Source organism: Aeribacillus composti (assembly GCF_007827555.1).
Taxonomy (GTDB): domain Bacteria; phylum Bacillota; class Bacilli; order Bacillales; family Aeribacillaceae; genus Aeribacillus; species Aeribacillus composti.
The window spans coordinates 1-57,671 of record NZ_VISS01000012.1 but is presented as its reverse complement, the minus strand read 5'-3'; the positions used below and the strand labels follow the sequence as shown (position 1 = coordinate 57,671).

Genomic DNA, 57,671 nt, shown 5'->3' with positions numbered 1-57,671 from the left:
AAAGGTAAATCATCTTTAAATTTAACAGAGAATGTAAAATCCGTGCTCATCTTTGGAGGAAGCCGCGGGGCAAGACCGATTAATGAATCTGTCCTCAGCATCCTTGACGAATTATCGAAAAAGCCGTATCAAATTGTTTATGTCACCGGTGAGGTTCATTACAAGCAAATAATGGAACAAATAGGTGATTGCGGCCGGCTGAAAAATATTATTATCAAACCGTTTATCCACCAAATGCCGGATGTGCTGGCAGCAGTTGATTTAATCGTATCAAGAGCAGGTGCTACGACTTTAGCGGAAATAACAGCGCTTGGTCTTCCAAGCATATTAATTCCAAGCCCGTATGTTACAGCCAATCATCAAGAAGCAAATGCCCGCACACTCAGTGAAAGAAACGCTGCCGTTTTATTGCTTGAACAAAATTTAACAGGGCATCGTTTGTTAACGTTGATCGATCAAATTTTACTGAATCCGGAAACGTTGAAGAGCATGAGCAAAGCTTCTTTTGAACTGGGAGTTCGTGATGCAGCCAAAAGGCTTTATCAAGTCATGAACGAACTTGCCGCTGCTAATAACAAGATTTGAAAATGGGGGGATACATGTGAAGCAGCTGTTGGAAGAGTTAATTCGAGCTGATGTAGGAAAAGTGCTTGAGAATGAGCCGTTAAAAAAACATACAACGATGAAAGTCGGCGGACCGGCAGATGTGTTTGTCGAGCCAAAAAGCATTGAAGGCTTAATGAAAACAATGGAAATCATCAAAAAGCATCATGCAGATTGGCGCGTAATAGGGAGAGGATCCAATTTACTTGTTTTAGATGAAGGAATTGCCGGGGTCGTAATTAAATTAGGAAACGGCATCAGCCATTTAACCATTCAAGATGAGGAGATCACAGTAGGGGGAGGCTATTCATTAGTCAGCCTGTCAACATTGATCAGCAGAAAAGGATTGTCTGGTTTAGAATTTGCCAGCGGCATTCCCGGATCTGTAGGCGGTGCGGTCTATATGAATGCGGGTGCGCACGGCTCGGATATTTCAAATGTTCTCAAAAAGGCGCATATTTTGTTTGCAGATGGGACATTAGAATGGCTTTCCAATAAAGAAATGGAATTTTCATACCGCAGCTCCATCTTGCAAAAAAAGCGCCCGGGAATATGTTTAGAAGCGGTATTTCAATTAAAAAAAGGAGATAGAGACAGCATCGTATCCACGATGCAAAAAAATAAAGAATATCGCCGTGAAACACAACCTTGGAACCATCCTTGCGCAGGAAGCATTTTCCGAAACCCCCTTCCTCATTATGCTGGTCAGCTCATTGAAAAAGCCGGCTTAAAAGGCTACAAAATCGGAGGCGCAAAAATATCGGAGATGCACGGGAATTTTATTGTCAATGAAGACAATGCAACAGCTTCAGATGTTCTGGCCCTCATCGATTTTGTAAAAAAGACGATTTACGAGCAATTCCAAATCAAAATGGAAACGGAAGTTGAAATTGTTGGAAGGAATAAATAGGAAAAATCTTTCTCCCTTTCAGCTTGTACATTATGTTATAATATTTCAACAAGATTTTTTTAAAACGGCATGCTATTGCCGTTTTTTCACCTTTAAACATTTTTTGCTCCTTTTGGACAAGCTTATATATTAAACCTGGATTCAATGAATCTAGGATGGGGTGAACATAGACTTGGAAAAAGAAAAAATCGTTTCAATCGAGGATCGGATACCGAAGCTCAAGCAGCAGCGCAAACAAAAGGCAAATAGGAGATTTATACTATTTATTCTCACCTTCTCCTTGCTTATTTTATTAATTATTTATTTAGAAACGCCGTTAAGCAAAGTGAAAAACGTAGAAGTGAGCGGAAATGTCAATGTTCCCAGCGATGAAATCATTTCGCTTTCCGGTATCGATCAACAGACGAATTTTTGGAGTGTTAATAAAGAAAAAACGATCAAAGCCTTGAAAAAACATAAAGAAGTGAAAGGTGCGAACATAGTCAAAATTTTCCCTCACACCATTCGGATTGAAATTGAAGAAATGAAACGAGTAGCCTACGTGTCCAATGGATCATCCTTTTACCCGGTTTTGGAAAACGGGGAAACTTTAGATGGACAAAAAAGCGTAAAAGTGCCTGATGCTCCGATCTTATTCGGTTTTGACGATGCTGAATTTGCTCATCTCATGACTGAACAATTGACAAACCTTCCGCATTCCATTTCCAATTCCATTTCTGAGGTTCACTATACGCCGGAAAAAATGGATCCGTACATAATTACATTATTTATGAACAACGGCTATGAAGTGAGAGCTTCTATGAAAACTTTTGCTGAAAAAATGCGTTCATATCCAATGATTGTAAAAGAACTCAACCCGAAAGTAAAAGGGATTATCCACTTAGAAGTTGGTTCTTATTTTGAGCCTTACAGCAAGAAAGGATCACAGAAGAATAAAGGGGACAAAGCCGATGAGGAAAGCTAATGCCAGCCATGTCATGTTATTTTTTATTATGCTCGTCGTCGGTTTCTTAATTTCATATTCTTTTCAATGGACAAAAGAAAGAAAAGATTTGAATGTATCACCAGAACAGTGGGAAAAAGAATATGAAACAAGAAAGCTGCTGATCAATCAAGAAGAAACAAACCGGAAGCTCCAGGAGGAGCTTTTTCAAAAACAAAAAAAAGTTACAGAAATTGAAGAGCAATTGAAAAAAGAGAAAGAGCTTTATTATAACTTAGTTGAAGATGTTGAAAAATTGAGGATGTTTGTAGGAGAGGTAGGGGTTGTCGGCGAAGGGATTGAAGTGACGCTCGAAGACTCTTCTTATGTTCCAGAAGGGGAAAATGTGAACAATTATATTGTTCATGAAAGCCACATCTTTAAAGTTGTGAATGAATTGCTCATTTCAGGTGCGACCGCTGTAGCGATCAACGGACAAAGAATATTCCATCATTCTTATATCATCTGTAACGGCCCCGTCGTAACGGTAGATGGAAACCAATTTCCCGCTCCATTTGTTATTTCTGCCATCGGAGATGCTGAGGTATTGACGCAGGCGCTAAACATTGCAGGAGGCGTTTTGGATCAGCTTGCCTATGAAAATATTGTTGTAAAGGTGGAAAAGAAAAAAGAAATTAAAATGGGGCCCTATTTGTCAAATGAACTGGATGATTAGCGGAAACCCTAGCTAACCTAGCTCTAGAAAAAAGAAAGGTGATGGACGATTGATTAAACCAAAATGGAAATTTGCCTTTACATTTTCCATCATTACAACAATTTTTGGGTTTATGCTTGGCGTGCAATATCGATCCATAGAAGAACCGGACGAGCGTGATACGAGGGATATGTGGGAGCTCCGTGAAGATTTAAAAAGAGAACAAAAGCTTCAAGTGGAATTGTTAGAAGAAATCCGCAAATATGACCAAATGCAAAGGGAAATGGAAAAAAACGAAAGTCCTGAAAAAGCGTTGAAAGATACTTTAGAAGAGCTGAAGGCGAAAGCGGGTTTAACCGAAGTAAAAGGTGAGGGTGTCGTTCTCACAGTTGAGCCTTTGTTTGACAGCAACCTGCTCGGAAAACCTATTCAGCCGATTTCGCCAGAGCTTTTAAAGCGTCTGATCAATGAAGTGAACTCTTATGAAGCAAAAGAAATTTCAATAAACGGATACAGAGTTGTCAACACAACCGTTATCCGCGATATTAACGGAATAACGAAAATTGACGGAAACAGTCTGAACACTTACCCGATTGAAATCAAAATTTTATCAAACGACGCTGAAAAACTTTACAGTAAAATAAATGGATCTGCATTGAAAGACGATTTTGCGATTGATAATTTGAAATTGACCGTATCTGCACCGCAGAAACAGCTAATTATACCGCCTTATGAAAAATCGATCCGCATTCAAAATATGGCACCTCTTAAAGATGAAAAGGAAGGGAATTAGTTATGTGGCTCCCGGTTATCGGAATTCTTTTAGGTATCATCTTAGGTCTGTACAGCAACATTCAAATTCCAGATGAATATTCCAACTATTTATCAATAGCCATACTTGCTGCGCTTGATACTCTGTTCGGGGGATTCCGGGCATACTTGCAAAATTCTTATGATGAGCTTGTGTTTGTTTCCGGATTCTTTTTTAATATACTTTTAGCTGCAAGTTTAGCTTTTCTCGGCGTTCATCTTGGTGTAGACTTGTATTTAGTAGCAATGTTTGCTTTTGGAGTTCGGCTTTTCCAAAATATAGCGGTTATTCGCAGAATTTTAATCGCAAAATGGAACAGCGGCAGAAATACGCACAAAAAAAAATCCAACTTTTAAAAGGGAAAATAGATCAAGTGTTGAATTTACACATATACAAATTGAAACAAATATGTAACGTTCGTTTCATTGTATTGTTCTATTGGACGTAATAGAATAGTAGTATTGGATAAGGAGGTGCCAAAAGCATTGAACAGCAATGAAATATTTGTCAGTCTTGACATCGGTACATCCAATGTAAAAGTAATCATTGGCGAAATGATGGATGAATCGTTAAACGTTATTGGTGTTGGTAATGTGAAATCAAAAGGCTTAAAAAAAGGATCAATTGTTGATATAGATGAAACCGTTCATTCTATTAAAAAGGCTGTGGAACAAGCGGAAAGAATGATCGGCATGCCCCTCCATAAAGTTGTTGTCGGTGTGAGCGGCTCTCATGTAAAACTTCAAGATTGTCAAGGAGTAGTGGCAGTTTCAAGTGAAAACCGAGAAATTCAAAATGAAGATGTAAGGCGTGTCATTGAAGCTGCACAAGTTTTATCCATTCCCCCAGATCGGGAAATTATAGATTGCATTCCGAAGCAGTTTATTGTAGACGGTCTTGACGGGATACATGATCCAAGGGGAATGTTGGGAGTAAGGCTGGAAATGGAAGGGCTGCTCATCACCGGATCAAAAACTATTCTACATAATTTACTGCGCTGCGTTGAACGTGCAGGCCTTGAAATTACGGATATTGCACTTCAGCCTCTCGCATGTGGTTCAGTTGCTTTATCCAAAGACGAAAAAAATTTAGGCGTAGCTCTTATCGATATTGGCGGGGGATCCACTACCATTGCAGTTTTTGAAAACGGAGAGTTAAAAACAACTTCCGTTCTACCGGTTGGGGGAGAACACATTACCAACGATTTATCAATTGGTCTTAGAACTTCCACAGAAAATGCTGAAAAAATTAAAATTAAACATGGACATGCCTTTTATGATCATGCATCTGAAGACGAGGTGTTTGATGTTCCGATTATAGGCAGCGATAAAATGCAAAAATTCAATCAGCTTCAAATAGCTGATATTATTGAGGCTAGAATGGAGGAAATTTTTCTGCTTGTAGCTCAAGAAATTGCAAAACTGGGCTTCAGGGAATTGCCCGGAGGTTTCGTGTTAACTGGCGGAAGTGCAAACATTCCTGGTGTGCTTGAACTTGCTCAAACTGTACTCGCCCACAATGTTCGGATTGCTAGCCCCGACTACATAGGTGTTAGAAATCCTCAATACATGACAGGTGTCGGTCTCATCCAGTTTGCCTACAAAAATGCAAAAATTCAAGGGAGACGGATTGGATCGAAGGTGGAGGTGGAACAGATTAAGCAAACTGTTCCGAGTGAAGCGAATGAAGTGACTTTAAAGCAAAAAACGAAGCGTCAAAATGAAGAAAAAATGAGCAGAGTGAAGAAATTTTTTGGGTACTTTTTCGAATAAATTTCGTCAATAGAGCATTGATGGATTAGGGAGGATTTTGCATGTTGGAGTTCGATACGAATATTGACGGCTTTGCAACAATTAAAGTTATTGGAGTAGGAGGCGGCGGAAATAATGCCGTCAACCGGATGATTGAACATGGTGTGCAAGGTGTAGAGTTCATTGCTGTCAACACTGATGCACAAGCATTAAACCTTTCAAAAGCAGAAACAAAAATGCAAATTGGCGCAAAATTGACAAGGGGCCTTGGTGCAGGAGCAAATCCAGAGGTCGGAAAAAAAGCTGCTGAAGAAAACAAGGAACAAATTGAAGAAGCTGTAAAAGGTGCAGACATGGTGTTTGTAACGGCTGGAATGGGAGGAGGCACCGGAACTGGTGCAGCACCTGTCATTGCGCAAATTGCCAAAGATTTAGGAGCACTGACGGTCGGCGTTGTCACGAGGCCGTTCACGTTTGAAGGAAGAAAACGCGCTATGCAGGCGGCTGGTGGAATTGCAGCCATGAAAGAAGCCGTTGACACTCTTATTGTGATTCCGAATGACAGACTTCTTGAAATTGTTGATAAAAATACGCCGATGCTTGAAGCTTTCCGTGAAGCGGATAACGTTCTTCGTCAAGGAGTGCAAGGTATTTCTGATTTAATTGCTGTGCCGGGACTCATCAATCTAGACTTTGCGGACGTGAAAACGATTATGTCGAACAAAGGTTCTGCATTGATGGGAATCGGAGTAGCAACGGGAGAGAACAGAGCGGCTGAAGCTGCCAAAAAAGCAATCTCAAGTCCGCTTCTTGAAACTTCAATCGATGGGGCGCAAGGAGTATTGATGAACATTACCGGCGGAACAAATTTAAGCCTATATGAGGTTCAAGAAGCAGCCGATATTGTTGCATCAGCCTCGGACCAAGATGTCAACATGATCTTTGGATCTGTTATTAATGAAGATTTGAAGGATGAAATTGTTGTAACAGTGATTGCAACTGGATTTAGAGAAACTGAAATAAATCCTAGCAAGCAAGAAGCGAGACCATTTGCTCCTAATAAGAAGCCAAATGTTGCAACTAAGCGTGAAGTGAAAAAGGAAGAGCCGACTCACGACATTACGAGCCGTGCATTGCAGCAGACAGAAGATACGCTTGACATCCCGACATTTTTAAGAAACAGAAAGCGCCGCTAAAAAAAGCATGGGTGACAATAGACGTCATCCATGCTTTTTTCTTAAAGCTCATCAAGCGGGCAAAATGGAAGGTTTTTAATATTTGCATGCGTAAAACAGTTTAAATATTGGACTGGAACATAAATATTTGCAGGATTCAGAGATTCCTATTAGGCATGATTTGTTCAAAAATCGCATTACGGCGGAAAGAATCAAAAAATTATGTAAAAATAGATAAACAGATTTGCACGCGTTCCCGAAAATAGCAAAACGAATGAATCAAAACTTTATGAAAAAATACGACATGCCATTTGAAAAAAATGCGGATCCTTGCTGAAAATTTAATGCCATGTATATGGTAAGTTCTAATATTTTTTGTGGAATATAAATTGCAGATATATACGCGAAAGGACCTGGCTTTTTAGCCAGGCTTTTTCCTCGTTCTGAAAAAGTATAAACATTTACACAGCTTTTTTAAGAAAAGATCTCCTGTAATTTCCCCATCGTCTCTTAACGAAAGTGTTTACAACTTCAGCAATTTAGCTTTCTTCCTCTAAAAGGCTTGTACCGTTTTTTTTTCTTTAACCATTTTTCCATTCGACGAAAACATTAGGAATCCGTCAAAAATTGTATGCTGTACTCGCCACTATTTGACACAATTTGGAATGAATAGCGTTTATACTACCTATTAATAGCAAGTCAGAAGCCTAGAAAATTGAATGGTGGGAGAGGAAGAGGCGGTTGACCATTTATTTGGATGCTATTTGGCTGATGAATTTTTGCTTTGATATCATGCTCCTTTTTCTTACAGCAATCATCTTAAAGAGAAACATTGTATGGAAAAAAATAATGATTGCTTCGCTCATCGGCTCCGCTATTGTGATATTGCTTTTTTCGCCTTTCGCACAGCTGGCGAGCCGTCCGGAATCAAAACTAATCCTCTCATGTGTGATGGTTCTTTATGCTTTTGGCTTTAAGAAGTTTCGCTACTTTATAGAAAATTTATTGACTTTCTATTTTGTCACTTTTGCAGTTGGGGGAGGTATGCTTGGCACTTATTATTTTTTTCAAGTAGGCTTTTCATTTCAAAATAACATGATTTTAACAAATGGAAATGGCTTCGGAAATCCTGTCAGCTGGTTATTTATCGTGGTCGGCTTTCCGATTATTTGGTATTTTTCCCGCTTGCGGCTTGAACAGGTTGAAGCAAAAAAAATCCACTATGATCAAATTGTCGATGTTTCGATCACGATGATGGAGAAAAAAGTAACAGTAAAAGGATTGATTGACAGCGGCAATCAATTGTATGATCCCATCACTAAGAAGCCAGTCATGATTGCCGAAGCGGAAAAATTAATGACCGTGTTTCCTGAAAGTATGCACCAAGTCATTTCAAATCGAAATCCTATGGAGGCTGTGACAGCAATAGAACAGAAAGAATGGATCGGCAGGCTGAAAATTATTCCGTACCGGTCAGTTGGCCAGGATCTTCAGTTATTATTAGCCGTAATAGCAGACGAAGTGGTGATTCATACAAAAGAAGAATCATTAATGCTGTCCCGCCCGCTTATTGGACTAAATCATTCGCGGCTTTCAAGCGAAGACGATTATCAATGCATTATTCATCCAAAAATGATCCAGACGGGTAAACAAAAAGATGCTTCTTAGCCTTTATTCATAGCATACTCATAAACCAATTTGTTTAGAAGGGGGAACAACATGAAAAAAATTAAGCTTTATCTCACGTATATATGGTACAAGTTTTTAACAAAATTAGGGATCAAAACAGATGAAATTTATTATATCGGCGGAAGCGAAGCGCTGCCGCCTCCGCTTTCGAAGGAAGAGGAAGAAATACTGTTAAAAAAACTTCCGAGCGGCGATAAGGCTGCCCGTTCGATTTTGATTGAACGAAATTTGCGCCTTGTCGTGTATATTGCCCGAAAATTTGAAAACACCGGCATCAATATTGAAGATTTGATCAGCATTGGGACGATCGGTCTAATTAAAGCAGTCAACACCTTTAATCCCGAAAAAAAGATCAAGCTTGCGACATATGCATCTAGATGTATAGAAAATGAAATATTAATGTATTTGCGCAGAAATAATAAGACAAGATCTGAAGTTTCTTTTGATGAACCGTTGAACATTGATTGGGATGGAAATGAACTGCTTCTTTCGGATGTTCTCGGAACAGAAGACGATATTATTACAAAGGATTTGGAGGCTAATGTTGACCGAAAGCTATTAATGCGGGCGCTGCAGCAATTAAATGAACGAGAAAAACAAATAATGGAGCTTAGGTTTGGATTGCATGGCGGAGAAGAAAAAACGCAAAAAGATGTGGCTGACATGCTCGGGATTTCTCAATCTTACATATCAAGATTGGAAAAAAGAATTATTAAGCGTCTTCGAAAAGAATTTAATAAAATGGTGTAATTTTTGCTTGCTAGTCGCATGTATAGCGAAAAATCAACAGCGTGTTCACTCTGAAAAGCTTGTGCATATTTTTCCCCTTCAGGGAGATACTTAACTTAAGACAGCAAGAACTCCTGTAAGGGGGAAACGAAATGACAAGAAATAAAGTTGAAATTTGCGGTGTTGATACTTCGAAGCTTCCTGTTTTAAAAAATGAAGAAATGCGAGAATTATTTAAACAAATGCAAAGCGGTGATTTATCAGCCAGAGAAAAGCTTGTCAACGGAAATTTGCGACTCGTTTTAAGCGTCATCCAAAGATTTAATAACAGAGGCGAGTTTGTCGATGATCTTTTTCAAGTAGGATGTATTGGGTTGATGAAATCTATAGATAATTTTGATCTGAGCCAAAACGTAAAATTTTCTACTTATGCTGTACCGATGATCATCGGTGAAATTCGTCGATATTTGCGAGACAACAATCCGATACGTGTTTCAAGATCATTGCGTGATATTGCCTATAAAGCTTTGCAGGTGCGTGAAAAACTCATGAGCGAAACGTCACGTGAGCCGAAGGCAGAAGAAATTGCTAAAGAGCTGAATGTGCCGCATGAAGAAATCGTTTTTGCTTTAGACGCCATTCAAGATCCAGTTTCATTATTTGAACCGATTTATAACGACGGCGGTGATCCGATCTTTGTCATGGATCAGTTAAGCGACGAGCGAAACCGCGATTCCAAGTGGATTGAAGAAATTGTTCTAAAAGAGGGGATCAGACGATTGAATGATCGGGAGAAGCTGATATTGAAAAAAAGGTTTTTTCAAGGCAAAACACAAATGGAGGTAGCAGAAGAAATCGGCATTTCCCAAGCTCAAGTTTCTCGGCTTGAAAAAGCTGCCATTAAACAAATGACCAAAAATATTCAATAATCATTGGGCCACATTCTTTTGAATGTGGCCCTTTATCATCATTCAAAAAAAAACTCATATACTGATTGTAAAAATACTTGAGGGGAGAAGCCGGCATGATCCATATTTCCGATTTGCAAATAAAAGATGTTGTGAATGTCCATGACGGAAAAAAATTAGGAAGCATTGAAGACGTTGACATCGACTTAAAAACTGGTAAAATTCAAGCGATCATGATCACTAGTCAAGGGAAGGTTTTAGGTTTTTTTGGAAAAGGGGAAGAAATTGTCATTCCTTGGAGGAACATCGTAAAAATCGGAAAAGATGTTATTTTAGTAAGAGTTTCGAAAAATGTTGAAACAGAATAAGAATCGCACGAATTTTGGTTAAATGTTGGCTTAAAGATATGTTAAAATAAAAATAAGAGAATTGTCGAAGAGGAATGGTACAATGAAACATGAACCGTTTCAATTAACAGATGAATCTTTTTTCTCCATACCTGCTTGGGCGAAGCTTCATTCTCAGATTACAGCAGGTTTTACGACGAGAAAAGGAGGATTTTCCAAGAATGGTTTTGCTTCATTAAATTTAGGTCTTCATGTGAATGATGAAAAGGAAACGGTGATCAAAAATCGAAAAATCATTGGGGACAAAATTCGTTTTGATCTACCAAACTGGGTATGTGCCGATCAAGTCCATGACAAACAAATTGTCAAGGTAGTAAATAAACATAAAGGATCAGGGGTTTTTACATATCGTCAATGCATCACTCAAACGGACGGCCTATACACATCGGAAAAAAATATATTACTTTCCCTTTTTTTTGCTGATTGTGTTCCGATTTTCTTTTTTTCTCCAAAAGACTCACTGATTGGCATCGCACATGCGGGCTGGAGAGGGACTGCGAAAAATATAGCAGGTGAAATGATCGACAGTTGGGTTTTGCACGAAGGTGTGCAAGCTCAAAATATATTTGCAGCCATAGGTCCTTCAATCGGCGAATGCTGTTATGTCGTCAATGACGATGTGATCGATGCGATCAAACCTCTTTTTGACAATGAGACGACATTTTATAAACAGCTTGAGAACGGCCTTTATTCTATTCATCTTGCAGAAATCAACAAAAGATTGTTAATGAAAAAAGGAGTGCCGGAACATCAAATCCTATTGACCTCATATTGTACAAGCTGCGATCAAGATTTGTTTTTTTCCCATCGAAGAGATCAAGGGAAAACAGGACGAATGATGGGATTTATCGGTTTGAAGGAGGGATACTAAGCCTTGTCAGTGAAAGAAAATTTAGCACGAATCCAACAGGAAATCGAACAAGCATGCAAAAAATCAAATCGAAAAATAGATGATATCCAAATTATTGCAGTGACGAAATATGTAACGGTAGAACGGGCTATAGAGGCGATAAATTCAGGCATTTTACACTTAGGCGAAAACAGGGATGACGGTTTTTTATCGAAATATAACAGCATTGGGTCAAAAGCTGTCTGGCATTTCATCGGCACACTTCAAACTCGAAAAGTGAAAAATATTATAGACAAGGTCGATTATATTCATTCGTTGGATAGAATATCGCTAGCAAACGAAATTGAAAAAAGAGCAGATCGAACGATCAAATGCTTTGTGCAAGTAAATACATCTGGCGAACAGTCAAAGCATGGCGTGGCTCCTGAACAATGCATTGATTTTATTCAACAGTTGAAGGAGTATCGCCATATCGAAGTTGTCGGATTAATGACAATGGCTCCATTTACAGAAGATGAAGATGAAATCAGAAGATGCTTCCGAAGTTTAAAGCAACTGCAGGAACAAGTGAAAGCACTAAATATAGCGAATGCACCATGTACAGAGCTATCAATGGGGATGTCCAACGACTACAAAATCGCGGTTGAAGAAGGGGCTACTTATCTTCGCATCGGCTCCTCGCTAGTAGGTACATAAAACGAAACTGGAGGTAAATCAGATGAGCTTAAAGAATAAATTTAAAAGCTTTTTTGCTCTCGATGATGAAGATTATGAGATTGAAGATATGGAAGCTCCGGAAGAGAAACACCAACATGAACCGATTATGTTCAATCACAACAGCAGCGTTGAAAAAAATGCCGCTTTCGGAAAACAAAATGTTGTAAGTTTGCAAAGCGCCCAAAAATCCACTAAAGTAATATTATGTGAGCCAAGAACGTATTCAGAGGCGCAAGAAATTGCTGATCATCTGAAAAACCGCCGTTCATGCATTGTCAATTTGCAGCGGATCGGGCATGATCAGGCAAAAAGAATTGTTGATTTTTTAAGCGGCACTGTTTATGCGATTGGCGGAGACATCCAGCGTGTTGGAACAAACATATTTTTATGTACCCCAGATAACGTAGATGTCGCCGGCTCCATTTCCGATTTCATGGCAGATGATGAAAATAAAAGGTGGTAGAAATGATTGATGGGGACAATATATAACATATTAAGTTTTTTGCTCGATATTTATTCCTATGCGATTATCATTTATATTTTGATGTCTTGGTTTCCGAATGCAAGGGAAACGTCCATTGGACAATTTTTAGCGGCTATATGTGAGCCTTATTTAGAACCGTTTAGAAGAATCATTCCTCCATTAGGGATGATTGATGTATCTCCTATTGTTGCATTGATTGCCCTGCATTTTGCAGATTATGGGCTGTATGCTCTTTTTAGTATGATTTCATAAAATTCATTCGCCGATTGACATTCGAATTGTTTTGTATGCCAATCGGCTCTTTTCATATCATAATTGGAGTTGTCTCTTATGGAGAGTGTTTATCAGCATTTTCGCAAAGAAGAAAGGGAGTTCATTGACAAAGTCTTTGGATGGAAACAAATTGTGACTGAGCAATATCGGCCAAAATTGACCGATTTTTTAGATCCGCGGGAACAGAAAATCATTAAGACATTGATCGGTGAAAATCCGGATGTTCACGTGCAATTTTTCGGAGGCTATAAAAATGCTGAAAGAAAGCGGGCTTTTTTTTACCCTGACTATATTCAACCGACATTAGATGATTTTTCAATGTTCGCATTTGAAATCATGTTCCCGAAAAAATTCGTAACATTATCACATCGCGAAGTGCTTGGATCGCTTATGTCGCTCGGCTTAAAACGGAGCAAGTTCGGCGACATTATCATTCATGATGAAACGGTGCAAGTCATGGTTGCGCAAGAAATTGCCAATTTTCTGCAGCTGAACTGGAATAAAATTGGAAAGATTTCCGTTCGTTTGAAACAGATTCCATTCGAAGATGTGTTTTCTCATGAAGAAGAAATGGATATTTCTTTGATCACCGTTTCTTCGCTTCGGCTCGATGCTGTTCTAGCAAATGTTTATCACCAATCTCGGCAAAAAATAAAATCGCTTATTGAAAATAGTCTTGTCAAAGTCAATTGGAAAATTGTTGAGGATGCTCATTTTGAAATTGCGGAAGATGATGTGTTATCTGTCCGAGGATTCGGAAGAAGCAAAGTTTTGGCAATTGAAGGGAAAACAAGAAAAGATAAGTGGCGCATTAAGATCGGAATACAAAAATAATATTACAAATGGAAAGATTTTTGCCCATTCTGTCGAAAAATCGTTTATAATTGGATTAGTGTTTTGCGAAAAACATACATATGGAGGTGGAATTTGTGCCTTTAACCCCGCTGGATATTCATAACAAGGAATTTACAAAAGGCTTTCGCGGCTATGATGAAGATGAAGTAAATGAGTTTTTAGATCAAGTGATTAAAGATTATGAAATGGTCATCCGCGAAAAGAAAGAATTGGAATTAAAGGTGAAGGAATTAACCGAGAAGCTGAATCACTTTACAAATATAGAAGAAACGTTAAATAAATCGATTTTAGTTGCGCAGGAAGCTGCGGAAGATGTGAAAAGAAACGCTCAAAAGGAAGCGAAGCTGATCATTAAAGAAGCGGAAAAAAATGCTGACAGAATCATCAATGAAGCACTTGCTAAATCGCATAAAATTGCAATGGAAATCGAAGAGATGAAAAAGCAGTCAAAAGTATTCCGCACCCGTTTTCAAATGCTCATCGAAGCACAGCTTGATCTGCTAAAAAATGATGATTGGGATCACTTAATGGAATACAATGTCGAGCCAATCTTAGGAGAAGAAGCGGAAGAACCGAAAGTATAACTTGACTTTTTTGTTCGTGATTTCATATAATACGAAAATAAAACGGAATATGACAAAACAATGAGAGGGACAGTAGTCCTTTCAAGCCCTTTATGACAGCGAACCGGGGACGGTGGAAGCCCGGGTAAAGGCGAAAGGATGAACATCACCCTTGAGTCCATAGCTGAAACATGCTAGTAGGCTGTGGCGGCCAAGTCCGTTATGTTTATGAGTGGATGTGCATGATTTGTGCGCATCTAAAAGGGTGGTACCGCGAGATTCCTCCTCGTCCCTTAGGGATGAGGAGTTTTTTTATTTTAGTGAACAAATATTATGTGGAGGAATGGGAATGGATTATAAAGAGACGTTACGAATGCCGAAAACAGACTTTCCAATGAGAGGAAACCTTCCGAAAAAAGAACCTGAGATCCAGAAAAAATGGGAAGAGATGGATATTTATGAAAAAGTGCAGGAGCGCACGAAAGGACGGCCTCTTTTCATATTACATGATGGTCCTCCGTTCGCAAACGGGGATATTCATATGGGGCATGCCTTAAACAAAATTTTAAAAGACATTATTGTCCGTTATAAATCCATGAGCGGATATTGCGCACCGTATGTTCCAGGATGGGATACGCACGGTCTGCCAATTGAAACAGCACTTTTGAAGAAACAAAAAATCAATCGAAAAGAGATGGATGTCGCGCAATTTCGAAAACATTGCGAGCAATATGCATGGGAGCAAATTGAGCGCCAGCGCGTGCAATTTAAACGCCTTGGAATTCGAGGCGACTGGAAAAATCCATATGTCACCTTGAAACCAGAATATGAAGCCCAGCAAATTCGCGTCTTTGGAGAAATGGCAAAAAAGGGATATATTTATAAAGGCTTGAAGCCGGTTTATTGGTCTCCATCGAGCGAATCTGCCTTGGCAGAGGCGGAAATTGAATATTATGACAAACGCTCGCCTTCTATTTATGTTGCATTTGAAATAAAGGACGGAAAAAATATATTAACAGATGGAGAAAAAATCGTCATTTGGACGACTACTCCGTGGACTATCCCTGCAAACTTAGGAATTGCTGTTCATCCTGATTTGGAATATTCTGTAGTGAAGGTTGGAGCTGACAAGTTTGTGATCGCATCTGCCCTGCTCGAAGAAGTGGCAAAAGAGCTGGACTGGACAGAATATGAAGTAGTGAAATCGTTTAAAGGCAAAGAGCTGGAATATGTGGTTGCGAAACACCCGTTCTATGACCGCGATTCATTAGTGATCCTTGGCGAACATGTAACGACCGACGCTGGTACAGGATGCGTCCATACAGCGCCAGGCCATGGGGAAGACGATTTTGTCGTCGGACAAAAATATAACCTAGGCGTATTATGTCCTGTCGACGAAAGAGGGTACATGACAGAAGAAGCTCCAGGGTTCGAAGGATTGTTTTATGATGACGCAAATAAAAAAATAACGGAAAAATTAGAAGAAGTAGGGGCATTGCTAAAGCTTTCATTTATTACACACTCCTATCCACATGACTGGCGGACAAAGAAACCAACGATTTTCAGAGCAACAGCGCAATGGTTTGCGTCCATTAAAGATTTTCGAGATGAATTGCTGCAAGCAATTAAAGAAACGAAATGGATCCCTAATTGGGGAGAAATTCGCATTCATAACATGATCCGCGATCGAAGCGATTGGTGTATTTCCCGTCAGCGGGCATGGGGCGTGCCAATTCCAGTGTTTTATGGTGAAAATGGGGAGCCGATCATAACAGATGAAACGATTGAACATGTGGCAAAACTGTTCCGCGAGCACGGCTCGAACGTTTGGTTTGAACGCGAAGCAAAAGACCTGCTTCCAGAAGGATTTACACACCCTTCAAGCCCGAACGGCATTTTTACAAAAGAAACAGACATTATGGACGTTTGGTTCGATTCAGGCTCTTCTCATCAAGCAGTTTTAGTTGAACGGGAAGATTTGCAGCGTCCTGCTGATCTTTATTTAGAAGGCTCTGACCAATATCGCGGCTGGTTTAATTCATCGCTGTCTACAGCAGTTGCTGTCACAGGAAAAGCTCCATATAAAGGCGTTTTAAGCCATGGATTTGCGCTGGACGGCGAAGGACGGAAAATGAGCAAATCGCTAGGAAATGTTGTTGTTCCTGCCAAAGTGACGGAACAGTTTGGAGCAGATATTCTTCGTCTATGGGTAGCATCAGTTGATTATCAATCGGACGTTCGCGTCTCTGATGCAATCTTAAAACAAGTATCTGAAGTATATCGGAAAATTCGCAACACGTACCGTTTCTTGTTAGGAAATTTGTTTGATTTTGATCCAAATCAGCATCGTGTTTCTGTAGAAAAATTAAGAGAAGTGGATCGCTATATTCTCATTAAACTGAATAAACTAATTGCCAAAGTGCGAAAAGCATATGAAGAATATGATTTTGCATCCATCTATCATGACGTTCACAATTTCTGTACGATTGAGCTAAGCTCATTTTATCTTGATTTTGCAAAAGACATTCTGTATATTGAGGCTGCTGACAGCCATAATCGACGTTCTATCCAAACGGTTTTATATGAAGCGCTTCTTGCTCTTGTAAAGCTGATGACACCGATTTTGCCGCATACAACAGAAGAAGTATGGGGACATATTGAATCAGTTGAAGAAAAGAGCGTACAGCTTGTCGATATGCCGGAAGCTGTAGAGATTGAAGGCAGCAAAGAGATTGAAGCGAAATGGGATCAGTTTATGTCAGTTCGCGATGATGTATTAAAGGCCCTGGAAATCGCCCGAAATGAAAAAGTGATCGGCAAATCGTTAAATGCTGCTCTCATCCTTTATCCGAACGAAGAAATAAAAGAATTGTTCAATTCAATACAAGAGGACTTAAAACAGCTGTTTATTGTTTCCCAGTTAGAAATTGCCGGTGATTACAAAGATGCTCCGGAAGAAGCGCAAACATTTGATAGCATCAAAATAATTGTGAAGCAAGCGGATGGTGAGACTTGTGAAAGATGTTGGGTTGTTTCAACAGATATAGGCACTGATCAAGACCATCCGACATTGTGCAAAAGATGTGCAAGCATTGTGAAAGATCACTACAGCCATTTAGCATAGTTTTATCAGCTCCCTGTGCAAACAGGGAGTTTTTTTTTAGCAATGCTTCCTCATAAAGAAGTGTCATAAAAAGAACGATCTTTCATTGAAATCCGTCATAGTCAATTGGAAAAAGTTTGCTCGGATGCTTTTTCAAAAATGAATACTTTTCTCAAAATTGAAAGAAGAATTCAGCTTTTTAGCTTTTAAAGTGTGAATCATTTCCAAGCCGCTATTTGCGTGTGTGGAAAAACTTGAATGTGATAGGAGGCAGTGCGGCGGTTACAATATAAATACAAAACAGACGAGGGGGTTTTAATAATGAATCCGCTCGATCAAATCAAAGACGAATTAACGTTAATGAAGGACGAACTCAATGCGCGGCTCGCCAAAAGTCAATTGGATGACCCGATTTTTATCCGGGATGTAAAAAATGAGCTCAACGATGTTGAGCTTGCATTGGAAAAAATGGAATATGGACTTTATGGCATATGTGAAGAAACATTGCAAAAATTGCCGCTCGAACAATTGGCACAAATTCCGACAGCCAGAACGATTCATGATTTTCTCAATATGAAATCATATTTAAAAAAAACACTAGAATATCATTAAGAAGTGAAGTGAACAAGCTTCACTTTTTTGCTTGTTCCCCTTCTTTACTGTTTGTCAAAAAATGTGCTAAAATTTGATGGAAACTTGCCAGTGAGTGGAGGAACGCAGTGTGCTTAAATATTTGATTGCATTATTTGTCATCGCTCTCGACCAATGGACAAAATGGCTGATCGTAAAAAATATGGAAATTGGCGAAAGCATTGAAATTATCAACGGATTTTTATACATAACGTCTCACCGCAATAAAGGAGCCGCTTGGGGAATATTGCAAAACCAGATGGTGTTCTTTTATGTGATTACCATTATTGTTGTCGTAGCGATTATTTATTATATGCAAAAATATGCGAAACAAAATGCAATGCTGGGGGTTGCTCTCAGCTTAATGCTCGGCGGAGCGATTGGGAATTTTATTGACCGCCTTTTCCGCAAAGAGGTGGTGGACTTTATCCATACATATATTTTCGGTTATAATTTTCCAATTTTTAATATTGCCGATTCATCTTTAACAATCGGTGTTATTTTACTTTTCATATATTTTCTGTTTTTTGAAGAAAAGAAGCAAAAGGAGTAGAAAATGGAGCAATTTACTTTTATTGTGACGGAAAAAGAGGAACATGAACGAATAGATAAATTTTTGGCCAATAAAGATGAGAATTGGTCAAGAACGTCGGTCCAAAATTGGATCAAGGACGGGGTTGTTTCAGTAAATGAAAAATCGGTGAAGGCCAATTACAAGTGCCAAATTGGTGATGTCATCACTGTATCTGTTCCAGAACCGGAAGAGCTGGATGTCAAGCCTGAGCCGATGGAGCTTGATATATACTATGAGGATGAAGATGTCATCGTTGTCAATAAACCGCGTGGGATGGTCGTTCATCCAGCGCCGGGACACACTTCAGGAACGCTTGTGAACGGTCTTTTATATCATTGTAAAGATTTGTCCGGAATTAACGGAGTCCTTCGCCCGGGAATTGTTCACCGGATTGATAAAGATACTTCAGGTTTATTAATGGTTGCCAAAAATGATTACGCTCATGAATCATTAGCAAATCAATTAATGGAAAAGAGGGTTGAAAGGAGATATAAGGCGATTGTACACGGGGTAATTCCGCACGATCATGCCACAATTGATGCTCCGATCGGCAGGGATCCAAAGGATCGGCAAAAAATGACGGTAACAAAAACAAACAGTAAAGAAGCTGTCACCCATTTTCATGTGCTGGAACGATTTTCGGATTATACATATATTGAATGTCGGCTGGAAACTGGGAGAACGCATCAAATCCGCGTGCATATGAAATATATCGGTTTTCCGCTAGCCGGCGATCCAAAATATGGACCGAAAAAAACACTTCCGATTCATGGACAGGCTCTTCATGCAGGCGTACTTGGTTTTGAGCATCCAAGAACAAAAGAGTTTTTGAAGTTTGAAGCATCGCTCCCGGAAGAATTCGAAAAGATTTTGCAAATGTTAAGAAATGATCGTTGACATTTACGAGCTGCTCTGTCATAATACGTTTAGACAATACAGCATCCTTTAACTGCAGTCCCGTGAGGCTGAGAAGGAATCGTATGGCAATAGGTGAGCTATGCACAAAACCTCTCATCCTCAGGATGAGAGGTTTTTTTAACCGAAATTTGAGGTGATGAGCATGCCGGAAAAAGCGGTTGTTTTAGATGAGCAGGCGATCAGAAGGGCGCTAACTAGAATAGCCCACGAAATTATCGAACACAATAAAGGTATAGATAATTGTGTTTTGGTCGGAATCAAGACAAGGGGAATTTATCTAGCCAAACGTCTTGCAAAAAGAATAGAGGACATTGAAGGAAAAGAGATACCTGTCGGCAACCTTGACATTACTTTTTACCGGGATGATTTAACACAAAAAACAGAAAGCGGTGAACCGCTCGTTAAAGGTTCAGATATCCCGATCGATATTAACAATCGAAAAGTCATTTTAGTAGACGATGTCCTTTACACGGGAAGAACGGTACGGGCAGCGATGGATGCCATTGTTGACTACGGCAGGCCAGCGCAAATCCAGCTAGCTGTACTTGTTGACCGCGGCCATCGCGAACTGCCGATCCGAGCGGATTATGTCGGGAAAAACATACCTACTTCAAAATCAGAAAAAATTGTTGTACAGCTTTTGGAAGTAGATGAAAAAGAAAAAGTATCCATTTATGAAAATGAATAGATGTCCCTTTTAATAGCAGTCCCGTGAGGCTGCAAAGGGGTCCGAAAGGTGTATACGCTATTTGTATGCACTTTGGCAAAACCTCTTTGTGCCTCATCGGCCAAAGAGGTTTTTTTGTGCAAATTCCATAAGGAGGAAAAAACATGAAAAGAAATATTATACTAGATGTTCATGATAAACCTGATTTTATCACATGGCTCGCCTTAAGCTTCCAACATTTATTTGCCATGTTTGGAGCAACGATTCTCGTACCGTTTTTAGTCAAAATTGATCCTTCTGTTGCTTTGATTTCCAGCGGTCTCGGCACACTCGCATTTATTTTGATAACAAAAGGAAAAGTGCCGGCATATGTCGGCTCCTCCTTTGCTTTCATCACACCGTTAATTGCGGCTAAAGCTGCCGGCGGTGTAGGAGCGGCGATGATCGGCAGCTTTTTGGCAGGCCTAGTTTACGGGGTTGTCGCGCTTATCATCAAACAGACAGGATATAAATGGATTATGAAATTACTTCCAACTGTTGTCGTCGGTCCAGTAATTATGGTAATCGGACTTGGCCTTGCATCAACAGCTGTGAGTATGGCCATGAACGATCCTAAAGGACATTACAGCTTGCTTCACTTTTCAGCAGGCCTTGTTACGCTTCTGATCACCATTATAACAATGGCATTTTTTAAAGGATTTTTTAACCTAATCCCTGTATTAATCGGAATTTTCGGCGGATATGTATACTCGCTTATAATCGGTATTGTCGACTTTCAAAAAGTGGCGGAAGCCAAATGGTTTCAGCTCCCGAACTTTATCATTCCATTTGTTGATTATACACCTCACATTACATCTGAAATCATTCTGCTGATGGTTCCAGTCGCAGTGGTGACATTATCCGAGCATATCGGTCACCAAATGCTGTTAAGCCAAGTAATCGGAAAAGATTTAATCAAAGACCCTGGACTTGCCCGTTCCATTCTCGGCGACGGAGCGGCAACCATGATTGCATCTTTTATCGGTGGACCGCCGAACACGACATATGGCGAAAATATCGGCGTATTGGCGATTACAAGGATTTACAGCGTTTATGTCATTGCCGGTGCAGCTTTATTTGCAATCTTGTTTGGCTTTATTGGAAAAATATCCGCCTTGATCAGTTCGATTCCAACTCCAGTAATGGGAGGCGTTTCAATACTGCTCTTCGGGATCATCGCATCTTCAGGATTAAGAATGATGATTGAGCATAAAGTTGATCTGAACGAAAAAAGAAACTTAATCATCACCTCCGTCATTTTAGTAATAGGAATTGGCGAAGCGATGATTAAGTTCGGGGAAAGCTTTGAGTTACACGGAATGGCATTAGCTGCAATCATTGGCGTCATTTTAAACTTTGTGCTCCCAGGTAAAAAAGAAGAACATATTTTTGACACAAATGAAGAAGATTCAGTAGCGTAGCAATCACCTTTTAAAAAAGTCCAGAGAGGCTTTCAAGGGTGTGTGGGACAAATCATGCTTCGTCATTTGCTTACACCCTGTCATGCCTTGGCAGGGTGTTTTTTTAAAATTCAAACGTCAATCGCTTTTATTTAAAGGAAAGGGGAAGAAAGCGATGAAACATTTAGTGACAATGAGCACGCTGTCAACTGAAGAGATTATTGCCATTTTGGATGAAGCGGAACGCTTTAAAAAGGGAAAACGATGGAAAGTCGGAGAACAAACATTTATCGCCAACTTGTTTTTTGAGCCGAGTACGAGGACGAGGTTTAGTTTTGAAGCTGCTGAAAAAAAACTTGGACTTGACATTTTAAATGTGGATGGAGCTTCTTCAAGCATTCAAAAAGGAGAATCGTTGTACGATACTGTAAAAACTTTAGAATCGATCGGTGTCGAGGCGGTCGTCATCCGACATCCCGAGGACCGGTATTTTGACGAGCTTATCGGCCGTGTCCAAGTATCCATATTAAATGCTGGCGATGGGTGCGGACACCATCCAACGCAATGTTTGCTCGATTTGATGACAATTCGTGAAGAGTTTGGGCGTTTTAACGGATTGACGGTTTCCATCATCGGTGACATTCGCCACAGCCGTGTAGCAAGATCTGATGCAGAAGTGCTGACAAGGCTCGGGGCAACCGTATTGTTCTCTGGACCTGAAAAATTTCGGGACGACACCAATCCATACGGTACATACGTATCGATCAATGAAGCAATCGAAATGTCAGATGTTGTGATGCTCTTAAGAATCCAGCATGAACGCCACAGCGAAAAATGGACAGCTGATCAATATTTGGAGCAGTACGGATTGACAAAGGAACGGGAAAAAATGATGAAGGACCATGCGATTATTATGCACCCTGCACCGGTCAACAGAGGAGTTGAAATCGACGGAGATTTAGTAGAGTGCAGCCGGTCGCGAATTTTTAAACAGATGGAAAACGGTGTATTTGTCCGCATGGCAGTTATAAAACATGCGATTGAAAGTAAAGCACAAGGGGGAGAGAAGAAATATGTCCATTCTATTTAAAAATGCGCAATTGTTAACAGAGGAAGGCGAATTGACAAAGCGGGATGTTCTTGTGGAAAACGGAATAGTCAAACAAATATCGGAAGAGATAGCTGATGGAGCGGGAGACGTGATCGATTGCAACGGAAAGCTTCTTTCCCATGGATTTATCGATCTTCACGTTCATCTGCGTGAACCGGGTGGAGAAGCGAAAGAGACGATTGCCACCGGCACGCTGGCTGCAGCGAAGGGCGGCTTTACAACCGTTGCCTCCATGCCTAATACGAAGCCGCCTATTGATACAAAAGAAAAAATGATCAATTTACAAAAGCGAATTAAAGAAACAGCAAAGGTTCGCGTTCTTCCTTATGCAGCGATCACACTTGGGCAAAGCGGAAGCGAATTAACGGATTTTGATGCATTAAAAGAGGAAGGTGCTTTTGCCTTTACGGACGATGGCGTAGGTGTCCAGTCGGCCGGCATGATGTTTCAGGCAATGAAAAAAGCGGCGGAGAAAGGATATTCAATTGTCGCGCATTGTGAAGACAATACCCTTATCAACGGCGGATCCTTCCATGATGGAGTTTTTGCAAAAAATCACGGTATATCCGGCATTCCATCTGTATGTGAATCCGTTCAAATTGCAAGAGATGTTCTGTTGGCAGAAGCTAGCGGCTGCCATTACCACGTGTGCCATATTAGTTCAAAAGAATCCGTCAGAGCCGTCAGAGACGCCAAAAAAGCAGGCATCCGCGTGACATGCGAAGTAACCCCGCATCATCTTCTTTTATGTGATGAAGATATTCCGGAGCTTAATCCGAACTTTAAAATGAATCCGCCGCTTAGAGGCAGAGAAGACAAGAAAGCATTAATCGAAGGGCTGTTGGATGGAACAATCGATTTTATTGCTACGGATCATGCGCCTCATACGATGGAGGAGAAATCTTTAGAGGTCGATAAGGCGCCGTTTGGGATTGTCGGGTTGGAAACTGCCTTTCCTCTTTTGTACACATATTTTGTCGAACGGGGCATTTTTACATTGAAACAGCTTGTTGATTGGTTGACGGTAAAGCCTGCTAGAGCTTTTAACTTGGATATGGGGGAATTAAAAGAAGGCATTTCTGCAGATTTGACGCTCATTGATTTACAGGAAGAAAAAAGGATAGATGCCTCAACATTTGCATCAAAAGGAAAAAATACGCCGTTTAACGGCTGGCTTGCAAAAGGCTGGCCTGTTTTAACAATGGTGGACGGCAAAATCGTTTGGAAAAGGGGAGAGTAATATGAAACGGCAATTAGTGCTTGAAAACGGCGATGTTTTCATCGGCGATGGCTTTGGAAGCGATCGTGACATCATCGGAGAGGTTGTGTTCACAACCGGAATGACAGGCTATCAAGAAACACTTTCAGATCCTTCATATTGCGGGCAAATCGTAACGTTTACTTATCCATTGATCGGCAATTACGGCATCAACCGCGACGATTTTGAGACGATCCGCCCGTTCGTGAACGGGATGATTGTGAAGGAAGCCTGTGAAGCTCCCTCCAACTGGAGAAGTTTATATTCAATCAATGATTTTCTCATAGAAAACGATATTCCTGGCATCAGTGGAATCGATACAAGAAGGCTGACTAGAATTATCCGCAACTACGGAACGTTAAAAGGTGCAATCTGTTCAGCTGAGGCGGATCCAAAGCAAGTGGCTGAGAAATTAAGAGAAACGGAGCTGCCGCGCAATCAGGTGGAAATTGTATCGACGAAAAGACCATATCAAAGTCCAGGAAGAGGAAAAAGAGTGGTTGTTGTAGATTTTGGCATGAAGCATGGAATCTTAAGAGAATTAAACAGCCGAAATTGCGACTCGATCGTCGTTCCATATGATACATCTGCGGAGGAAATATTGCGATTGAAGCCTGACGGCGTTTTGCTCACAAACGGACCTGGAGATCCGCAAAACGTTCCAGAAGCAATTGAAATGCTGCGCGATCTTATCGGGAAAACCCCTATCTTTGGAATATGTTTAGGGCATCAGCTGCTCGCTTTAGCATGCGGTGCGAAAACAGAAAAATTAAAATTCGGCCACCGCGGCTCAAACCATCCAGTGAAGGATTTAAAAACTGGGAAAGTGTATATGACTTCCCAAAATCACGGCTATGCTGTAAGCATCGAATCCATTAGGAATACAGAGCTTGAAGTAACACATGTTGCACTGAACGACGGAACAGTTGAAGGATTGAGACATCGCGTGCATCCTGCTTTCGCTGTTCAATACCATCCGGAAGCATCACCGGGACCTGAGGATGCCAATCCATTGTTTAATCAATTTATCGAGCTGATGGAAAAGACTGCTCAAAGGGGGAATCTCAATGCCTAAGCGGAAAGATATTCAGAAAATTTTAGTTATTGGATCAGGACCGATTATTATCGGACAAGCGGCGGAGTTTGACTATTCGGGAACACAGGCGTGCTTAGCATTGAAGGAGGAAGGATATGAGGTTGTTCTTGTCAACTCGAACCCAGCGACAATTATGACGGATACGGAAATTGCCGACAAAGTGTATATGGAGCCGCTCACGCCGAGCTTTGTCGCCAAAATCATCCGCAAGGAAAGGCCGGATGCGATCCTGCCGACTCTCGGCGGACAGACTGGACTAAACTTGGCGGTCGAGCTTCATAAAATGGGTGTTTTAGAAGAGTGCGGCGTTGAAATTTTAGGAACTAAGCTTTCAGCCATTCAAAAAGCTGAAGACCGTGAACTGTTCCGCGAGCTTATGAAGGAGCTGAATGAACCGGTGCCGGAAAGCGCCATAATTCATGAGCTTGAAGAAGCGTTTCATTTTGTGGAGCAAGTCGGCTATCCGGTGATCGTTCGGCCTGCATATACACTTGGCGGGACCGGAGGCGGCATTTGTCACGATGAGGAAGAACTGATTGAAATTGTCACAAACGGTCTAAAGCTCAGCCCTGTTCATCAATGTCTGCTCGAAAAAAGCATTGCCGGCTACAAAGAAATCGAATATGAAGTGATGCGGGACTCAAAAGATAATAAAATCGTTGTCTGCAACATGGAAAATATTGACCCCGTCGGCATTCATACAGGCGATTCGATCGTTGTGGCGCCCAGCCAAACGATTTCAGACAGAGAATACCAGCTGCTCAGAAACGTGTCATTAAAAATTATCGGAGCTCTTGGCATCGAAGGCGGATGCAATGTTCAGCTTGCTCTTGATCCGGATAGTTTTCAATATTACGTTATCGAAGTGAACCCGCGGGTTAGCCGCTCATCCGCCCTTGCATCAAAAGCGACAGGATATCCGATTGCGAAACTCGCAGCGAAAATTGCCGTCGGTTTAACGTTAGATGAAATCATCAATCCAGTGACAGGGAAAACATTTGCTTGCTTTGAACCGGCGCTTGATTATGTTGTCACGAAAATACCGCGATGGCCGTTTGATAAATTTGAATCAGCCAACCGTGTGCTTGGCACTCAAATGAAAGCAACCGGTGAAGTCATGGCGATCGGCCGCACGTTTGAAGAATCGTTGTTAAAAGCTGTTCGTTCTCTCGAAGCAAGCGTCTACCATTTAACATTGAAAGAAAACGATGTCTCAGATGAAATGATTGAAAAGCGGATCAAGAAAGCAGGGGATGAACGAATCTTTTACATCGGCGAAGCGCTGAGAAGGGGTTTTTCCGTTGAGCAAATTCATCAATGGAGCAAAATCGACCGCTTTTTCTTGAATAAGATAAACAACATTATCGAATATGAACGAGAACTGAAAAAATCTCCATTTGATGTAAACGTGTTGAGAAAAGCAAAGCAGCTCGGATTTTCTGATCACTTTATCGCTTCGTTATGGAATACAGATGAATCGGAAGTTTATGAGTTTCGGAAAAAACAAGGAATTGTTCCAGTTTACAAAATGGTTGATACGTGTGCAAGCGAGTTTGAATCCGAGACGCCTTACTTTTACGGCACATATGAAGAAGAAAATGAATCGATTGTGACTGAACGAAAAAGTGTTGTCGTGTTAGGTTCAGGGCCGATTCGAATCGGGCAGGGTATTGAGTTCGATTATGCAACAGTTCACTCTGTTTGGGCGATTCGCGAAGCAGGATATGAAGCAATCATTATCAATAACAATCCAGAAACGGTGTCAACGGATTTCAGCATTTCCGACAAGCTGTATTTTGAACCGCTGACGATCGAAGATGTCATGCATATTATCGACTTGGAGAAGCCGATTGGCGTTGTCGTCCAATTCGGCGGGCAAACGGCAATCAATTTGGCAGGCAAGCTGGCAAAACGAGGTGTCAAAATATTAGGAACAAGCCTGGAAAATTTAGATCGGGCGGAAGACCGCGACAAGTTCGAACAAGTGCTTGAAGCTTTGGAAATACCACAGCCTGTAGGGAAAACAGCTCTATCCGTCGCTGAAGCGGTGGAAATTGCGGAAGAAATCGGCTATCCGGTGCTTGTCCGTCCTTCCTATGTGCTTGGCGGCCGGGCGATGGAAATTGTCTACCATAAAGAAGAATTGCTCCATTATATGGAACATGCAGTAAAAATTAATCCGGAACATCCCGTTTTAATTGATCAATATTTAACCGGAATAGAAGTGGAAGTTGATGCGATTTCAGACGGTAAACATGTGCTCATTCCGGGCATTATGGAGCATATTGAGCGGGCAGGCGTGCACTCAGGGGACTCGATAGCGGTTTACCCGCCGCAAACGTTATCTGATCAGTTGAAAACAGAACTTGTTGATTATACGATTCGTTTGGCAAAAGGGCTGAATATTGTCGGACTGCTAAACATTCAATTTGTAATTGCTGACGGGCGGGTATACGTATTGGAAGTGAACCCAAGATCAAGCAGAACAGTTCCGTTTTTAAGTAAAATTACCGGAATTCCGATGGCTAAGATTGCGACAAAGGTGATACTCGGTGCTAGCTTGCCGGAACTCGGTGTGAAAACAGGGCTTGCAAAAGAGGCGAAAGGTGTATTTGTGAAGGTGCCGGTATTTTCATTTGCGAAGTTGCGCCGTGTCGACATTACGCTTGGACCAGAAATGAAATCAACTGGGGAAGTAATCGGAAAGGATGCCACCTTTGAAAAGGCTCTTTATAAAGGCTTTGTTGCAGCCGGTACGAATATTTACGAGCACGGATCAGTGCTGCTTACGATTGCTGATAAGGACAAAAACGAGGCTTTAGAAATTGCGGGCAGATTTCGCAATATCGGCTATCAGCTGCTGGCGACGGAAGGAACCGCAAAGTTTCTAGAAGAGAACGGCATAAAAGCAAAAGTTGTCAGCAAAATCGGATCACGTGGCGACAACATTTTGGATGTGATACGCAATGGAAAAGCGCAATTTGTCATCAACACGCTGACGAAAGGAAAGCAGCCTGAGCGCGACGGCTTCAGAATCAGAAGGGAATCGGTTGAAAACGGTGTGCCGTGCCTCACTTCTTTAGACACTGCAAGGGCAATTTTACGCGTGCTTGAATCGATGGCTTTTACGGTTGAAAATCTCTCCGAACATAATAGGTAAAGAAGGTGATCCTATGATCAAAGCTTGGATGGAAATCATCAGCAACAGGCCAATTGCGAAAAACATTTATAAAATGGAATTAAAAGGAGAGCTCGTTCAACGCATTACTTGTCCGGGACAATTTGTTCAAATAAAAGTGGATGACAGTTTTGATCTGTTATTAAGAAGACCGATCAGCATTGCCGAATACAATGCCGAAAAAAACACGATGACATTAATTTATCGGGCAGAAGGCGCCGGAACGAAAAGATTGTCCAGAAAAAAAGCAAGTGAGCTTGTCGATGTTTTCGGACCGCTCGGAAACGGTTTTCCGGTTGAAGAAACGAAGGAAAAAGCATTGCTTGTCGGTGGCGGCATTGGCGTTCCCCCTCTTTATGAATTGTCGAAGCAGCTTGTTCAAAATGGAGTGGAAGTTGTCCATGTATTAGGATTTTCAACAAAAGCGGCGGTGTTTTACGAACAAGAGTTTAAGGAGCTGGGCGAAACGTTTGTGGCGACAGTTGACGGCACATTCGGCGCAAAAGGAACCGTTATGGATATCATCAATGAACAACGCTTCACATTTGAAACGCTCTATACATGCGGACCAACTCCGATGTTAAAAGCGATAGAAGAAGCATTTCCGCATAAAAAAGTGTTTTTGTCCCTGGAAGAAAGAATGGGCTGCGGAATCGGCGCTTGCTTTGCCTGTGTCCGCCGTACGAAAACCGATGCAAATGATTCGGGCTATAAGAAAATCTGTACCGACGGGCCTGTTTTTCGAATCGGGGAGGTGATGTTGGAATGTTAGCTGTTAAGCTTCCTGGTCTTGAGTTAAAAAATCCGATCATGCCCGCATCAGGATGCTTCGGCTTTGGCCGCGAATTTGCTAAGCTGTACGATTTATCCAAGCTTGGAGCGATCATGATCAAAGCAACAACGCTTGAGCCTAGATTCGGAAATCCAACACCAAGGGTGGCGGAAACGCCGTCGGGAATGCTCAATGCCATCGGGTTGCAAAATCCCGGATTAAAAAAAGTGATGGAGGAAGAGCTTCCTTGGCTTTCTCAATTTGATGTTCCGATCATTGCGAACATTGCCGGCTCGACTGTTGAAGAATATGTGGAAGTGGCAAAAGAAATCAGTAAAGCGCCTAACGTAAAAGCACTTGAACTAAACATTTCTTGTCCGAATGTTAAACAAGGGGGGATCATGTTCGGAACAGTTCCTGAAGTAGCCGGACATTTAACAGAAGCTGTGAAAAACGTTTCTTCAGTACCGGTTTATGTCAAGCTTTCTCCAAATGTAACTGACATTGTCGCCATGGCAAAAGCGGTGGAAAAAGCGGGAGCAGACGGAATTACGATGATCAACACGCTCCTCGGCATGCGGATCGATGTGAAAACAGGCCGGTCGATTATTGCTAATGGAACAGGCGGGCTTTCTGGACCTGCTGTCAAGCCGATTGCCGTTCGTATGATCTATCAGGTTTCCCAAAGTGTAGAAATCCCGGTCATTGGCATGGGAGGAATTATGAATGTCGATGATTGCATAGAATTTTTGCAGGCAGGAGCAAAGGCAGTCGCAATTGGTACAGCGAATTTTGTCAATCCTTACGTCTGTGTTGAACTTATTGATGCGTTGCCGAATCGGCTGAAAGAATTAGGCTTTGATCATGTGAATGAATGTGTCGGAAGGAGCTGGAAAGATGAAAAATCGTCCTCTAATTCTTGCCCTTGATTTTGATACGAGAGAAAAAGCATTGCAGTTTGTGCAAATATTTGAGGAGCCTTTATTTGTTAAAGTGGGGATGGAACTTTTTTATCAAGAAGGCCCTTCTATCATCGAAGAATTACAGCGAAGCGGTCATCAAATATTTCTTGATTTGAAGCTGCATGATATACCAAATACCGTGAAACAAACGATGAAAGGACTTGCCAAGCTCGGAGTCGATTTGATCACTATTCACGCTGCGGGAGGTAGAGACATGATGGAAGCAGCGATAGAAGGGCTGGAGGCGGGAGCTCAGAGCGGAAATAAGCGTCCAGATGTTGTCGCTGTCACCCAGCTGACAAGCACTTCCAGCGAGATGCTAAAAAATGAACTTCTCATTGAAAAGCCGTTGCTTGAGACGGTTTTACATTATGCGGAAAATGCAAAAAAAAGCGGGATGAGCGGTGTTGTTTGTTCTGTCCATGAAGTAAGCGAAATAAGAAAAACGTGCGGTCCATCTTTTCTGACTGTTACGCCTGGAATTCGTTTAGCAAAAGATAGAGCACAGGATCAAGTCCGCATTGCGACGCCAAAATTTGCAAAGGAACAAGGCGCATCAGCCATTGTTGTCGGCAGGACAATTACAAAAGCAGAGGATCCTGTTGCAGCCTACAATGAGGTAAAAAAAGAATGGGAGGGTAAGGTGGAATGAAAAAGGAAATCGCCAAACATTTGCTAGAAATTGAAGCAGTTACTCTCAGACCAAATGAACCGTTTACGTGGGCAAGCGGAATAAAATCGCCCATTTATTGCGACAATCGTTTGACTCTATCGTATCCGAAGCTCCGCAAAATCATTTATAAAGGACTAGCTCAACTAATCAGTGAGCATTTTTCCGATGCTGAATTAATTGCTGGAACTGCAACAGCCGGTATTCCCCATGCGGCATTAGTTGCTGAAGAGCTGGGATTGCCTATGTGTTATGTGCGCAGCACACCGAAAAAGCATGGGAAGGGAAACCAAATAGAAGGAAAAGTGAGGGAAGGACAAAAAGCTGTTGTAATCGAAGACTTGATTTCAACAGGGGCAAGCTCCTTAAAAGCTGTTGAAGCACTAAGAAATGCTGGCTGTCAAGTACTAGGTGTCGCCGCAATTTTTACCTACGGTCTTCCTCAAGGAAAGCAAAACTTTGCCAATGCTGGCATTCCGGCGATCGCATTAAGTGATTATGACACTTTAATCCAAGTGGCTTTGGAAGTGCAAATGATTTCAAAAGAGGATCTCGACCGCTTGTCATTATGGCGAAAAAATCCTGAAAACGACAGTTGGCTCGAAAAAGTTTAACCGCCTTTTCATATAATATTTAATTCCAATCAAAAAACTCGGGTTGACTTTTAGGAAAATTATGATAAAATTTGATAGCATATAGCACGTTCTTGAAAGGAACACTGTGAATCTTCTAACCTAATTTTTAAGTACAAAATGTCATTTGTACAAATGAAAGAAAAGAAGGATTATATAAAAAGCTGTCTCAATAAACCGCTGACTAGACGACTAGAGGCGGTTTTCAATCCTTTTATTGAACGCGCTCTATTCCTTTTCTAATAAGGGGGAAAGGCGAATGCTTACGTACGAAACCTGGGCGGAACCTGATCTCGTGTTTGATGAGACATCGGACACAAAAGGTGCCCTAGAGGTGTTGGAATGGGCATATTCAACATATAAAGATGATATTGTGTATTCGTGCAGCTTTGGAATTGAAGGGATTGTACTCATTGATTTAATATCGAAGGTCAATCCGACCGCACGGATTGTCTTTTTGGACACAGGGCTGCATTTTAAAGAAACCTATGATTGCATAGAAAAAGTAAAAAATCGATATCCAGATTTAAATATAGAATTAAAAAAACCAGAGATCACATTAGAAGAGCAAAAAGAGCAATATGGAGATAAGCTTTGGGAGAAAGATCCGAATCTTTGCTGTCACATCCGGAAAGTGGTTCCATTAAGGGAGACGCTTGAACCAGTAAAAGCATGGATTTCAGGATTAAGAAGAGAACAATCGCCGACAAGAAAACATGTAAACTATATTAATAAAGATGAGAAATTCCAAAAGGTGAAAATTTGCCCTCTCATCCACTGGACCTGGAAGGAAGTTTGGCGATATGTTTATAAACATGATTTGCCTTATATCGTCTTACATGATCAAGGTTATCCTTCCATTGGCTGCCAGCCTTGTACTCAGCCAGCCATTAACATGGATGATCTGCGTTCTGGAAGATGGGTCGGCCATCAAAAGCTTGAATGCGGATTACATGAGAGTACAAGTGTGACAAAATAATGGAAGCCTATAACCATTAGAGGAAGCGGTGCGGCGGCAGCGGGTGCTGCCTGTCGTACAGGAGCGGTAAAAACATATCGCTTTTTCCTCCATTCGGACTGCTGGAAATGTTCTCTGTTCAATGGTCGGTGGAGGTGAAGGTGCCTAAACCGTCTGCTTCGGCTTCATCGATAATTGATTCAATCATTTTATCTTTGGTGTTTGTTCAATCAAAATATGAATATCACTTACAAGTGAAGTGACAGTTTGATCTACAGCAGGCCTTTTTCCGCAGATAATGCTTTATAAAAACTCGTCATAAAAAAATAAAGTTTTGAAGACTCGTTTCATGAAATGATTCCAATTGTTCAAGCTTTTTTTACTCGTTTTTGATGATGGCGTATCGCAACGATTTAGATTTATTTAGCGGCTAAGGCTAAAAATTTTTTCAATAAAAGCCTAGTAAATAAATATGAATATAGGAATATATGGCGTAGCAAGGAGGAGATCAAATGGGGATTGCACCGCACGGAGGAACATTAATCAATCGCTATAATCCAGAATACAATTATTCTCATATTCAAGAAGCAATTGAATTGGATAATATCGGGCTCTCTGACTTAGAGTTAATCGGTATTGGAGCATTTAGTCCATTAACGGGTTTTTTAACTAAAAAAGATTATGATAGTGTTGTCGAAAACATGCGTCTTGCCAATGGTATAGTTTGGAGCATTCCAATTACACTTCCTGTTGAAGAAGAACAAGCTGATCGCATCGACATTGGAGATGAAGTTAAGCTGACATTTAACGGAGAAGTATACGGTGTGATCAAAGTGGAAGATAAATATAAGCCGGATAAACAAAAAGAAGCGGAATATGTTTATCGGACAAAAGATGAAGAGCACCCAGGAGTTGCTAAATTGTATGAGCGTCCACCTGTCTATCTTGGCGGGGATGTCGTGTTAGTAAAGAAAACGGAAAAGCCGTTTCCAAACGAAACATTTGAACCAGCGGAATCTCGAGCCGCTTTTGAACGTTTCGGCTGGAATACAGTCGTAGGGTTTCAAACGAGAAATCCTGTTCACCGGGCGCATGAATACATTCAAAAAACAGCTCTTGAAACCGTAGACGGATTATTTCTGCAGCCGCTTGTCGGCGAAACAAAAAAGGATGATATTCCTGCGGATATTCGCATGGAAAGCTATCGAGTTCTGTTGGAAAATTACTATCCAAAAGATCGTGTTCTGTTAGGAATTTTTCCAGCCGCCATGCGCTATGCCGGACCAAGGGAAGCGATATTCCATGCTATCGTTCGAAAAAATTATGGGTGTACGCATTTCATCGTTGGAAGAGACCATGCAGGGGTTGGAAATTATTATGGAACATATGATGCGCAGAAAATCTTTTTCAACTTTACAAAAGAGGAATTAGACATTACGCCGCTGTTTTTTGAACACAGCTTTTATTGTAAAAAATGCGACGGCATGGCTTCCCATAAAACATGCCCACATTCTGATGACGACCGTGTCATTTTATCAGGCACAAAAGTAAGGGAAAAACTTCGAAACGGTGAGCCGCTGCCAAACACTTTCAGCCGTCCGGAAGTTGTGGAAGTGCTTGTAAAAGGTCTGCGCCAAGAAGCATTGCAAAAATGAGGTGGAATTAACGTGACAAGCAAAAATATTGTATGGCATCATCATTCCGTCACAAAAGAAGAGCGGAGGAAAAAGTCGGGGCATCACAGCTTTGTTCTATGGTTTACCGGATTGTCCGGTTCCGGCAAATCAACGTTAGCCAATGCATTAAACCAAAAGCTGTTCAATGAAAATATTTCGTCTTACGTACTAGATGGAGACAACGTTCGCCATGGGTTGAACAAAGATTTAGGATTTTCGGAATTGGACCGAAAAGAAAACATTCGGCGCATTGGAGAAGTTGCAAAATTATTTGTAGACAGCGGTCAAGTTGTTTTGACAGCCTTTATTTCTCCATATAAAGAAGATCGGGAGTTAGTAAGAAATTTGCTCGAGCATGATGAGTTCATTGAAATATATGTTAAATGCTCATTATCAGAATGTGAAAAACGAGATCCGAAAGGGCTGTACAAAAAAGCGAGAAACGGTGAAATAAAACATTTTACAGGTATCGACGATCCATATGAAGAGCCTGAAAATCCTGAAATCATTGTTCATTCTGAGGAATGGTCAGTAGAAGAAAGTGTTGAACATATTTTTCAATATTTAAAAAATCGAAAGTTCCTATAATTTTAAACATTGGGGGAGTTGCAATGGCACATGAAAAAGTATGGGCAAACAATGAAAATTTAAATAAGTTTGAATTAAAAAAGCTTGAAAAAGACGGATTGGATATTTTGGAAGAAATCGACACCTTTGCGAAAAACGGCTTTGCTTCCATTCCGGAAGAAGATTGGGATTTGCTCAAATGGGCGGGGCTGTATCTTCAACGGCCTAAAAAAGACGGTTATTTTATGATGCGGATCAAAGTACCGACGGGAATATTAAACTATGAACAAGTCGTTGCACTCGCAGGGATCTGCAGAGATTTTGGCCGGGATCTATTTGATATTACAACTCGTCAAGCCATCCAATTCCATTGGCTGGAAATCGAGAACATTCCGGAAATATTTAGACGCTTGGATGAAGTCGGTTTAACAACGGTAGGCGCCTGTGGCGACATCGCCCGCAACGTGATTGGAAATCCTCTTGCGGGCATTGACCCGGAGGAGCTTTTGGACACAGAGCCGATTGTGCGAGAAATTCATCAATTTTTCCATAAAAATAGAGATTTTTCCAATTTGCCAAGAAAATATAAAATTTCGATTAGTGCAAGCTACTACAATTCCGGACATGCCGAAATCAATGATTTAGCTTTCATACCAGCTACAAAAGAGATTGACGGAAAGCTTGTGAAAGGCTTTCATGTAAAGGTCGGTGGCGGACTATCATCAAAACCGCATTTGGCCCAACCATTGAACATTTTCGTAACCCCGGATAAAGTGAAGGATGTTGCCATTGCGGTCACAACCATCTTCCGTGATTACGGCTATCGTGAGAAAAGACACCGCGCCCGTCTAAAATTTTTAGTTGCCGATTGGGGTGTAGAAAAATTCCAAGAAAAACTGCTTGAACTGACAGGTCCGCTTCCGGAGAGAGGAAACGATGAAACAAAAGGCTGGAATGCAGGATATTTTTACGGCGTTCATCCGCAAAAGCAAAAAGGCTTGAATTACATCGGCTTTAATGTTCCGCTCGGAAGACTTTATTCCGAGGAAGTGCTGGAGATCGCCAGAATTTCCAAAAAATACGGAAATGGACAAATCCGAACTTGCAATACACAAAATATTGTGATTCCAAACGTTCCGGATGATCAAGTTGAAGCTTTGCTGGCAGAAGAAATTTTTCAAAAGGGCAGAATTACCATCAAGCCGAAATCATTCATTGGTTATGCCGTTTCCTGCACTGGAACGGAATTTTGCAACCTTGCGCTTGTTGAAACGAAACAGCGGATGAAAACAATTGTCGAATATTTGGATCAAGAATTAGAATTGGATGTACCTGTTCGGATGCACATCACAGGCTGCCCGAATTCATGCGGTCAGCGGCAAATCGCGGACATCGGTCTGCAAGGCGTTTTGATGAGAACAAAAGATAAAAAAATGGTCGATGCCTACGAAATTCATGTTGGCGGAACGCTTCTTGACGGCGGCCGATTTAATGAAAAATTGAAAGGAAAAATTGAGGCAGAGAAGCTTCATTTAGTATTGAAAGATTTTCTGCAATATTTCAAAGAAACGAAGCTGGCCGGCGAAACCTTTTTAGAATATTATGATCGCGTCGGCATTGAACCTTTGCAGGCGAAGCTCGATGAGATTTTGGAACCTCTCGGAGCTTAAATGGGGTGTCAGCATGTATTTGTATCGCTTTCTTGTAAAAACGAAGGAGAAGGAAATTCCAGTAATCATCGCGGCCGAAAATGATTTGAAAGCATTCGAGCAAGTAGATGTTGAGCTTGAAAAATTTTATTTAAAGGTTCTTGATATTGAAGATGTTACGTTGTACGAAAAGAAAAAAATACGAAAAAGTGCAGGGTTTGTGATTGATGAAAGCGACGTGACGCTCTGTACGTAGTGGGGGAGATCAGCGTGGGAAAAGTGTATATTGTCGGAGCAGGCCCAGGAGATCCAGAATTAATCACAATAAAAGCGATGAAGGCGATTCAGAAGGCGGATGTGATTTTATATGACAGGCTTGTCAACAAAGAGCTCCTTGCTTATGCAAAAAAAGAAGCGGATCTCATTTATTGCGGCAAATTGCCAAATTACCATACGATGCGCCAAGAGACGATCAATAAGTTTTTAGTGAAGTATGCCCAGGCAGGCAAAATCGTAACGCGGTTAAAAGGAGGCGATCCCTATCTGTTTGGCAGAGGGGGGGAGGAAGCGGAAGTATTGGTGCAAAAACGAATTCCTTTTGAAGTAATCCCCGGGGTTACGGCTGCTTCCGCCGCTTCCGCCTATGCTGGCATCCCGCTAACGCATCGCAACATCAGCGCTTCGTGTGCATTTATTACCGGACATAGAGCAGGGGATTGGACAACTAAAGAGGAAACGATTCGTTTAATGAAAGCAGCGGACACCGTTGCCGTCTATATGGGTGTGAAAAATATTCCGGAAATTCAAGACATGATTATACGAAGCGGGAAGGATCAAAATACGCCTGTTGCCTTTATTGAATGGGCGACTACGGAAGAACAACGCACAGTAACGACAACCGTGAAGGAAATGGCGAAATCGGCAAAAGAAAATTGTATTTCCAATCCATGCATGATTATTATCGGCGAAGTCGTTCGTTTTCATGACCAGTTGAACTGGTTTGAGAAGCAGATGAGCAACATCGATTTTACAACAGGGGTTTCGTTATGAAAAAAGGGGTTCTGTATATCTTTCACGGCAGTCGGTTGCGGGATTCTAGAGAAGAGGCGATTCATTTTTTCAATGAAGTGAAGGCGAGCCTGCCATACGAGATTCAAGAAATCTCTTTCCTTGAGCTTGCAAAGCCTACCATTGAGGAAGGATTTGCATCCTGTTTCGCAAAAGGAGCTGCTCATATTGCGGTAATTCCAGTGCTGTTATTAGCTGCCGGCCATGCTAAACAAGATATACCAGCTATTCTTTCGACATTGCAGACAAATTATCCGGAAGCAATGATCTCCTATGGCATGCCTTTTGGCGTTGATGAATTGATGCTAGAGGCAGTGGAAGACAGAATTAAACGCGTTTTGAATAGACCGAAAAAGTCTAGAATGATTTTGATCGGTCGAGGAAGCCGGGATGTGGAAATGCAGCAAGATTTTTTAACGATTGGCCGCATGCTTGAAGAGCGATTGGAAGTACCGGTGACGTGCTGCTATTTAACCGCAGCTTCTCCTCTTTTTCAAGATGTTGTTCAATCCGTTCCAAAAATGCCGGAAGAAGAAATAATTTTTGTGCCTTATTTATTGTTTACAGGTCTATTGTTAAAAGGAGTTCAAAAGGAAATCGAGCAATTGCAAAGAGTAACAAATAAAAAGATTATGTTAACTGATCATATCGGAAACCATTCAGCTGTTAAAGAGCTGCTTCGCGTCAGAGTTGAAGAGGCGTTTGCAGCAAGAGCAGAGAATAAATATTTGAAAAAGGAAACCGTGTTATGAATGGTTTCCTTTTTCTCTGTACTGAAATGAGGCGTACATAATTTTTCAAGATTAGAGCTAGTGAAGGCGACATTCCAGATGATCAACGTTGTTAATGGAGTAAGAGTTTCATAAAAGAAGCTTATAAAAGCAGAAGGAGAAGCAGAAAAAACGTCTATTGTTTTTTCAACTTCAGCACGAGCTCTTCATCAGGCGTCACATAGACCGTTTGCTGATTTTCATATATGACAAACCCAGGCTTGGCGCCATTCGGTTTTTTTACATAGCGCACTTTTGTATAATCGACAGGTACGGAGCTTGATTGGCGCGCTTTGCTGAAATAAGCTGCCAGATTCGCTGCCTCTAAAATGGTCTGTTCAGACGGATCTTTTTTCCGGATGACAACATGGGAGCCCGGTATGTCCTTTGTATGAAGCCAAATATCGTCTCTAGCAGCAACCCGGTTCGTCAAGTATTCGTTTTGCTTGTTGTTTTTGCCGACTAATATTTCAGCTCCGTCGCTGGACAGATAAGCTTCTAAAACAGGTTTAGCATTTTTTTTCTTCTGGATGTTCGCTCTTTTTTTCAAATATCCCCCTTCAATCAATTCTTCTCGAATTTCCTCTAAGTCTTTAGGAGAAGCTGTTTCAAGCTGCTGGAGAAGCCGGTCAAAATATTCGATTTCTTGTTCTGCTTTTTCGATTTGCGATTTGACAACTAAAACGGAATTTTTGGCTTTTTGATATTTTTGGAAATAACTTTGGGCGTTTTCAGAAGGAGTTTTCAAAGGATCAAGCGGAATTTTGATCTTTTGTCCATCCTCGTCATAATAGTTGATAACTTCGACTTCTTTATCCCCTTTTTTCACTGCATGCATGTTCGCTGTCAATAGTTCGCCGTAAAGCTGTAGCGTATTTGCTTTTTCAGCCTCTTTGAGCGTGTGTTTTAGCTTTTGGATTTTCGTTTCATTCTTTTTTCGCTCGTTGATGATGAAGCGTTCTAAATCCTGTCCTTGCTGCTTCACTCGATCGCGTTCCGCTTTCGAGTAAAAATATCGGTCTAGCAATTCGCTTATGGTAGAAAATGTTTTCCTTTCTCCTTTTACATGCTCTAAAGGCAAAATATAAAAATATTCTTTATTTAAAGTTTTTGTCATTTGCGGAACAATGCTTCCGCTTTTTATTTGATTTAAAACGGACATAAGCGTTCTGGCAACCGATTCCTTATTGGCGATTCCAGAGCGGTAGACGATTTCTTTTGCCAACAGAGGCGAGATGCCAGCAAATTGGTCGACAATTTGTTTTTCAAATTTTCCTGAAAACAGATCAATTTTTTTCAAAACCGTTTCTTCTGAAGCATGAAAAGGATTCAATTTGCCTTGGTCTGGAGGAAAAACATATGCGTGTCCGGGCAAAACAGAGCGATGGCGATTGACTGCAGCTGATACATGTTTGATGCTGTCAATGATCATCTTCTTTTCTTGATCGACTAAGATGATGTTGCTATGTTTTCCCATGATCTCGACAAATAATTGTTTCCTGGTGATATCCCCTAATTCATTGCGGGATCTCATTTGCAGCATGACGATTCGATCAAGTCCGACCTGGCTGATTTCCTCAATGATGCTTCCTTCCAAATGCTTTCTTAAAACCATACAGAACATCGGCGGTTCTTGCGGATTATCATAGTTGGAGGCTGTAAGATGAATGCGCGCAAAATTGGGATGATTGGATATAAGCAGACGATAATTTTTACCTTTCTGACGAATTTGCAAGATAAGATCGTGCTTAGAAGGCTGATGAATTTTTGTGATTTTTCCACCTTCAAGCTCTTGTTTCAATTCTCTTTGAACACAATATGTAAAAATGCCGTCAAAAGACATATTTGCTCACCCTTTTTCCATGAAGTCCAAGAAAAAACTTACTAAATTATAACATGTTTTAGGACAAGGCTGAATATGTTGTTCTTAGAGCGTGTATCAAAAGGTGAAAAGGGGTGAAACAGAAATTCATGAAATGGCATGAATTGACAGAACAAGAAGCAATTCAATCATTGAATGTCGATATAAAAAAAGGATTATCAGAAAAAGAAGCAGAAAACCGCAGAAAAAAATTAGGATACAATGAGCTTGCAGAAGGAAAACGGCAATCAAATCTTTTGTTATTTTTCGGCCAGTTTAAAGATTTCATGGTTCTTGTTTTAATTGCGGCAACCGTCATTTCCGGCCTTTTAGGAGAGTATATTGATGCAGTTGCCATTATTGCGATTGTGATTTTGAACGGAGTTCTTGGATTTATTCAAGAGAAAAAGGCAGAGAAGTCTCTTGCTGCATTAAAAGAACTGTCAAGCCCGCAGACTACTGTATTGCGCAGCGGGAAGTGGGTGAAGATCCCTTCGAGAGAAATTGTCGTAGGGGACTGCATTAAATTTAAAAGCGGCGATCGAATCGGAGCTGATGTGCGTCTCATTCAGGTATCAAGCCTTGAAGTCGAGGAGTCGGCACTAACTGGCGAATCCGTCCCTGTTGGAAAACATACACGCCCATTAAAAGGGAATCAAGGATCCGTTGGCGATATGCAAAATATGGCCTTTATGGGCACGCTTGTAACAAGAGGAAGCGGAGTCGGCGTTGTCGTGGCTACAGGAATGAAAACGGCAATGGGGCAAATTGCAGATTTGCTGCAAACCCAGGAGCAGCAATTGACCCCGATGCAGAGAAAATTAGAAGAGCTGGGCAAAGTTTTAATTGTTGTAGCTCTTCTCTTGACGGTATTAGTAGCAGGAATCGGAGTCATGCAAGGACATGCTGTTTATGAAATGTTTTTGGCGGGGGTCTCGCTGGCAGTGGCGGCGATTCCTGAAGGCTTGCCGGCGATTGTTACGGTTGCATTGGCATTGGGCGTCCAGCGGATGATCAAGAAAAATTCAATTGTCCGAAAGCTTCCAGCTGTTGAAACGCTCGGATGTGCAACCGTCATTTGTTCAGATAAAACAGGAACAATGACTCAAAACCAAATGACTGTGACAGACATTTGGATAAGCAATAAATCATGGAAGGTAACAGGTGCGGGCTATCAGCCTGCTGGGGAGTTTTTTGAAAACGGAAAAAAAATTGATCCAGCTGCTCATAAACCGTTGAAGCAAATGTTAATGTTTGGAATGCTTGCTTCAACATCTGATATTATTGAAACAAATGGAGAATATTCCCTTGATGGCGACCCGACGGAAGGCGCGTTGATCGTGGCTGGCATGAAAGCGGGGCTGTCAAAATCAAAATTATTGAAGCAATTTCATATTATGCGAGAATTTCCTTTTGACTCCGACCGAAAAATGATGTCCGTCATTGTTCAAGACAAAGACGGAAAATGCTTTGCAGTCGCAAAAGGAGCTCCAGATGTTATATTAGAACGTTCGACACATGTTCTTTGGCACGATAGAAAAGAACGTTTAACGGAGCAGCGAAAAAATGACATTCAAAAGGCGATTTTTCATCAGGCAAACGAAGCATTAAGAACGATAGCAGTTGCATACAAACCGCTTCATACAGGATCTCTACCCCAAGCTGAAGCGGAATCTTCTCTTATTTTCATTGGCATACAAGGAATGATTGACCCGCCAAGACCAGAAGTGAAACAAGCGGTGAAGGAATGCGGTGAAGCAGGCATTAAAACTGTCATGATAACAGGCGATCATGTTATTACCGCACAAGCTATCGCAAAAGAACTAGAAATATTGCCGCCTAACGGTAAAGTAATGGACGGATCATCTTTGTCCAAGCTCACGATTGAAGAATTGGAAGAAGTAGTTGATGATATTTACGTATTTGCCAGAGTTTCTCCGGAGCATAAATTGAAAATTGTGAAAGCATTGCAAAACAAAGGACATATCGTTGCAATGACTGGAGACGGCGTAAATGATGCCCCGGCAATCAAAGCGGCAGACATAGGCATTTCGATGGGAATGAGCGGCACCGATGTGGCAAAAGAAGCTTCCTCTCTTATTCTCGTTGATGATAACTTTGCCACCATTAAAGCAGCGATTCAAGAAGGGCGCAATATTTATGACAATATCAGGAAATTTATTCGCTATTTATTAGCATCAAATGTAGGAGAGATACTAGTTATGTTATTTGCCATGATTTTAGCATTGCCACTGCCGCTTGTTCCGATTCAAATTTTGTGGGTGAATCTTGTAACAGATGGCCTGCCGGCTATGGCGCTTGGCCTTGATCCCGCAGAAGAAGATGTGTTAAAAAGAAAGCCTCGCGATCCGAAAGAAGGGATTTTTTCGAGAGGGCTTGGCTGGAAAATTTTATCTCGCGGTTTTTTAATCGGGCTGTCCACACTACTTGTCTTTTACTTCATTTATGAACGGAATACAGAACAGCTTGCCTACGCGCAAACAGCTGCTTTTGCAACACTTGTTTTGTCGCAATTGATTTTAGTGTTTGATTCAAGAACGGAAAGAACGATTTTTGACCGGAATCCTTTTAACAACATTTATTTGCTGCTGGCAGTCTTTTCATCCATAATCTTAATGCTTGTTGTCATTTATTATGAGCCGCTTCAACCGATTTTCCATACAACGCCTATCATGGCTCGAGATTGGCTGTTTATTTTCGTCATGTCCGCTCTGCCGACATTTTTGCTGGCAGGATCAATTTTAACAAGAAAAAAACGATAAGTTATGTTATAATTTTTTCAGGTGATAGATGCTATTCTATGACCTTTCTTTTTTTCTTTTGTTTTGAAGGCGACGAAAGAACGGATGTGGTACAATGGTATTAAGCATGACGGGATTTGGCCGCTCGGTAAAAACGGTGCAGCAGATGCAAATAACAGTTGAGATGAGATCGGTCAATCACCGGTTTTGTGAAATCAGCGTGCGGATGCCTAAAAATTTTTTTTCGCTTGAAGAAAAAATAAAGAAAGCCGTACAATCTTATATAAATCGAGGACGTGTGGAATTGTACATCACGGTCAGCGGAGAGGGTCTTTTTTCCAGAACCCTAAACGTTGACTGGTCCCTTGCCGCTCAATACATAGACGCTTTGAACGAAATGAAACGCCGTTTTCATATAGATGATTCCATTCGTTTCATGCACCTTTTGCATGATGAACATATTTTTGAAATTCAAGAGGTTGCGAATGAAAATGAAGAGCTTGAATGTATGATGTTAGAAGCTGTTCATGAAGCGGCCAATCAACTTCTGGAAATGCGGGCTGCAGAAGGAAGCAAGCTAAAAGAAGACTTGCTGAAGCATTTGGAAGCGTTAGAGCAAATCATAGAACATATTCAATCAAGAGCCAGTATTGTCGCAAGCAACTACAGAGATAAATTGCAAAAGCGTTTATCCGAGTTTATAACAGGGAATATTGATGAGAATAGAATATTGTTGGAAGTGGCAATTTTCGCTGACAAATCGGATATTACGGAAGAATTGACAAGATTAGAAAGCCATTTGAGCCAGTTTCGAAAAACGATCGAAAAAGATGAACCGATAGGGCGGAAGCTTGATTTTATCGTACAAGAGATGAGCCGGGAAGCCAATACGATCGGAGCTAAAGGGAATGATTCGGCCATTTCTGCTTTCGTTGTGGAATTGAAAACTGTTATTGAAAAATTAAAAGAGCAAGTTCAAAATATTGAATAAAGGCTTTTTAGGGGGAAAAATCATGGGAATTAAATTAATTAATATTGGCTTTGGCAACATCGTTTCAGCAAGCCGCATCATTTCCATTGTAAGCCCCGAATCGGCTCCGATAAAGCGGATGATTCAAGATGCAAGAGAACGAGGAATGCTTATTGATGCGACATATGGAAGAAGGACGAGAGCAGTTGTTATAATGGATTCTGACCATATTATATTGTCTGCCGTCCAACCGGAAACAGTTGCTCAAAGGCTTTCCAATAAAGATGAGCTGTCTGATGAAGGGTAGGGTAAATTTGAAATGCAATTAAAGAAAAAAGGTTTGTTAATTGTTTTGTCTGGACCGTCCGGAGTGGGAAAAGGCACTGTTCGCAAAGCGTTGTTTGCACAAAAAGACGTCAATTTTCAATATTCGATCTCAGTGACGACGAGAACCCCACGGGAGGGTGAGAAGGACGGTGTAGATTATTTTTTTAAAACACGCGAACAATTTGAACAGATGATTAAGGAAAACAAACTGCTTGAATGGGCAGAATATGTTGGGAATTATTACGGTACACCCGTTGAATATGTAGAGAAAACACTTGCAGAAGGAAAAGATGTTTTTCTAGAAATTGAAGTTCAAGGGGCTCTTCAAGTTAAAAAGGCATTTCCTGACGGGTTGTTTATATTTTTACTCCCGCCTAGCCTGGAAGAACTGAAAAATCGAATTGTCACGAGAGGAACAGAGTCAGCTGACTTGATCAATAATCGGATGAAAAAAGCAAAAGAAGAAATTGACATGATGGATTATTATGACTATGTTGTTGTAAATGATGAAGTGAATCTTGCCTGTGAAAAAATTAAAGCGATTGTGACTGCTGAACATTGCAGAAGGGAAAGAGTTGCACAAATGTACAAAAAATTTTTGGAGGTTGAGTCTTGATGCTTTATCCATCAATTGATTCCCTATTAAACCGTATCAATTCAAAATATACACTAGTAACTGTAGCAGCAAAAAGAGCGCGGCAAATGCAGCAAAACAATGACCAGCAATTGGAAAACACGGTATCTGTAAAATATGTCGGAAAAGCGCTGGAAGAAATTGATGCAGGGCTGCTTAATTATGAAAAGATTGAGAAATAATAGCTGCTGTCATAACAACCTACTTGATAGGTTGTTATTTTTTTAAAAAGCTGAGAAATAGGAGGAGAGCAAAGTGGCACGTCCGAGACGTATTTTATTGTGTGTAACGGGAGGAATAGCGGTTTTCAAGGCTGCAGCTTTGACGAGCAAGCTGACACAGGCGGGTTTTGATGTGAAAGTGATCATGACAGAATCTGCTACGAAATTCGTCACCCCTTTGACGTTTCAAGTACTATCGAGAAATGAAGTGTTTTTAGATACTTTTGATGAAAAAGATGCGAAAGTGATTGCACATATCGATTTAGCCGACTGGGCTGATTTAGTGCTCGTAGCTCCAGCAACTGCCAATATCATTGGGAAACTTGCCTCAGGGATTGCCGATGATATGGTGACAACGACACTGCTGGCGACAACTGCACCGGTTTGGATTGCTCCTGCAATGAATGTACATATGTATGACCATCCGGCTGTAAAACGCAACATTGAAACGCTTGATCGGGACGGCTATCAGTTTATTGAACCGCAAGAAGGACATCTTGCATGCGGTTACGTTGGCAAAGGCCGCCTAGAAGAGCCGGACAAAATCGTTGAACTCATTCAAAACCATTTTTCCGATCAAACGAAGGTACCTTCCGTCTTGAATCAGAAAACAATTATCATTACTGCGGGGCCGACAAGGGAAAAAATAGATCCTGTCCGGTTTTTCTCCAACCATTCAAGCGGAAAAATGGGCTATGCGATCGCCGAGCAGGCGAAGGAGCTTGGAGCGAGCGTAATTTTAATTTCCGGTCCGACTTCTCTTGCGCCGCCGGCCGGGGTGACATTTGTGCCAGTTGAAAGTGCTGAAGAGATGTATCATGAAGTGATGAACCATTTTGACAAAGCCGACATTGTGATTAAATCTGCCGCAGTTTCTGATTATCGGCCGAAACAAACATTTGATCAAAAAATGAAAAAAAAGGACGGCTCATTAGTCATTGAATTGGAACGTACGGAAGACATTTTAAAAAGACTCGGCGAGAAGAAAGGAACAAAATTGCTGGTAGGATTTGCGGCGGAAACGGAAAATGTTGAACAATATGCGCTGCATAAGCTGAATGAAAAGAACTTGGATTTAATTGTCGCCAACAATGTAAATGAACCAGGAGCAGGATTTCAAAAGGATACAAATATAGTGACGATTTTTCATAGAAACGGAGAAAAGAAGGCGTATCCGCTTATGTCTAAAAAAGAAGTGGCAAATGCAATTTTAAGAGAAATTGAAAAGCTTTTGAAAGGTGAATAGATAATGCGGTATGCAAGCGTTGTTGTGGATGTCCCGGCAAAAGGCACGGACAAGCTATTTGACTACGAAATTCCAAATAAATTCGCTGGCGTAATCCAGCCTGGCATGAGGGTCATCGTTCCTTTCGGCTCCCGCAAGCTTACTGGATTTGTCGTTCAGTTAAAAAATGAAACAGATATTGACAGTGTGAAACCGATCCATTCGCTTTTTGATCCGGAACCGGTTTTAAATCATGAACTGTTAGAGCTTGGCGCATGGCTTAGTGAAACGACTCTTTGCTATAAAATCACCGCTTTTCAGGCAATGCTTCCGGCTGCGATGAAAACGAGGTACATAAAAGAAATCAAGCCATCGAGCTCCGCTCAATTGGAGGATTTGCCTGAAGAGATCAGGACTGCTTTCGAAAAAGGAGGGCCGCTTTCATGGGAGGATTTACCTTCATCGCTTGTCGCCGTCGTTCAAAAGGAGATTCGGAATGGGAATTTGCAAATCGATTATCGTGTCGAACAAAAGCAAAAAAAACGGCTTGTGAAATATGTAAAGCCACTTTTGCCGGTTCGTGAGCTTGAAGAACAGCTTCAGCATTTGCCAGCTCGCGCCCATAAACAGAAAGAGGTTATTCAATTTTTTATTGATCATCCTAATCCGATTTTATTAACGGAGTTGACGAACAGCATACAAGGAGCTTCAATTGCCGTCAAAGCGTTAATTAAAAAAGGTATTTTGACAGAGGAGCAAGTAGAAATTTACAGAGATCCTTATGAGCATAAACAGTTTCCGAGAACGAAGCCTTTACCGTTAACTGACGAACAAAAACGTGCAATGGAGCCGATTTTAGACAAGCTGAATCGACACGAGCACGAAGTATTTTTAATGTATGGGGTCACGGGAAGCGGCAAAACGGAAATTTATTTGCAAGCGATCGAGAAGGTATTGAATGAAGGAAAAGAAGCGATCGTGCTAGTACCTGAAATATCGTTGACTCCTCAAATGGTTCAGCGGTTTAAAAGCAGATTTGGCAGCCAGGTTGCTGTTCTTCATAGCGGGTTGTCCAGCGGGGAAAAGTTCGATGAATGGCGGAAAATTTACCGGAAAGAAGCGAAGCTTGTCGTCGGGGCGAGATCAGCAATTTTTGCCCCGTTTCAAAATATCGGCATCATTATTATTGATGAAGAGCATGAAACTAGCTATAAACAGGAGGAAAGTCCTCGGTATCATGCAAGGGACGTTGCCATTTACAGAGGGAAATATCATCAATGTCCAGTCATTTTAGGAAGCGCCACTCCGACGCTTGAATCATTTGCGAGAGCACAAAAAGGCGTTTATACATTGTTAACTTTAAAAGAACGCGTCAACCGCCGTCCTCTGCCGGAAGTCCATATTGTCGACATGCGGGAGGAGCTGAGAAACGGCAACCGATCGATGTTTTCAAGAACGTTGTTTGAAAAGCTGACAGATCGCTTGAAGAAAGGAGAGCAATCTGTACTTTTATTAAACAAGCGCGGCTATTCTTCCTTCGTCATGTGCAGAAATTGCGGACATGTCATAGGATGTCCTCATTGCGATATTTCCCTTACTTATCATCGGCATGGGGAAAAGCTAAAATGCCACTATTGCCAATTCGAAACAGCCATGCCGTCTCGATGCCCAGAATGTGGAAGCGAGCATATTCGCTTTTTCGGAACAGGAACTCAGCGTATCGAGGAAGAGCTCAACAGGCTTATCCCGGAAGCGCGTGTCATACGGATGGATGTCGACACGACCAGCCGTAAAGGAATGCATGAAAAGCTTTTAAACGCATTCGGCGAAAAAAAAGCAGACATCCTGCTTGGAACACAAATGATTGCAAAAGGATTGGACTTCCCTGATGTCACATTGGTCGGAGTGCTTTCGGCTGACACGATGCTCCATCTTCCTGATTTCCGGTCTGGAGAAAAAACGTTTCAATTATTAACGCAAGTAAGCGGAAGAGCAGGCCGGCATGAGCTTCCGGGGGAAGTGGTGATTCAAACTTATACGCCTGAGCATTACTCCATTCAATTGGCAAGCTTGCATGATTTTGAAACATTTTATCGACAGGAAATGAAAATGAGAAAATCTTTTGCCTATCCGCCCTATTATTTTCTCATTCTCATTACCGTTTCCCATCCAAATGCGATAAAAGCAGCTGAAGTAACGGAGAAAATTGGACAATATTTAAAGCTTCATTTATCAAATGAGGCGCAGATCCTCGGTCCTGTCAGTTCGCCAATACCGAAGATGAAAGATAGATATCGATTTCAATGCATGATAAAATACAAACGGGAAAAAAACTTGTATAAAACACTGAAATTATTGTTCGAGCATTATGAAGAGGACATGTCGCAAACGGATTTAAAATTGATGATTGATCTAAATCCGTATACCATTCTATAAATTGGTTATGTAAATTGTTAGCATCATATCTAGTTTTTAGATGTCGATGAGTTGGAAACAATAGAAGGGAGATATGTATGGCGAAAATTATATTTATGGGCACGCCTGACTTTGCTGTACCAGTGCTAAATCGAATCGTAAAAGACGGTCATGACGTTTGTGCGGTTGTCACACAGCCAGACCGCCCGAAAGGAAGAAAAAAACAATTGACGCCTCCGCCTGTAAAAGTGGCTGCAGAACAACATAACATTCCAGTGTTTCAACCTGAAAAAATCCGTCACAAAGAAGAAATAGAAAAAATTTTGGCGTTAAAACCCGACTTAATTGTAACGGCTGCTTTTGGTCAAATTTTGCCAAAAGAGATTTTGGACGCACCGAAATATGGCTGTATAAATGTACATGCTTCTCTTTTGCCTGAGCTGCGAGGCGGAGCACCCATTCATTATGCCATCATGCAAGGCAAAAAGAAGACGGGAGTTACGATCATGTATATGGTGGAAAAACTGGATGCCGGAGATATTTTAACACAAGTCGAAGTTCCAATTGATGAAAGGGATACGGTTGCTACATTGCACGACAAATTGAGCGAAGCAGGCGCCAATCTTTTATCACAAACGATACCGAAAATTTTAGAAAACAGCATAACTCCAATTCCGCAAGATGAAACGAAAGCCACATTTGCCTGGAATATTCAAAGGGAACAGGAAAAAATCGATTGGACGAAAAGCGGTGAAGAGGTGTACAACCACATTCGCGGGTTAAATCCTTGGCCAGTTGCCTACACGGTTTTGAACGGAAAGACGATTAAAATTTGGTGGGGAGAAAAAGTGAAGAAAGAACACCAAGCAGAGCCTGGAACAATTGTTTCCGTCGACAAGGACGGTTTCGTTGTTGCAACAGGAAATGACGTTTCCATTAAAATTATTGAGCTTCAGCCGTCCGGAAAGAAAAAAATGAGCTGCGAGCAATTTTTAAGAGGAACGCAAATTGAAATAGGGATGACATTCGAATGAAAAAACGAAATGCAAGAGAACTAGCAATGGATTTACTAGTGGCCATCGAAGAAAAACAAGCATACAGCAACCTGCTGCTAAATACATGGATTGATAAATATAAATTGGAGCAAAAAGATGCTGCTTTATTGACAGAGCTTGTCTACGGAACCATCCAGCGGAAGCTGACTCTTGATTACTATTTATCGCATTTTCTAGAGAAAAAGAAAAAAATTAGCAATTGGGTGATCCAGCTTTTAAGAATATCGCTTTATCAAATGGTGTATTTAGATCGGATTCCTGACCGCGCGGTTCTTTATGAGGCAGTGGAAATCGCCAAAAAGAGAGGACATAAAGGGATTGCGGCTCTAGTAAACGGTGTTTTGCGAAATATACAACGAAAAGGCCTCCCTACCATTAAAGATATACAAGATCCGATTGAGCGTACAGCGGTAAAGACAAGCGCTCCGAAATGGCTTGTCGAACGGCTTGCGAGTCAATACGGGTTTGAGAATGCGGAAAATATATTATCCTCACAGCTTTTGCATGCTAAACAAACAGCTAGAGTGAACAAGCTGAAAACGACAGTTCCTCAGGCGATCGCTGCTTTGGAAAAAGAAGGAATAAAGGCGGTAAAGGGAAAGCTGGTTGATGAGGCCATCGAAGCTGTAAAAGGAAATTTAGCGAATACGAGCCTCTATCAAAAAGGTTGGTTCACCATTCAAGATGAAAGCTCGATGCTCGTCTCGCTAGCTTTACATGTAAAAGAAGGAGAGCAAATTTTGGATGCATGTGCAGCACCGGGAGGGAAGTCAACTCATATTGCAGAGCTTTTGAATAATACGGGTAAAGTCGTCTCCCTAGATTTGCACGAGCATAAAATCCAGCTCATCGAAAAACAAGCATCAAGGCTTGGGCTCTTGAATGTAAACGCAAAAGTGCTGGACAGCCGCAACGCCTCGGAGCATTTTCCGCCAAACAGCTTCGACAAAATTTTAGTGGATGCACCGTGCAGCGGATTCGGTGTCATAAGAAAAAAACCGGAAATAAAATATACGAAAACAGAAGAAGATATTCTTTCTTTAACATCAGTGCAAAAAAAGATATTAGCTTCCGTAGCTGATTTGGTGAAGCCTGGAGGTTTGCTTGTTTATAGCACTTGCACAATAGATAAACAAGAAAATGAGGAGATGATAAAATATTTTTTAAAGGAGCATGATGACTTTCAATTAGATGAGACGTTAAAAGATCGAATGCCGGAAAAAGTTCGACAATACGTCGAAAACGGCTTTGTGCAAATTTTGCCGCAATATTTCAATACCGACGGATTTTTTATCGCGGCTTTGAGAAGGAAGGTACAATGATGGACAAGATGCAAGTAAAACCATCTATTTATTCGTTAAAATATTCCGATTTAAAAGAATGGCTTGAACAACAAGGAGAAAAAGGCTTTCGAGCAGCACAAATTTTTGATTGGCTGTATAAAAAACGCGCTGCCTCTTTCGATGAAATGACCAATTTGCCAAAGTCATTGAAGGAAGCATTGGCGGAGCATTTCGATTTGACAACATTGAAAACAATTGTTAAGCAAACGTCAAAAGACGGCACGATGAAATTTTTGTTTGAGCTCCATGACGGCTATTCCATTGAAACGGTGTTAATGAGGCATAATTACGGAAACTCAGTATGTGTGACAACACAAGTTGGCTGCCGAATCGGGTGCACCTTTTGCGCTTCCACATTAGGTGGATTAAAACGAAATTTATCTGCGGGGGAAATTGTAGCTCAAGTCATAAAAGTGCAGCAAATTTTAGATGAAATCGGCGAACGAGTCAGCCATGTCGTCATAATGGGGATTGGAGAGCCTTTTGACAACTATGAAGAAATGATGTCATTTTTAAAAATCATCAACGACGAAAAAGGATTGAACATTGGCGCCCGCCACATTACTGTTTCAACGAGCGGAATTATCCCTAAAATTTATCAATTTGCTGATGAAAATTTACAAATCAATTTAGCTATTTCCCTCCATGCACCGAATACAGAACTGCGCACAAAGCTAATGCCGATCAATAAAGCTTTTAAGCTTCCTGATTTAATGAAGGCAGTCAAATATTATATTGACAAAACAGGGAGGCGAATTTCATTTGAATACGGACTGTTTGGAGGCGTAAATGATCAAGTGGAGCACGCACTCGAGCTTGCTGAGCTAATAAAAGATTTAAAATGCCACGTGAATTTAATTCCAGTCAACTATGTTCCGGAGAGGAATTATGTTCGCACGAGCAAAAATCAAATTTTTCGATTTGAACGGACATTAAAGGAACAAGGGATTAATGTCACGATCCGAAGAGAACATGGACACGATATTGATGCAGCTTGCGGACAGTTAAGGGCAAAAGAGCGAAAAATAGAGACGAGGTGAATAAATGAAAACCGCTGTTTTTACTGACAAAGGGAAGGTCAGAACCCATAATGAAGACGCCGCAAGTGCCATTCTTAACCGACACGGGCAAATTTTAGCTGTCGTGGCTGACGGAATGGGTGGCCACCTCGCAGGCGATGTCGCAAGCAGAATGACGATCGAGCATTTTGAAAAAAGCTGGAACGAAGCGGAAAAAATGGAACATCCCGAGCAGGCGGAGCGCTGGATAAACGATCATATTGCCGAAGTCAACGAAGAACTTTTGACATATGCGAATGAACATAAGGAATGTAAAGGAATGGGCACGACGTTTGTCGGCGCCATCTGTACTGAAAGCTTTGCTACAATCGCCCACATTGGCGACAGCCGATGCTATTTGTTAAATAAAGCCGGTTTTGCTCAAATTACCGATGATCATTCATTAGTGAACGAGCTTGTGAAATCGGGACAAATTTCAAAAGAGGATGCGAAAGAGCATCCGCGAAAAAACATTTTATTGAAGGCTCTCGGCACAGAACAATCTGTCGATGCAGATATTAAAACAGTCGGCCTAGAAGTAAACGATTATTTGCTTCTTTGTTCTGACGGTTTATCGAATAAAGTGCAGGAACATGAAATGGAATCAATTTTATCATCCGACCAATCACTGGAAGAAAAAGCGAAGGAATTAATACGGCTAGCAAATGAAAACGGCGGCGATGACAATATTTCTGTCATTATTTATAAACATGTCATCGGCCACGAGAGTGATGGAACATGCTGATCGGCAAGCGGATTAGCGGCCGTTATAAAATTTTGAAAGTGATTGGCGGAGGAGGAATGGCAAACGTTTATTTAGCAAGAGACATTATTTTAGAACGCGACGTTGCCATTAAAATTTTACGATTAGATTTTTCAGATGATGATGAGTTTATACGAAGATTTAGGAGAGAGGCACAATCGGCAACAAGCCTTGCCCATCCGAATATCGTCAGCATTTACGATGTCGGCGAAGAAGATAACATTTACTACATCGTGATGGAGTATGTGGAAGGCAAGACGTTAAAGCAGTACATCCAGCAAAATGCACCTTTGCATCCTAGAGAAGCATTAAATTTAATGGAGCAAATCGTATCAGCCATTGCTCACGCACACGAAAATCAAATTGTCCATAGAGATATAAAGCCGCACAATATACTTATTGACAACCTCGGGAACATTAAAGTGACCGATTTTGGGATTGCTATGGCTCTGACATCAACAACCATTACCCACACTAATTCCGTGCTGGGCTCTGTACATTATTTGTCGCCTGAACAAGCGAGAGGTCAGATTGCAACAAAAAAATCTGACATTTATTCGCTCGGCATCGTCCTGTATGAAATGCTGACAGGCAGGCTCCCTTTTGACGGGGAATCGGCCGTATCAATCGCTTTAAAGCATTTGCAATCAGAAGCTCCGTCTCCAAAGAGATGGAACCCTGAGATCCCCCAAAGCGTCGAAAATATTATTTTAAAGGCGATGGCGAAAGACCCTCTTCACCGTTATTCCTCTGCGGAAGAAATGGGAGAAGATATTCGCACTGCCTTTAATACAGACAGATTAGATGAAAAGAAATTTGAAATACCTGATAACGACGAAAAAACGATCACCCATCCGATTATTTTACATGATATACCTGAAACTGGGGAACAAACAATCATTCATCATGCAAAGGATCGAAAGTCGACGGGAGCAGAAAAGGAACAAAAGCATGAAAATATTGTAAGCCCTAAGAAAAAAAGAAAATGGCTGAAAATGTTATGGATGGCGACAGCTGTAGTCATCATAGCCATCATTTTAGCACTTCTCGTTCTTCCTAAACTAATCCTTCCAAAAGATGTAGAAGTGCCTGATGTGAGAGGGAAAACATATGAGGAAGCTGTCAACCAATTGCTGAAGGAAGGATTTGATGTCAAAGACACGATTTTGTTGGAAAACGATGAAATTGAAGAAGGATATGTCATAAGGACAGAACCAGAAGCAGGAGAAATGGTAGAAGAAGGTTCTTCTATTATCATTTATGAAAGTGCAGGCAAGAAAAAGGTGACGCTTGATAATTATATCGGGAAGGATATCGAAAGAGTAAGACAGCTCCTTGAAGTAAAAGGATTTTCCAACATTACAGTATTGGAAGAATATAGCGGAGAAGAGGAAGGAACTGTCATTGACCAATCTCCGAGTGAGGGAGCAGAGCTCATTCCTGATGAAGATGAAATTACATTAACCGTGAGCAAAGGACTGAGAAAAATCACGCTTGCAGATTTAACGGGATACACAGAAGAAGCTGTTAAGGACTATGTGGAAAAAGAAGGTTTATCTTTTTCAAAGAAAGAAGAACATTCCGATGAAGTTCCTGCCGGTCAAGTGATTTCCCAATCACCGAGTGCAGGAAAAAAAGTGCTTCCAGGTGAAAAAATAGAAGTGGTTATTTCCTTAGGTCCGGAAGAAAAGCCGGACAAAAAAGTCGTCCGTGAAGTAGAGATCCCGTTTGATCCCGAAATTCACGGCGAAGAAGCGGAAGTGGGTATTTATATCAATGATGCTGAGCATTCTATCGGTGAACCTTATGAAACATTTAAAATATCAAAGCCTACCAAAAAGAAAATTGAGTTGACGATTCAACCTGGTCAATCCGCTTATTATCAAGTTTTGCTGAATAATGAAGTGGTGAAAACTGAAACAGTTCCTTATCCTGAAAATTAATGAAAAAGGAGGTCATGTATGCCAAAAGGCAAAATTGTTAAAGCGTTAAGCGGATTTTATTACGTATTAGCTGAAAATAAGCTTTATCAATGCAGGGGAAGAGGGGTGTTTCGAAAAAATAAAATTTCCCCTCTAGTAGGAGATGAAGTTATTTTTCAGGCGGAAAATGAAAAAGAAGGCTATATTCTAGAAATTTTGCAAAGAAAGAATGAATTGATCCGTCCGCCCATTTCAAACATTGATCAAGGGATCTTAGTTTTTTCCGCTGTAAGTCCAGATTTTAGCGCCAAGCTGCTGGATCGCTTTTTGGTGTTAATGGAAGCCAAAAATATTCGCCCGATCATTTGTATTACAAAAATGGACTTAATTGCAGATCATGTAATAGATGAAAAAATTCGTCAGTTTGCCAAAGATTATGAAAAAATTGGCTATCCTGTCTTTTTGATGACTACAAAAGAGCCTGAAACAGTTAAACAGGTCATTCCTTATTTAAAAGACAGCATTTCAGTGATTGCCGGGCAATCTGGAGTTGGCAAATCCTCCATGTTGAACTGCCTGGATCACCGTTTGCAATTGAAGACAGGAGAAATTTCCGATCATTTGGGGAGAGGAAAGCATACAACGAGACATGTAGAGCTCATTTCATTGGGAGGGGGACTAATCGCCGATACGCCCGGATTTAGTTCGCTGGAGTTTACGGGTATAGAAGCTGCTGACTTGCCGAATTGCTTTCCAGAGATAAAAGAATTTAGCATTCAATGTAAATTTCGAGGCTGTCTCCATCAGAAGGAGCCAAAATGCGCCGTTAAAGAAGCGGTTGAAAATGGCGATATTTCCACCTACAGGTACGAACATTATCTTCAGTTTTTAGAAGAGATAAAAGAAAGAAAGCCGAGGTATTGAACATGGTTAAAATTGCACCTTCGATTTTATCCGCGGATTTTTCTAGGTTGGCAGAAGAAATTATTGATGTGGAAAAAGGAGGAGCGGATTACATTCATGTTGACGTGATGGACGGCCACTTTGTGCCGAATATTACGATTGGTCCGCTCATTGTGCAAGCGATCCGCCCAGTGACCAAGCTGCCGCTTGATGTTCATTTAATGATTGAACAGCCTGATCGTTATATTCCTGCTTTTGTTGAAGCAGGAGCCGACTTGTTGTCCGTTCATGCGGAAGCCTGCCCGCATCTTCATCGAACGATCCATTTAATCAAATCGAATGGAGTGAAAGCAGGTGTTGTTTTAAATCCACATACTCCTGTATCGATGATCGAGCATGTAATAGAAGATGTTGATCTCGTGCTTTTGATGACGGTTAACCCTGGATTTGGCGGACAAGCGTTTATTCCATCAGTCATCAAAAAAATTCAGCAAGTTTCCAGCATCTTGAAAGAAAGAAATTTGCAAGTTGAGATCGAAGTGGACGGCGGCATCAATGCTGAAACAGCCAAATTGTGTGTGGAAGCTGGAGCAAATGTGCTTGTGGCAGGATCAGCCATTTATAATGAAAAAGATCGCAAGCAAGCGATCAAATCTATAAGAGGAATGTGAAAGAACCGTTTATATGCGGTTCTTTTCACATTTAAAGGAAAAAATTTTTCATTTTTACGTCGATTCTTCAATAGATGTCAAGTACTTTTTTATTTTTTTCATGCATAAAGATATTGTAAGAAAAGTTGATGAAGACGTTCTAATTAGTATCTAAAATACGGATGATGAATATGCTACTTATAGACGTTTTTTAGATTTCTCATGGGGAGGGTAAATATAAATGAGATTTTATACAATTAAGCTTCCGAGGTTTTTAGGAGGAATTATACGGGCAATGCTCGGTTCATTTAAGAAAGATTAAAGAAGCACCTATCAAGGTGCTTTCTGCTTGTAGACAAAGCCAAATGGTGTGAACTCTACAAGCTTTTTTTATACCAAATTATATTGTGGGGATTTACCATTCTGTTAGAATGTTCGGCTTCAACTGGAAAAAATAATAGAGGACACCGATTAAGTGCATGTTGCCTTCGTTTTTAGCAAACTTTCAACAAATACAGTAAATGGCAGGGGTTTTTGTCTTCAATACTAAAAAGCTGCCTCATTTTTCTTCCATTTTTTTTTGTGTAAAAAAGAATTTTTTTAATTTAAAGTAGACTTTATGCGGTTGATTTTGTGTATGCCAAAAGGAACACGGATCGGGCTGAAGAAAGGCAAGGCAAACTGTTTGAGAAAGTGGAATGTATTCCGATCGTTAATATGTAGTAAATAACCTATGTAGTTTTTTTAGCAGTTTGAAAAAATTTCATATTAACGTGGATTTTAAAGTTGCAGAATTCGCCTAAAAAGAAGAATGTGCTTGAAGAAATGTGACATTGGGAGTGCTTCAAAAGGTGAATAAAGAGTATTGAAACAAAACGGTCAGAAGTTTGTTAAAGCGCCGATTTTTTAAACGCTTATTTTCGAAATACTTTTGATCAGAAGATATCGGGATTCGCCGATTTCTTCTGATCATAATCCAACCTCTTGTCGTCTAACTTTTGTTTTATACACGCTCAACTTTTCCAGATTTAAGAGCACGTGCAGAAACGTATACACGTTTTGGCTTTCCATTCACAAGAATTCGCACTTTTTGAAGGTTCGCTCCCCATTTGCGTCTTGAAGCGTTCATAGCGTGAGAGCGTGTATTGCCAAAGCTTGTTTTTTTGCCAGTAATCACGCATTTACGAGCCATTTCTATACCTCCTAACTTGCAAGGAAATTGCTATTTTGACAATGTTTCAAGATACTATAATAATGTAACATACACCCTTGATCATTGCAATATAAATTCACCTCACTTTCAAGAATTTACGCTTGACATCATCATGTATTAATGCTCTTATTATGTAGGGAGCCATGACATTTCTTTAAATCCAAATCATCATATAGTAAAATGTTTGTAATGAACTGTAGTTGAGCAATTTTCATTACAATAATTACCATGTAAAAAGAGACAAACGGAGTACCCCTTATGCCACATGAAGCTGTTTTTTAACGACATC

At 40.9% G+C, this 57,671-nt stretch carries 56 protein-coding genes and 1 other annotated feature (1 of these 57 running past the window's edge); of the genes, 54 read left to right on the top strand and 2 right to left on the bottom strand.

From position 1 onward, the window contains the following. The 39 genes from murG to FB379_RS07795 all read left to right on the top strand — a co-directional run. Positions 1 to 585, top strand: the 3' portion of a protein-coding gene (murG, locus tag FB379_RS07985) for an undecaprenyldiphospho-muramoylpentapeptide beta-N-acetylglucosaminyltransferase (RefSeq protein ID WP_144597717.1). The gene continues 522 nt to the left of window position 1, outside the view; the window shows 585 of its 1,107 coding nt (coding positions 523–1,107); its start codon lies beyond the left edge, outside the window; it ends in the stop codon at positions 583 to 585. Between the two features lie 16 nt (positions 586 to 601). Next, the gene (gene murB / locus FB379_RS07980) at positions 602 to 1,513 is read left to right on the top strand and encodes a UDP-N-acetylmuramate dehydrogenase (RefSeq protein ID WP_066251810.1); all 912 of its coding nucleotides are present in this window, start codon (positions 602 to 604) and stop codon (positions 1,511 to 1,513) included. A gap of 172 nt (positions 1,514 to 1,685) precedes the next feature. Further along, positions 1,686 to 2,477 (top strand): cell division protein FtsQ/DivIB, encoded by a 792-nt coding sequence (locus tag FB379_RS07975; RefSeq protein WP_063388493.1) that lies wholly within the window; start codon positions 1,686 to 1,688, stop codon positions 2,475 to 2,477. After that, positions 2,464 to 3,171, top strand: coding sequence for a DUF881 domain-containing protein (locus FB379_RS07970; RefSeq protein ID WP_063388492.1), 708 nt, complete (start codon positions 2,464 to 2,466; stop codon positions 3,169 to 3,171). The genes FB379_RS07975 and FB379_RS07970 overlap by 14 nt, the downstream gene beginning before the upstream one ends. A 49-nt stretch (positions 3,172 to 3,220) precedes the next feature. Then, entirely contained in the window at positions 3,221 to 3,943 is a 723-nt protein-coding gene (locus tag FB379_RS07965; protein WP_232515562.1) for a DUF881 domain-containing protein, read from the top strand. A gap of 2 nt (positions 3,944 to 3,945) precedes the next feature. Beyond that, positions 3,946 to 4,317 (top strand): small basic family protein, encoded by a 372-nt coding sequence (locus tag FB379_RS07960; protein WP_063388491.1) that lies wholly within the window; start codon positions 3,946 to 3,948, stop codon positions 4,315 to 4,317. Positions 4,318 to 4,446: 129 nt separating this feature from the next. Then, a complete protein-coding gene (gene ftsA, locus FB379_RS07955) occupies positions 4,447 to 5,733 on the top strand; it encodes a cell division protein FtsA (protein ID WP_063388490.1) in 1,287 nt (428 codons plus the stop codon). A gap of 41 nt (positions 5,734 to 5,774) precedes the next feature. Then, positions 5,775 to 6,908 (top strand): cell division protein FtsZ, encoded by a 1,134-nt coding sequence (gene ftsZ, locus FB379_RS07950; protein WP_144597716.1) that lies wholly within the window; start codon positions 5,775 to 5,777, stop codon positions 6,906 to 6,908. Positions 6,909 to 7,628: 720 nt separating this feature from the next. After that, positions 7,629 to 8,555 (top strand): sigma-E processing peptidase SpoIIGA, encoded by a 927-nt coding sequence (spoIIGA, locus tag FB379_RS07945; RefSeq protein ID WP_063388488.1) that lies wholly within the window; start codon positions 7,629 to 7,631, stop codon positions 8,553 to 8,555. Between the two features lie 51 nt (positions 8,556 to 8,606). After that, entirely contained in the window at positions 8,607 to 9,326 is a 720-nt protein-coding gene (gene sigE, locus FB379_RS07940; protein WP_063388487.1) for an RNA polymerase sporulation sigma factor SigE, read from the top strand. A gap of 131 nt (positions 9,327 to 9,457) precedes the next feature. Further along, positions 9,458 to 10,234, top strand: coding sequence for an RNA polymerase sporulation sigma factor SigG (gene sigG / locus FB379_RS07935; protein ID WP_063388486.1), 777 nt, complete (start codon positions 9,458 to 9,460; stop codon positions 10,232 to 10,234). Between the two features lie 95 nt (positions 10,235 to 10,329). Then, on the top strand, positions 10,330 to 10,581 hold the full coding sequence (locus FB379_RS07930) for a YlmC/YmxH family sporulation protein (protein WP_063388485.1): 252 nt from the start codon (positions 10,330 to 10,332) through the stop codon (positions 10,579 to 10,581). 82 nt (positions 10,582 to 10,663) lie between these two features. Next, positions 10,664 to 11,491, top strand: coding sequence for a peptidoglycan editing factor PgeF (pgeF, locus tag FB379_RS07925; protein ID WP_063388484.1), 828 nt, complete (start codon positions 10,664 to 10,666; stop codon positions 11,489 to 11,491). Between the two features lie 3 nt (positions 11,492 to 11,494). Beyond that, positions 11,495 to 12,166 (top strand): YggS family pyridoxal phosphate-dependent enzyme, encoded by a 672-nt coding sequence (locus FB379_RS07920; protein ID WP_066246582.1) that lies wholly within the window; start codon positions 11,495 to 11,497, stop codon positions 12,164 to 12,166. 22 nt (positions 12,167 to 12,188) lie between these two features. Next, positions 12,189 to 12,650 (top strand): cell division protein SepF, encoded by a 462-nt coding sequence (locus tag FB379_RS07915; RefSeq protein WP_063388482.1) that lies wholly within the window; start codon positions 12,189 to 12,191, stop codon positions 12,648 to 12,650. Between the two features lie 9 nt (positions 12,651 to 12,659). After that, entirely contained in the window at positions 12,660 to 12,923 is a 264-nt protein-coding gene (locus FB379_RS07910; RefSeq protein WP_063388481.1) for a YggT family protein, read from the top strand. A 78-nt stretch (positions 12,924 to 13,001) separates the two neighbouring features. Beyond that, complete coding sequence (locus FB379_RS07905) at positions 13,002 to 13,778, top strand: YlmH family RNA-binding protein (protein ID WP_063388480.1); 777 nt, start codon at positions 13,002 to 13,004, stop codon at positions 13,776 to 13,778. Positions 13,779 to 13,873: 95 nt separating this feature from the next. Beyond that, positions 13,874 to 14,383: a DivIVA domain-containing protein gene (locus tag FB379_RS07900; RefSeq protein ID WP_063388479.1), complete on the top strand. Its 510-nt coding sequence runs from the start codon at positions 13,874 to 13,876 to the stop codon at positions 14,381 to 14,383. Between the two features lie 51 nt (positions 14,384 to 14,434). Beyond that, positions 14,435 to 14,659 (top strand) — a binding site (T-box leader). A gap of 52 nt (positions 14,660 to 14,711) precedes the next feature. Then, positions 14,712 to 17,486, top strand: a complete 2,775-nt coding sequence (gene ileS, locus FB379_RS07895) for an isoleucine--tRNA ligase (RefSeq protein WP_144597715.1) — start codon at positions 14,712 to 14,714, stop codon at positions 17,484 to 17,486. A gap of 300 nt (positions 17,487 to 17,786) precedes the next feature. Further along, positions 17,787 to 18,077: a TraR/DksA C4-type zinc finger protein gene (locus tag FB379_RS07890; RefSeq protein ID WP_063388477.1), complete on the top strand. Its 291-nt coding sequence runs from the start codon at positions 17,787 to 17,789 to the stop codon at positions 18,075 to 18,077. A 109-nt stretch (positions 18,078 to 18,186) separates the two neighbouring features. Next, the gene (gene lspA / locus FB379_RS07885) at positions 18,187 to 18,648 is read left to right on the top strand and encodes a signal peptidase II (RefSeq protein ID WP_094246084.1); all 462 of its coding nucleotides are present in this window, start codon (positions 18,187 to 18,189) and stop codon (positions 18,646 to 18,648) included. 3 nt (positions 18,649 to 18,651) lie between these two features. Then, positions 18,652 to 19,566 carry an RluA family pseudouridine synthase gene (locus tag FB379_RS07880; protein ID WP_144597714.1) on the top strand — a complete coding sequence of 305 codons (915 nt, stop codon included), beginning with the start codon at positions 18,652 to 18,654 and terminating at the stop codon, positions 19,564 to 19,566. Between the two features lie 163 nt (positions 19,567 to 19,729). Next, the gene (pyrR, locus tag FB379_RS07875; protein WP_063388474.1) at positions 19,730 to 20,275 is read left to right on the top strand and encodes a bifunctional pyr operon transcriptional regulator/uracil phosphoribosyltransferase PyrR; all 546 of its coding nucleotides are present in this window, start codon (positions 19,730 to 19,732) and stop codon (positions 20,273 to 20,275) included. Positions 20,276 to 20,418: 143 nt separating this feature from the next. Continuing rightward, positions 20,419 to 21,714: a solute carrier family 23 protein gene (locus FB379_RS07870; protein WP_063388473.1), complete on the top strand. Its 1,296-nt coding sequence runs from the start codon at positions 20,419 to 20,421 to the stop codon at positions 21,712 to 21,714. A 154-nt stretch (positions 21,715 to 21,868) separates the two neighbouring features. Beyond that, positions 21,869 to 22,783, top strand: coding sequence for an aspartate carbamoyltransferase catalytic subunit (locus tag FB379_RS07865; protein ID WP_144597713.1), 915 nt, complete (start codon positions 21,869 to 21,871; stop codon positions 22,781 to 22,783). Next, on the top strand, positions 22,767 to 24,044 hold the full coding sequence (locus FB379_RS07860) for a dihydroorotase (protein ID WP_063388472.1): 1,278 nt from the start codon (positions 22,767 to 22,769) through the stop codon (positions 24,042 to 24,044). Before FB379_RS07865 ends, FB379_RS07860 begins: the two co-directional genes overlap by 17 nt. A gap of 1 nt (position 24,045) precedes the next feature. Then, positions 24,046 to 25,137 carry a carbamoyl phosphate synthase small subunit gene (locus FB379_RS07855; protein ID WP_063388471.1) on the top strand — a complete coding sequence of 364 codons (1,092 nt, stop codon included), beginning with the start codon at positions 24,046 to 24,048 and terminating at the stop codon, positions 25,135 to 25,137. Continuing rightward, positions 25,130 to 28,318: a carbamoyl-phosphate synthase large subunit gene (carB, locus tag FB379_RS07850; protein WP_144597712.1), complete on the top strand. Its 3,189-nt coding sequence runs from the start codon at positions 25,130 to 25,132 to the stop codon at positions 28,316 to 28,318. The genes FB379_RS07855 and carB overlap by 8 nt, the downstream gene beginning before the upstream one ends. A 13-nt stretch (positions 28,319 to 28,331) precedes the next feature. After that, entirely contained in the window at positions 28,332 to 29,108 is a 777-nt protein-coding gene (locus FB379_RS07845) for a dihydroorotate dehydrogenase electron transfer subunit (RefSeq protein ID WP_144597711.1), read from the top strand. Next, positions 29,102 to 30,037: a dihydroorotate dehydrogenase gene (locus FB379_RS07840; RefSeq protein ID WP_130158122.1), complete on the top strand. Its 936-nt coding sequence runs from the start codon at positions 29,102 to 29,104 to the stop codon at positions 30,035 to 30,037. The genes FB379_RS07845 and FB379_RS07840 overlap by 7 nt, the downstream gene beginning before the upstream one ends. Continuing rightward, on the top strand, positions 30,006 to 30,722 hold the full coding sequence (gene pyrF, locus FB379_RS07835) for an orotidine-5'-phosphate decarboxylase (protein WP_063388467.1): 717 nt from the start codon (positions 30,006 to 30,008) through the stop codon (positions 30,720 to 30,722). Before FB379_RS07840 ends, pyrF begins: the two co-directional genes overlap by 32 nt. Next, a complete protein-coding gene (pyrE, locus tag FB379_RS07830; RefSeq protein WP_063388466.1) occupies positions 30,719 to 31,354 on the top strand; it encodes an orotate phosphoribosyltransferase in 636 nt (211 codons plus the stop codon). Before pyrF ends, pyrE begins: the two co-directional genes overlap by 4 nt. Positions 31,355 to 31,631: 277 nt before the next feature. Continuing rightward, the gene (locus tag FB379_RS07825; protein WP_063388465.1) at positions 31,632 to 32,351 is read left to right on the top strand and encodes a phosphoadenylyl-sulfate reductase; all 720 of its coding nucleotides are present in this window, start codon (positions 31,632 to 31,634) and stop codon (positions 32,349 to 32,351) included. 491 nt (positions 32,352 to 32,842) lie between these two features. Beyond that, a complete protein-coding gene (gene sat, locus FB379_RS07820; protein WP_094246079.1) occupies positions 32,843 to 33,985 on the top strand; it encodes a sulfate adenylyltransferase in 1,143 nt (380 codons plus the stop codon). 12 nt (positions 33,986 to 33,997) lie between these two features. Then, entirely contained in the window at positions 33,998 to 34,594 is a 597-nt protein-coding gene (gene cysC / locus FB379_RS07815; protein WP_066246569.1) for an adenylyl-sulfate kinase, read from the top strand. Between the two features lie 23 nt (positions 34,595 to 34,617). Further along, positions 34,618 to 36,243: a nitrite/sulfite reductase gene (locus tag FB379_RS07810; RefSeq protein ID WP_063388462.1), complete on the top strand. Its 1,626-nt coding sequence runs from the start codon at positions 34,618 to 34,620 to the stop codon at positions 36,241 to 36,243. Between the two features lie 13 nt (positions 36,244 to 36,256). Next, on the top strand, positions 36,257 to 36,478 hold the full coding sequence (locus tag FB379_RS07805; RefSeq protein WP_063388461.1) for a DUF3906 family protein: 222 nt from the start codon (positions 36,257 to 36,259) through the stop codon (positions 36,476 to 36,478). A gap of 14 nt (positions 36,479 to 36,492) precedes the next feature. Continuing rightward, complete coding sequence (cobA, locus tag FB379_RS07800) at positions 36,493 to 37,272, top strand: uroporphyrinogen-III C-methyltransferase (RefSeq protein ID WP_144597710.1); 780 nt, start codon at positions 36,493 to 36,495, stop codon at positions 37,270 to 37,272. Then, positions 37,269 to 38,042, top strand: coding sequence for a sirohydrochlorin chelatase (locus tag FB379_RS07795; protein WP_094246077.1), 774 nt, complete (start codon positions 37,269 to 37,271; stop codon positions 38,040 to 38,042). The genes cobA and FB379_RS07795 overlap by 4 nt, the downstream gene beginning before the upstream one ends. Before the next feature lie 154 nt (positions 38,043 to 38,196). On the opposite strand, the gene FB379_RS07790 is transcribed toward FB379_RS07795, so the two are convergent. Further along, a complete protein-coding gene (locus tag FB379_RS07790) occupies positions 38,197 to 39,903 on the bottom strand; it encodes an Rqc2 family fibronectin-binding protein (RefSeq protein WP_063388458.1) in 1,707 nt (568 codons plus the stop codon). Between the two features lie 128 nt (positions 39,904 to 40,031). Here FB379_RS07790 and FB379_RS07785 point away from each other — a divergent pair, with 128 nt between their 5' ends. The 15 genes from FB379_RS07785 to spoVM all read left to right on the top strand — a co-directional run bounded on the left by FB379_RS07785 (position 40,032) and on the right by spoVM (position 56,491). Next, positions 40,032 to 42,704, top strand: coding sequence for a calcium-translocating P-type ATPase, SERCA-type (locus tag FB379_RS07785; protein WP_144597732.1), 2,673 nt, complete (start codon positions 40,032 to 40,034; stop codon positions 42,702 to 42,704). 94 nt (positions 42,705 to 42,798) lie between these two features. Further along, positions 42,799 to 43,674, top strand: a complete 876-nt coding sequence (locus FB379_RS07780; RefSeq protein ID WP_063388457.1) for a YicC/YloC family endoribonuclease — start codon at positions 42,799 to 42,801, stop codon at positions 43,672 to 43,674. Between the two features lie 22 nt (positions 43,675 to 43,696). After that, positions 43,697 to 43,960, top strand: coding sequence for an extracellular matrix/biofilm regulator RemA (gene remA, locus FB379_RS07775; RefSeq protein ID WP_063388456.1), 264 nt, complete (start codon positions 43,697 to 43,699; stop codon positions 43,958 to 43,960). A 12-nt stretch (positions 43,961 to 43,972) separates the two neighbouring features. Further along, a complete protein-coding gene (gmk, locus tag FB379_RS07770) occupies positions 43,973 to 44,596 on the top strand; it encodes a guanylate kinase (RefSeq protein ID WP_063388455.1) in 624 nt (207 codons plus the stop codon). Beyond that, positions 44,596 to 44,796 carry a DNA-directed RNA polymerase subunit omega gene (gene rpoZ, locus FB379_RS07765; protein WP_063388646.1) on the top strand — a complete coding sequence of 67 codons (201 nt, stop codon included), beginning with the start codon at positions 44,596 to 44,598 and terminating at the stop codon, positions 44,794 to 44,796. Before gmk ends, rpoZ begins: the two co-directional genes overlap by 1 nt. A 73-nt stretch (positions 44,797 to 44,869) precedes the next feature. Further along, the gene (gene coaBC / locus FB379_RS07760) at positions 44,870 to 46,081 is read left to right on the top strand and encodes a bifunctional phosphopantothenoylcysteine decarboxylase/phosphopantothenate--cysteine ligase CoaBC (RefSeq protein WP_144597709.1); all 1,212 of its coding nucleotides are present in this window, start codon (positions 44,870 to 44,872) and stop codon (positions 46,079 to 46,081) included. A gap of 3 nt (positions 46,082 to 46,084) precedes the next feature. Then, the gene (gene priA / locus FB379_RS07755) at positions 46,085 to 48,496 is read left to right on the top strand and encodes a primosomal protein N' (protein ID WP_144597708.1); all 2,412 of its coding nucleotides are present in this window, start codon (positions 46,085 to 46,087) and stop codon (positions 48,494 to 48,496) included. Positions 48,497 to 48,573: 77 nt separating this feature from the next. Beyond that, the gene (fmt, locus tag FB379_RS07750; RefSeq protein WP_063388452.1) at positions 48,574 to 49,509 is read left to right on the top strand and encodes a methionyl-tRNA formyltransferase; all 936 of its coding nucleotides are present in this window, start codon (positions 48,574 to 48,576) and stop codon (positions 49,507 to 49,509) included. Beyond that, complete coding sequence (rsmB, locus tag FB379_RS07745) at positions 49,506 to 50,852, top strand: 16S rRNA (cytosine(967)-C(5))-methyltransferase RsmB (RefSeq protein WP_144597707.1); 1,347 nt, start codon at positions 49,506 to 49,508, stop codon at positions 50,850 to 50,852. Before fmt ends, rsmB begins: the two co-directional genes overlap by 4 nt. Then, positions 50,852 to 51,913: a dual-specificity RNA methyltransferase RlmN gene (gene rlmN / locus FB379_RS07740; protein ID WP_242009314.1), complete on the top strand. Its 1,062-nt coding sequence runs from the start codon at positions 50,852 to 50,854 to the stop codon at positions 51,911 to 51,913. The genes rsmB and rlmN overlap by 1 nt, the downstream gene beginning before the upstream one ends. A gap of 4 nt (positions 51,914 to 51,917) precedes the next feature. After that, positions 51,918 to 52,676 (top strand): Stp1/IreP family PP2C-type Ser/Thr phosphatase, encoded by a 759-nt coding sequence (locus FB379_RS07735; protein WP_063388449.1) that lies wholly within the window; start codon positions 51,918 to 51,920, stop codon positions 52,674 to 52,676. After that, positions 52,670 to 54,637, top strand: a complete 1,968-nt coding sequence (pknB, locus tag FB379_RS07730) for a Stk1 family PASTA domain-containing Ser/Thr kinase (protein ID WP_144597705.1) — start codon at positions 52,670 to 52,672, stop codon at positions 54,635 to 54,637. Before FB379_RS07735 ends, pknB begins: the two co-directional genes overlap by 7 nt. Positions 54,638 to 54,655: 18 nt before the next feature. Next, positions 54,656 to 55,540 (top strand): ribosome small subunit-dependent GTPase A, encoded by an 885-nt coding sequence (gene rsgA / locus FB379_RS07725; RefSeq protein WP_144597704.1) that lies wholly within the window; start codon positions 54,656 to 54,658, stop codon positions 55,538 to 55,540. Between the two features lie 2 nt (positions 55,541 to 55,542). Continuing rightward, the gene (gene rpe / locus FB379_RS07720) at positions 55,543 to 56,190 is read left to right on the top strand and encodes a ribulose-phosphate 3-epimerase (protein ID WP_063388446.1); all 648 of its coding nucleotides are present in this window, start codon (positions 55,543 to 55,545) and stop codon (positions 56,188 to 56,190) included. A 220-nt stretch (positions 56,191 to 56,410) separates the two neighbouring features. After that, on the top strand, positions 56,411 to 56,491 hold the full coding sequence (spoVM, locus tag FB379_RS07715) for a stage V sporulation protein SpoVM (RefSeq protein WP_063388445.1): 81 nt from the start codon (positions 56,411 to 56,413) through the stop codon (positions 56,489 to 56,491). Positions 56,492 to 57,172: 681 nt separating this feature from the next. Here the strand turns inward: spoVM and rpmB are convergent. Then, a complete protein-coding gene (gene rpmB, locus FB379_RS07710; RefSeq protein ID WP_063388444.1) occupies positions 57,173 to 57,361 on the bottom strand; it encodes a 50S ribosomal protein L28 in 189 nt (62 codons plus the stop codon). Positions 57,362 to 57,671 lie beyond the last annotated feature (310 nt).

Bases quoted from the DNA above. Each gene is read 5' to 3' on its own strand.
- FB379_RS07890 (WP_063388477.1), top strand. From the start codon at position 17,787: ATGAATCCGCTCGATCAAATCAAAGACGAATTAACGTTAATGAAGGAC.
- sigG (WP_063388486.1), top strand. From the start codon at position 9,458: ATGACAAGAAATAAAGTTGAAATTTGCGGTGTTGATACTTCGAAGCTT.
- sat (WP_094246079.1), top strand. From the start codon at position 32,843: ATGGGGATTGCACCGCACGGAGGAACATTAATCAATCGCTATAATCCA.
- FB379_RS07860 (WP_063388472.1), top strand. From the start codon at position 22,767: ATGTCCATTCTATTTAAAAATGCGCAATTGTTAACAGAGGAAGGCGAA.
- carB (WP_144597712.1), top strand. From the start codon at position 25,130: ATGCCTAAGCGGAAAGATATTCAGAAAATTTTAGTTATTGGATCAGGA.
- sigE (WP_063388487.1), top strand. From the start codon at position 8,607: ATGAAAAAAATTAAGCTTTATCTCACGTATATATGGTACAAGTTTTTA.
- pyrE (WP_063388466.1), top strand. From the start codon at position 30,719: ATGAAAAAGGAAATCGCCAAACATTTGCTAGAAATTGAAGCAGTTACT.
- FB379_RS07825 (WP_063388465.1), top strand. From the start codon at position 31,632: ATGCTTACGTACGAAACCTGGGCGGAACCTGATCTCGTGTTTGATGAG.
- priA (WP_144597708.1), top strand. From the start codon at position 46,085: ATGCGGTATGCAAGCGTTGTTGTGGATGTCCCGGCAAAAGGCACGGAC.
- FB379_RS07960 (WP_063388491.1), top strand. From the start codon at position 3,946: ATGTGGCTCCCGGTTATCGGAATTCTTTTAGGTATCATCTTAGGTCTG.
- rsmB (WP_144597707.1), top strand. From the start codon at position 49,506: ATGAAAAAACGAAATGCAAGAGAACTAGCAATGGATTTACTAGTGGCC.
- remA (WP_063388456.1), top strand. From the start codon at position 43,697: ATGGGAATTAAATTAATTAATATTGGCTTTGGCAACATCGTTTCAGCA.
- FB379_RS07785 (WP_144597732.1), top strand. From the start codon at position 40,032: ATGAAATGGCATGAATTGACAGAACAAGAAGCAATTCAATCATTGAAT.
- FB379_RS07865 (WP_144597713.1), top strand. From the start codon at position 21,869: ATGAAACATTTAGTGACAATGAGCACGCTGTCAACTGAAGAGATTATT.
- FB379_RS07930 (WP_063388485.1), top strand. From the start codon at position 10,330: ATGATCCATATTTCCGATTTGCAAATAAAAGATGTTGTGAATGTCCAT.
- FB379_RS07790 (WP_063388458.1), bottom strand. From the start codon at position 39,903: ATGTCTTTTGACGGCATTTTTACATATTGTGTTCAAAGAGAATTGAAA.
- pgeF (WP_063388484.1), top strand. From the start codon at position 10,664: ATGAAACATGAACCGTTTCAATTAACAGATGAATCTTTTTTCTCCATA.
- FB379_RS07910 (WP_063388481.1), top strand. From the start codon at position 12,660: ATGGGGACAATATATAACATATTAAGTTTTTTGCTCGATATTTATTCC.
- FB379_RS07880 (WP_144597714.1), top strand. From the start codon at position 18,652: ATGGAGCAATTTACTTTTATTGTGACGGAAAAAGAGGAACATGAACGA.
- FB379_RS07780 (WP_063388457.1), top strand. From the start codon at position 42,799: ATGGTATTAAGCATGACGGGATTTGGCCGCTCGGTAAAAACGGTGCAG.
- FB379_RS07840 (WP_130158122.1), top strand. From the start codon at position 29,102: ATGTTAGCTGTTAAGCTTCCTGGTCTTGAGTTAAAAAATCCGATCATG.
- FB379_RS07855 (WP_063388471.1), top strand. From the start codon at position 24,046: ATGAAACGGCAATTAGTGCTTGAAAACGGCGATGTTTTCATCGGCGAT.
- rpoZ (WP_063388646.1), top strand. From the start codon at position 44,596: ATGCTTTATCCATCAATTGATTCCCTATTAAACCGTATCAATTCAAAA.
- ftsZ (WP_144597716.1), top strand. From the start codon at position 5,775: ATGTTGGAGTTCGATACGAATATTGACGGCTTTGCAACAATTAAAGTT.
- pyrR (WP_063388474.1), top strand. From the start codon at position 19,730: ATGCCGGAAAAAGCGGTTGTTTTAGATGAGCAGGCGATCAGAAGGGCG.
- pyrF (WP_063388467.1), top strand. From the start codon at position 30,006: ATGAAAAATCGTCCTCTAATTCTTGCCCTTGATTTTGATACGAGAGAA.
- gmk (WP_063388455.1), top strand. From the start codon at position 43,973: ATGCAATTAAAGAAAAAAGGTTTGTTAATTGTTTTGTCTGGACCGTCC.
- FB379_RS07735 (WP_063388449.1), top strand. From the start codon at position 51,918: ATGAAAACCGCTGTTTTTACTGACAAAGGGAAGGTCAGAACCCATAAT.
- FB379_RS07810 (WP_063388462.1), top strand. From the start codon at position 34,618: ATGGCACATGAAAAAGTATGGGCAAACAATGAAAATTTAAATAAGTTT.
- FB379_RS07845 (WP_144597711.1), top strand. From the start codon at position 28,332: ATGATCAAAGCTTGGATGGAAATCATCAGCAACAGGCCAATTGCGAAA.
- rpmB (WP_063388444.1), bottom strand. From the start codon at position 57,361: ATGGCTCGTAAATGCGTGATTACTGGCAAAAAAACAAGCTTTGGCAAT.
- FB379_RS07870 (WP_063388473.1), top strand. From the start codon at position 20,419: ATGAAAAGAAATATTATACTAGATGTTCATGATAAACCTGATTTTATC.
- FB379_RS07905 (WP_063388480.1), top strand. From the start codon at position 13,002: ATGGAGAGTGTTTATCAGCATTTTCGCAAAGAAGAAAGGGAGTTCATT.
- rsgA (WP_144597704.1), top strand. From the start codon at position 54,656: ATGCCAAAAGGCAAAATTGTTAAAGCGTTAAGCGGATTTTATTACGTA.
- FB379_RS07795 (WP_094246077.1), top strand. From the start codon at position 37,269: ATGAAAAAAGGGGTTCTGTATATCTTTCACGGCAGTCGGTTGCGGGAT.
- ileS (WP_144597715.1), top strand. From the start codon at position 14,712: ATGGATTATAAAGAGACGTTACGAATGCCGAAAACAGACTTTCCAATG.
- FB379_RS07970 (WP_063388492.1), top strand. From the start codon at position 2,464: ATGAGGAAAGCTAATGCCAGCCATGTCATGTTATTTTTTATTATGCTC.
- rpe (WP_063388446.1), top strand. From the start codon at position 55,543: ATGGTTAAAATTGCACCTTCGATTTTATCCGCGGATTTTTCTAGGTTG.
- spoVM (WP_063388445.1), top strand. From the start codon at position 56,411: ATGAGATTTTATACAATTAAGCTTCCGAGGTTTTTAGGAGGAATTATA.
- rlmN (WP_242009314.1), top strand. From the start codon at position 50,852: ATGGACAAGATGCAAGTAAAACCATCTATTTATTCGTTAAAATATTCC.
- FB379_RS07805 (WP_063388461.1), top strand. From the start codon at position 36,257: ATGTATTTGTATCGCTTTCTTGTAAAAACGAAGGAGAAGGAAATTCCA.
- pknB (WP_144597705.1), top strand. From the start codon at position 52,670: ATGCTGATCGGCAAGCGGATTAGCGGCCGTTATAAAATTTTGAAAGTG.
- FB379_RS07915 (WP_063388482.1), top strand. From the start codon at position 12,189: ATGAGCTTAAAGAATAAATTTAAAAGCTTTTTTGCTCTCGATGATGAA.
- fmt (WP_063388452.1), top strand. From the start codon at position 48,574: ATGGCGAAAATTATATTTATGGGCACGCCTGACTTTGCTGTACCAGTG.